Origin of the sequence: Lacticaseibacillus baoqingensis (assembly GCF_003946165.1) — a bacterium.
Taxonomy (GTDB): domain Bacteria; phylum Bacillota; class Bacilli; order Lactobacillales; family Lactobacillaceae; genus Lacticaseibacillus; species Lacticaseibacillus baoqingensis.
This window is the reverse complement of record NZ_RHOI01000006.1, coordinates 57,672-115,342: the sequence shown is the minus strand read 5'-3', so window position 1 is coordinate 115,342 and position 57,671 is coordinate 57,672. Positions and strand designations below refer to the sequence as shown.

Genomic DNA, 57,671 nt, shown 5'->3' with positions numbered 1-57,671 from the left:
TGCCAAAGTGGCCGGAGTCACGTCAAAGGCTAAGTATCGCGCATTGATCTTGAGCTGCTCAAAAGCAAAGTTGTGCATCGCTGGTGACAGCGAATGCTGACTCGGGTGAGCGATCAGCCCATATAATTTTGTCTTCGCATCGATCATCTACTTACCCCTCCTGGATCCCTACGATTGCTTGGACACTGAGTTGTCCTGGCGCAGACGCGGCCCCTAATGTGGCAAACGTCAAAGCCGACGCAAATGCTCCCGTCGCCACTCGGGTCAGCTGTCCCAAAGCGCCCATGCCGATCACGATCGCCGGACACGGCAAAGCCTTTTTGGCCCATGCGCTTAGCGCTAACAAGGTCAAGGTATCTGCTGGCGTTTGCGGCATGGTCGCTAACTTCACCACATCCGCCCAAGCAGCTTGTGCGGTTAACTGCTGCTGCCCCGCCGCCAGTGTCGGGGTGGCCGTAAAATCATGGGCACTGGCAACTACTGCAGCCCCTGCTTCATGGACTAAAGCCACCAGCGCCTTGCGCGCGGCCACGGGCCAGTGGGCTTCGATATCCACCGCATCCGGGCTGATCGCTAACAAGCGGCGATAAAGCGCGCCATAGTCACTGACTGCACCCACAAATGCCCCGCCTTGGGCCTGGGTGCGACAAGTCAGCAATAATTGCTTGTTGGCAGCATGCAAAGCGGCGGCCACGGTTTGCCCCACTGCAAGCGGTACGTCAGGCCATGCGTCGACGCGCCATTCTGCGATCGCCGCTGGACTGGCACACACGGCTTTTGCTTGCGCGATCAACTCAGGCGCCGTTTTGGCCGTCAATGGGACGGCGATGGCTGGCATCGTGCCACTGATCTGTTGCACAAATCCCATCTTATCCCTCCAAAAATGCTGGCAGCTCCGCTAGCGGTACCGGATGCAAGCGCGGTTCGCCCAGCTTTGCTAAGGTCACCAAAACCACCGTTTGGCCTTTGACTTTCTTGTCCATGCGGATCTGCTCGACTAATTGCGCCGTAGTCAACTGCGGAAAATGAGTCGGCAACCCGACAGCCGTCAACCGGGCGGCAATTTGATCTGCCGTTTGCGGTGCCGTCAGCCCTTGGCGCTCACATAAGCGCGTGATCGCCATCATCCCCATGCTGACCGCTTCGCCATGCAAGGTGTCAGGAACTAACAACTCGGCCGCATGCCCCAGCGTATGGCCAAAGTTCAATAGCCGCCGCGTGCCGGTATCGCGTTCATCTGCGACCACTAAAGCCGCCTTAGCTGCGATCGCATAGGCACTGCATTCACCGGCGTGTGCTAATAGCGCCGCTGGTGAATCGATCGTCTCCAGCAATTGCCAAAAGCTGGCGTCGCTGGACAGCGCCCCCATTTTGACCACTTCCCCATAACCTTCAACGAGATTGCGCTGGCTCAAGGTCTGCAGCTGGTCAGGATCGATCACGACCAGATCCGGCTGGAAAAAACTGCCGATGACATTTTTGCCCGTACCGAAATCTACCGCCGTCTTGCCGCCGACGCTTGAATCCACTTGCGCCAACAAGCTGGTAGGCACTTGGATATAACTCAACCCGCGCATGAAAGTGGACGCCACAAAGCCGGCGAGATCACCTACCACGCCGCCGCCTAAGGCCAACACCCCATCACTGCGAGAAAACCCGTTGGCGATCAAATCGCCATAGATTTGTTGCGCTCCGGCTAGCGTCTTAGACGCTTCGCCGGCAGGGATCACGCTGATTGCGGTCGTAAACCCGGCGGCGGTCAGCCGCTGTTGGGTGGCTTCCAGATACAACGGTGCCACATGCGTGTCTGACACGATCATCACCCGCCGCGGCGACCAAACGTTGGCCACTAGTGTGCCTAAACGAGCCGCCGCTCCTGATTCGATGATGATCTGATACGGATGTTGCGGTAGTGCAACGGTCAATGTACTCATGCTAACGCCGCCCGCACTAAATTGACACGCCGGGTCATGTCCTTGTATAAGTCTGGGGTCAAGGCTTGCGGCCCATCAGAAAAGGCATGGGCTGGATCATCATGGATCTCAACGATCTCACCATCGGCACCGGCCGCAGCCGCGGCCACTGCCATTGGCGTCACCAAGTCGCGCACGCCGACAGCATGGCTGGGGTCGGCGATGATCGGGTAGTGGGTCAGTTTTTTCAACACCGGAATCGCAGCTAAATCAAAGGTGTTGCGGGTGTATTTATTATCGAAAGTCCGGATCCCGCGTTCGATCAAAAAGACGTTAGGATTACCGTTAGCCCGGATGTATTCCGCCGCATTCAAGAGATCATCGATGGTTGCTGACATCCCGCGCTTTAAGCCGACTGCGATTTGAGTTTTGCCGACGGCTTTGAGCAAGGAGAAGTTTTGCATGTTGCGCGCCCCGATCTGGAAAACATCTGTGTACTTGCCGACCATCTCCACATGCGGCACATCCATAACTTCAGTGATCACATCCATGTCAAATTCATCTGCGGCTTGGCGCAAGAACCGCAAGCCATCTTCTTCTAAGCCTTGGAAGGAGTATGGTACAGTCCGCGGTTTGAAGGCGCCGCCGCGCAAGACAGTCGCACCGCCTGCTTTGGCTAACTTGGCCATTTTACGCACATGCGCTTGTGATTCAACTGAACAAGGTCCTGCCATCATGACAAAATTGTCTCCGCCAATGGTAGTATGCGGCAAGGTGATCACGGTATCTTCCGGCTGAAATTGGCGGCTGCCTAAGACAAATGACGGATCGTCAAAGCTGATGCTGGCGATCACCGCGGCTTCTTCTGCCGTAGGGGTGAAATCTTTGACGCCGATGGCGGCTAAGTGTGTGCCGACCACTTCGACTTGAGCCGGACGTTGTTCTAATTTGGCCTTGATGCTTTGGATCAGTGGGGTCGTTTGCTTGAATTGAATGATCATGAGTTTTTTTCTCCTTTTGATTAACGACGTGACATCGTGCGCAAGACTGCTGCAGAATCCAGGGCTAAGTACCGATCGGCAACATTTTGCGGGGTGAAGCCAAAGTGGGCCAACACCCGCTCAGGTGTGCCGCTGGCACCGAAACTTTCCATGCCTAAAACGGCACCGTCTAACCCGACAAAACGTTCCCAACCTAGCGGACTGCCCATTTCGATCGCTAAGCGGCGCGTGACATTAGCAGGCAATACCATTTGTTGGTACGCAGCGGATTGCTGGGCGAACAGCTCGAAGCTGGCCATGGACACAACGCTGACAAAGCGTCCGCTTTTGGCGAGTTCTTGTTGCGCTTGCATCGCCAAGTGGACTTCAGAACCGCTGGCTAACAAGATCCCATCTTGGCGCTTGCCAGCAGGGACGCCGCGCACGATGTACGCACCGCGTTCAACATCAGGCACTTGTACAGAAAGCTGCGGCAAAGCTTGGCGCGATAAGACCAAGACCGTTGGGCCGTTGCTGCGCGTCAACGCGACGCGCCAAGCAGCAGCGACTTCCGGCCCATCTGCCGGCCGCAACACGACGGTATTGGGGATCGTCCGCAGCATCATCAGCTGTTCGATCGGTTCATGTGTCGGGCCATCTTCGCCAACAGCAATGGAATCATGCGTGAACACGAAGGTCACCGGTAAATGCTGCATGGCTGCCAAACGGATCGCCGGCTTGAGGTAATCGGAAAAAACTAAGAAGGTACTGCCAAAAACCCGCGACCCGCCATGTAAAGCCATCCCATTCAACGCAGCGCCCATGGCAAATTCCCTGACGCCAAAGGCGACATTGCGGCCTTCTGGATGCGTTTGACTAAACAATGGCGAGTCATTGATCACCGTTTTAGTCGAACTGGCCAAATCAGCAGCTCCACCCCAAAGGTCAGGAAGCTCTTGGGCAAAGGCATTCATTACCAGCTGCCCGGCATCGCGCCCGGAAACTTTTTCCGGCAGCAAGTCGGCTGGCAAAGGCGCCAAGTGCGGCTGCAAGCCGCCGATCGCTCGCGCAAATGCCGCTGACGCTGCTGGTGTCAATTGTGCCACCCGTTTTTGCCAGGCGTGATGATGCGCTTCCCCCCGGGCGATCAAGGTCTCGGCAAAGCGCTCGTGCACCGCCTTAGGGACCGAAAAATCAGGCAGCTCCCAGTGGAAAGTCTGCTTGAGCTGAGCAAAAGCCGCCTCACTTAAAGGCTTGCCATGCACCGCATTGGTCCCTTGACCTTGGGCGCCAAAGCCTAAAACCGTGCGCACTTCGATCAGCGAAGGCCGATCAGTGACGGCTTTGGCGGCAGTCAGCGCAGCATCGATGGCTGCCAATTCATTACCGTCTGCGACGCGGGTGTAATCCCAACCGCACCCGGCGCACCGTGCCGCCACGTCACCACCGAAGGCACGGTCTTTGTTTCCATCTAAGGACACATCATTAGAATCATATAAAACGATCAGCTTGCCTAATTGCTGATGCCCGGCCAACCCCATGGCTTCATGCGAAATGCCTTCCATGAGATCCCCGTCGCCTGCAAGCACAAAGGTGTAATGATCGACTAACCCTGGAAAGCGGGCCGCCAAATGCCGCTGCGCCATCGCCATGCCGACGGCCATCCCTAAACCTTGGCCTAATGGGCCGGTGGTGGCTTCCACGCCATCGACTAACCCATATTCGGGATGACCAGGGGTGCGGCTGCCAAATTGGCGAAAATGCCGCAGATCATCTTGGCTCACGGCAAAGCCGGCCAAGTGCTGCAACGCGTATAACATCGCCGAGCCATGCCCCGCTGACAAAATAAAGCGGTCGCGATTGAACCAGTGGCTGGCTTTAGGCGTTACGTTCAAGTGGTTGCGGTATAAGACATAAGCCATGGGTGCGGCCCCTAGCGGCAACCCTGGATGGCCGGAATTGGCGGCTTGGATCTGGGCGACGCTTAACATTCTAATTGCTGTAACCGCTTGTTCGTCGATCGTATCAAACATAATTTTCCTCCTAATCAATGTCCGCCAGCCACGAAAAAACGCTATCGACTTCAGCCGATAGCGTTTTTTTGTCATCAATCGATTTGATGAGGTAAAAAAAGCACCCGGCTGAATTTCATTCATCCGTGTGCTGACCGTGTGGTTCGATGATCCGGTATGCAGACGAATGTGATCCCTATCTCGCAGGATCACATTCATGTGAACCTACGTGCTAGCGATAAAACGCATACCAGGCATAATAAACTTTAGTCGTTGTCGTCATCATCAAAACCCCTTTGAAATGTTGCAATGAGCATACCGCCTCCCTGCCGTCTTGTCAATGAAAAAATTTATTTTTGGTGAGTAAAAATTAAATTGGCGTGGCATTTAGCTAACAAAACGTCGACCGGGCAAGGATAACAAAGGCGTTCACCGCAAATTACCATCAAAAATTAATTTTACACCGGGAGCGTTTCTCATCAACGCGCGAGCGCAATCAACCAGATCAATAAGTGTGTGCATCGAAGCGATTATAATACCAAAGATAATAGCGGCCGGCAGTCAGCGTCAGTTTCGTGACGCTGGTGTTGTCTGGTTCTGGCAAGGTCATGGCCGAACGTGGTGCCAACGCGGCTAAAGCAGCCGCTTTGACGGTGAAGCCATGCGTCACACACGCCACTGCCGCATCAGGCAATTGCGCCGCGACAGCTTGCATAAACTCGGCGACGCGAGTTTGCACTTGGGTAAAACTTTCGCCGCCTTGTGCCACTTCGACATAACTTGGCAACACATCATGCAAAAGCGGATCAAAGACTCTCGGATGGGCCGCTTCTAACTCGGCGTTCACCTGACCATCCCAGCTGCCATAGGAGATCTCTAATAAACGCGGATCTAATTGCGGCGGCAATTTGGCCTGCTGGTTTAAGATCGCCGCAGTTTCTTGGGTGCGAGCTAACGGGCTGACATATAAGGCGTCTAACGTGCGCAAATCGAATTGGCCCGCGAGTCGTGCGGCTTGTTGGCGGCCTTTTGCGGTGAGATGCGTGCGTTCATCATTGATCGTGCCTTGCTTTAAGCCCATGGCATTAGCAGTCGTTTGGCCGTGGCGGATGAAATAGAATGTGGTCATAGGTGCCTCCATTTTTATCATACAATACTCATTCTTTTATAATCGTATTGACGGGTTATTGCCAGTGTGCTATCTTAATAAACAACGAAGCGGAGGTTTTTGCAATGACAAATTTTTATATTAACAACCTCAAGTCATCATCATGGTCTACTATCGTATCTGTGTAGACCAATGTTTGCGCTTCTGCCAAATGGTCTCGCAGGTATTGCTCCTGTGAGACCGCGATGGATCATCTTCAACGCGTTTTCACAGGACTGCTGTGAAGACGCGTTTTTTGTTATTTATGAGGAGGAAATTTATGGTCGTCTATAATTTTGCTGCCGGGCCTGCAATGATGCCCCAGCCCGTTGTCACTCAGATCCAAGCTGAGTTGCCGTCGCTTGGCGGCAGCGGCATGAGCATCATGGAAGTCTCCCATCGCGCCGCGGCGTTTGGGGTCATCATCAACCAAGCTGAGACCCGCTTGCGGACACTCATGGCGATCCCAGATGATTATGCCGTCTTATTCATGCAAGGCGGCGGGACCGGCCAATTTGCCGCTGCCCCATTGAATCTGGCAACCAACCATCGGCGTATCGCCGTCTTGGACAGTGGGCAATGGGCCAGCCGGGCAGCCGGGGAAGCGGCCCGGCTGGGCGTGGCCGCCGATGTCTTAGCCACGACCAAAAACGCGCATTACCGCCACTTGCCACCATTGCCGCCGATAGCTGCCGCAACTTATGACTACCTCCACCTTTGTATCAATAATACCGTTGAAGGCACCACTTATCACCATTTACCCGATGCTGGGAGCACGCCGATCGTTGGGGACATGTCGTCCAACATCTTAGCGGAACAATATCACGTACGCGATTTTGGCTTGATCTTTGCCGGCGCCCAAAAAAACCTCGGCCCGGCTGGCGTGACGGTGGTGATCGTACGCCGCGAGTGGTTACACGCCGTGACCGCTGTGCCCAGCATGCTCGACTATCGCTTATTCGACCAAAAAAAATCGCTGTATAACACCCCGCCAGTGTTTGCCATCTACGCGCTCAATTTGGTCTTACAGTGGGTCCAAGAACAAGGCGGCGTGGCGGAAATGCAGCGCCGCAACGAAATCAAAGCCAAAAAGCTTTATGCCTTTTTGGATGAATCGCCCGTGTTTGCCAACTTGGTCGCCAAAGCCGACCGCAGCTTGACTAACGTGGTCTTCAACACTGGCTCTGAAGCGCTCGATCAAGCCGTGGTGGCCCAAGCTGCTGCGCATGGCTTAATGAATCTCAAAGGCCACCGCAGCGTCGGCGGCTTGCGAGCCAGCTTATACAACGCCATGCCGCTGGCTGGGGTTGACGCCTTGATCGATTTTCTGCACGACTTTGAAAAACATCTTTGATCCCATCCTATTATTGCGACTATCTCAGGAGGCTTATTATGTATCAGATCAAAACATTCAATGCCATCGCCCAAGCAGGCCTGGACCATTTCAAACCCAACTACGCCCTCAATCAAACCGACAACGCCGATGCGCTGTTGATCCGCAGCGTCGACTTGCACCCGTATCATTTTCCCCAAGCACTCAAGGCGATCGTGCGTTGCGGCGCAGGGTTCAATAACATTCCGCTAGACGTCGCCACTGCCAACGGGACTGCCGTATTCAACACCCCAGGCTCGAACGCCAACGCCGTCAAAGAACTGGTGATCGCGATGTTGATCACCGCCAGCCGCAACCTGTTTTCCGCGGCCAAATATGCGGCAGCCAACAATGGCGCGGACATCTCGACGCGCACCGAACGGGAGAAGACGCAATTCAACGGGACCGAACTGGCCGGCAAGACCCTGGCGGTGATCGGCGTGGGTCACGTTGGCGCCCGCGTCGCCCATGCCGCTGGTGACTTGGGGATGCATGTGGTCGGCTATGATCCTTATCTCAGCGCTAATGATGCTTGGCATATCCCGACGACGACTGTGCGCGCCGCCACCTTAGAAGACGCGATCGCGCATGCTGATTATGTCAGTGTCCATGTGCCCAAGAACACCGAGACCACCCATATGATCAACGCCGAGCTGATCGCCAAAATGCCTCAAGGCGTCGTGATCTTAAACTTCGCCCGCGGCGGTATCGTTGATAACCATGCGGTTTGTGAGGCGTTAGACGCCGGCCGCGTCAAACGCTACATGACTGATTTTGGTGATCCTGAGATCCTCGATCGCCGTGATGTCTTAGTCACCCCGCACATCGGCGGCTCCACCGAACAAGCTGAAGCCAATGGGGCGGTGCAAGGCGCTGAGACGATCATGAACTTCTTAGAAACCGGCAACGTCGTTCACAGTGTCAACTTGCCGACCTTAGAAGTGCCTTTCATGAGCCAATATCGCCTCACCATCATGCACCAAAACATCCCGAATATGGTCGGCCAAATCGCCACCTTGCTCGCTAAAAATGACATCAATATTGAATCGATGAGTAATGCTGCCCGCGATAATGTCGCCTATTCGATCATCGACACCAACAACTTACAAGCCCAAGCCGACTTGCTCCATCAATTACGCCAAATCAACGCCGTCTACCGCGTCCGCTTATTGACCCGTCAAGCCAGCTGACTCAAAAACGACGAGCCTGAGACACAAAGCGGTTTTAGCCCAAGACAAAAGCGCCTTGGACCACCGATTCAGTTTTAGAATCGCGATTCCAAAGCGCTTTTGTCGCTGGGCGTGGCTTGGAAGAACGCCACTAGCCGACGATGTCTTAGTCACGTCGAGGGAAAATAGCCGGCTATTCCATGATCTTGCTTTTTTTGGTGATGGCATGCATTTTATCGATCCATGGCCGGATCGGGCCTTTCAAGAACAAACCGCCACAGAAGAACACCAGTCCAAAGGCGAGCAAATGCCAAACATCTTGCCACAGATTCGGCCAGTAAATGCCGCCGACCGTTTCCCGCAAGAGGTTGACCGCATAGGTGAATGGCAGCCAAGGGTTGATTATTTGGAAGAATTTCCCGGATAAAACCACCGGGAAGTTACCGCCGGCACCAGAAATCGACAGCACTAAGATGATGATGCCAATGCCTTTGCCAATGTTGCCAAACAAGGCGATCAAGCTGTATAAGATCGACACGAAAATAACCGATAGTCCCATAGCAAAGAGCACGTACAACGGCTTATTCACAACATAAGTGCCGATCAAGAAAATATTGCCTAATGCCGCGATCAAGCCTTGGCCCATCCCCAGCCCGACAAACGTTAACCAGCGGGCCACATAACGTTGCTTGATGGTCGCATGCGCTAAGTCTTGTGGCAGCGCTTCGAATTCGGTGATCAAGATCGCGCCTAGCAGCAATGCCCCGACCCAGATACATAATGCTAAGTAAAAGGGGGCGCTTTGCGAGCCGTAAGTGGGGATCGGATAAAGATCGTTTTCTTTTAATTGCACTGGGTTGGCTAAGAAGTCGGCTTCTTGTCCGGCATCTCGGCGCAAGAGTTTCAACAAGGCGGATAAGTCAATGGACTGTTCGCCTTTTTGGATCGCACTGGCGCCTTTTTGGATCGCTTCTTTAAGCGTCGGCCAGTCAGTTTGGATCAAGCCATGCGCTTGATCTAGCCCACTTTCCAGCACCGGCAGCTTCTGATTGGCCAATGCCAACGACGTGGTCAATTCCGTTTCGATCCCTGGCAGATCATTATTGACAAAAGCCGTCGCCTGCGCCAGTTTCATCTTCAATGTTGGAAAATCATTGCGATACAATTCAGCCACGGTGTTGATGCCGCTCGTGATTTGATCCATGTGGCCATTGAGCAAGGTATTGGCATCAGCAATTTCTTGCTTCACCGCCGGCAATTGGGTCTGGACTTTAACCAACACCCCTTGGGCTTGTTGCAACAGCACTTTGGTGTTTTGCAGCAGGCTTGGCAGTTGCGGCACAACGTTTTGGTTGATGTCAGCCAAGGTCGTATCAGCATCTGCTAAAGCCGCCTTGAACTGCGCGATCAAGGTTTGCACGCTAGTCGACAGCCCTAGGTTTTGCAGGCTCTGCGCCGCATTGGCAAATTGATCAGCGGTTTGCTGCAGCGCCGCGATGCGCGTCTGCAACTCAGCTGTACTCAAGCTGGGCGCGGCTTGCGCCAAAGCTGCCGCTTGCGTGCTCACATTAGTCGCGACCGTGTTGACTGCTTTGAGCTGAGCGATCGCCGAGTCAAGATCACTGCGCGTCGTGTGGTGTAGCTGATTATAGCTGGCTTGCACTTGCGTCAACGTCGCGGCGAGTTTGGTTGCGACACTGGCGGTATTGGCCTGCCGCGTAGCCATACCGTTGAGCAAAGTGGCCATCGCTTGTTTATCTGCGGCAGCATTGCTGCTTTGATCAAGACTGGCTAATTGCGCATTGAGATTCGTCAGATCCTGGCTTAGTTTGGTATTGCCGGTTTGGATCAAGGCCAACCCGGCATCGGTGGCATTTTGCACCACGGTCAAACCCGTTTCAACTTGCGGCAGCACTTGGTCTTTAGTGGTCGCAATGGCACCTTGTGCTTGTTGGCCAAAGGCAGTCAAACTCGGCAGCGTGCCATCGACGCCGGCAATCACATTCAAGCCTTGCTTCGTGACGGTGATCGCTTGGCTGACGCCAGTTTCCAGTTGCGAAAAATTGGCATTGACCGTACTAAGCTGCTGGCCCGCTTGTTGGACTTCTGGCAGCTTGCCTTGCACTTGTTCAGCCAGCTGGCCTGCTGAAGCGACCATTGGCAAGTAATCATTGGCCTTGACCAGCTTTTGTGCCATCGTGTTCACTGTCGGCAGATACGCCGCCATTTGGTTGGCGGCTGCCAGTTTTTGCTTGATGCTTGGCAGTTGGCTGCGCACGGTTTCAACTTCAGTCAAATAGGATTCGATGGTCGGCAGCTGATCATTGGTTTTCGTCACTAAGCTGGCAAACCGCCGGATCATCGGCAGATTGTCATCGAGTTTAACTCCCGCTTTATTGAACTCGGTCATCAGCGTCTTGGCTACCGTATCGACAAATTGATCAGAAATGGTGCTTTGCAAGGTAGATGCCCCAGAACTGGTGATCTTTGGGGCAATCGCATTGATCTTTTCATTAACATAATAGTCGAGCTTGGGCTTTTTCACTTTTCCATCGACAATGGTCATCAAGTCCTGAGAAAAATCCTTCGGCACCACGATCCCGGCGTAATATTTACCAGACTGCACCCCTTGGGTGACGGCTTTTTTGGAATTGACAAAGCGCCACCCAAGCTTTTTATTATCGTGCAGCTGGGTGATCAGCTCCGAGCCGATCGCGATTTTTTGATGATTGAACGTCGTGGGCTCATCTGCAGAATATACCGCCACGGTTAGATCTTGGGTATTGCTGTAGGGATCCCATAACGCCCAGACGTTAAACCAGCAATAAAGCGATGGGATCACGACTAAGGCTAAGACCAGCAAAAAAGCAGGCGGGCTCTTAATGAGTCGCCGCCAGTCAAGGACGAACAGTTTGCCGATATTTTTCATTATTATTCTCCAAAATAATCCTGATAATTATCCATAGTGTAGCATATGGCATCCACCCAAAAAAGGGCTGCCATCACCCTTTGCCCCATTACAACAAGTGAAAATGTGCTAAGGCCTGCATAATCCCGCCATGCTGATAATCAGCGGTTTGATAATCCGCCACTGCAGCCACTTGCGGCAAGGCGTTCCCCATCGCGATGCCGACTGTCGCTTGCTGAATGATCTCCATATCGTTATTACCATCCCCAAATGCATAAGTTGGCAATCCATGCAATTGCGGCTGCGCCATTAACGCCTCAAGTCCAGTGGCCTTATTGACCTGTGCCGAAACCACATCCAATCCTGCCGGAGCATTGCGGTAGATCGCCAGTTGCGGAAACTGTTGGCGATAACGGGCTACTACCGCCGCATTGGCCGGGGTATCCGGAATATACAACACGATCATCAACACTGGCTGATGCACATAAAAATCCGGCACCACCGCCGGTTGCGGTTTGTGAATAAAATCGCGGTAATGGGCTTGCGTGGCTGGGGTTTGGCGCGTCAGGGCCGCTTGCGTTTCATTGTGAAACGCGATCGCAAAGCCGTCTTGTTCCGTTTGCGCGACTAAAGCGGCCACTTGCGCTGGCGGCAAGGGATGTTGCAGCACCTGCTGACCGGCGAAAAATACGGCCGCGCCATTGGCTTCGATGGCCGAATCCAGCCCGCCGGCAGCCATGATCGCCCCGAGTTCATAATGGTTGCGCCCCGTTGCTAATGCTGGCAACACCCCATTGGCCCGCAACGCATGCAATGCCGCGACGTTTTCTGGCGGGATCACCTTGTCGTCATTTAAAAGCGTCTTATCAAGATCAAATAATGCCACTGCCTTCACCATGTTGATAAATTCCTTGCTTTCTTGGTTTGATGTACTTATCTTACCGATAAGATGGGCTGAACGCAAAGACAAGAAAAACAGTGGTCAACCAAGCATAAAAAAAACCAGCACCCGCCTTCGCGATCCCAACTCGGATCGCGAAGCAGACGTGCTGGTGTTTGGGCAATGCCCATCATTTGAAGCCAAACTTCTTATTGTATAAAAGTCTTGATCCGCTGACCGTCGTATTGGTTCACAGGAATGCCAATATTGATCGAGTCGGCAGCTGCGATGCCTGCCGCCTCGCCAAGGCGCATGCATGTGGCCATTACTCTTGCACAAGCATGTGCTTCGTATTCAGTTGAAAGACAACGTCCAGCTAATACCAGATTAGCTATCTTTGTTTGCAAACAGCGAAATGGAATATGAAACTGCCCTCCCGCAGGTTTTTTAAGCACACTTGAAAGCCCATTGGCATCGTGCACATCGATCGGATAGTCACTCGAGGCCACTGTATCCGGGAAGGTCTGGCTAGTGAGCACATCTTGGTTTGTTAAAGTATATAACCCCACAATCCGTCGTGAATCTCTTAAACCTAATTGGTCTGCAGTATCAGTGACTATCGCATTTTCAAATCCAGGAACACTTTGTTTGAAATACTGGCTGATCAGCGAGATTTGTTTTCGTCCTGTGATTTCTGCCTGCGAATACGCCTCTTGATCTAACGGATCGACTTTGACCCGACTCATATTGGTGTAAAAAGTCCCGTCAGGCAAACTGCGCGAAAGCAAGTTGCCAACGTTCAACGCACCAGCAGCGACTCCTTGATTGGCGAGCTGCTTTTTTTCAGATCTTGGGACATCATGATACTCAGCGGCATCGACATGATCGCTGCGATACATCATGGTCCCAGGCTGCAAGACGCCATCATCATCACCTAATTTGTAATCGCATCCTGCTGCCACCGCTAGTGACCCATGGAAAGAAGCATCAATAAAGACATCGGCTTCTACCCGCTGGATACCGCTTAGATTGTGGATGATCACTGATTTGATTTTTTCATCTTCAGTAATTGCCGTGATCATTCTAGTGTGGAATAACACTTCAACCCCAGCAGCTGTGACCATTTCATCCAAAATTAATTTCAGCGCGTCTGGATTATACGTCGCTGCACCGACGCCCATTTCTTTAATGCCAGATAAATAAATCGTCTGTACGCCACTAGTCGCATGATAAGCAGTGAGTCGTTTAAGTAAATCGTCAAGAATACCCACTTGTGACTCGGTAGTTTCACCCTTATTGAAACCCAAGAATTGACAAACCATACCAGCAGTAGCCGTGCCGCCAAGATAAGCATGATCTTCGATGATCAACACCTGCTTGTTTAATTTTGCGGCAGCGATCGCCGCGGCAAAACCGGCAGTCCCGCCACCGATCACAACGACATCAACATGCTTGTAAAGTGGTACACTTTCATCAAACATAATATTAATTCTCCCTTCTCTAACTTGGAGGTTCAAATGACTTTACTCGATGCGGTTACGATCCAACAAATACGATGCTTTTTAGCGGTTGCGAAAACGTTACGTTTCTCAGATGCTGCGGAATCACTGAATCTATCACAGTCAGCGATAACCAAGAAAATCGTAAACTTGGAACGCCAACTCAATGTGCAACTGTTTGATCGCACAACGCGCCGCGTGTCTTTGACCCCAGCAGGCGAGCAATTACGCGCGACAGCCAATCAACTGAACAACGTTGCAATCAGCATTGAAAATCAAATGACTGTCTTTCAACAGACGCAAACAGACTACCTGCGCGTTGGAATGATTGCCTTTAGCTCACATCAGCCAGTGTTTGATCGCATTGCCACCTTTGCAACTGAACATCCACACATTACTTTGGAAACGATCCAGCGAACCACACAACCATTAGTAGAACAAGTGCTGACTGGCGAATTAGACGCCGCTTTTGTCTCTAGCATGTACACAGATGACGAATCAGCCACCACTTTTGCCGATGATCAACGGTTCTTAGCAAAGTCGGTGGCAAAAGATTCTTACTACTTAGTCTGTGCGCAGCACAATGCTTTTTCTGGATTACATCAAGTGTCGTATTCAGACTTAGGTGAAGCAAAATTCATCTTTCCCGAAAGCGGGATGGATGTCTATCATAAAGCGCTACTAAAAACGTTTGCTGATCACAACATCACACCACATGTATTGATGCGCTGTGGCACGATTGCTGAAGTTCTCAGTCTGGTTAAGCAAAACTTGGGCGTTGCGATCCTATCTGCTCAAGTTATCGATGATTCAAATGATCTGTCGCTCATCCCATTTGCTAAACCATTGGTTCGGAATACACAGTTGATCGTACGCGCTAGCAGACATACCCGTCGCGTGGTATCCGCTTTTTATCAATATTTCTGATTACTATAACAAAGCTGCTGCAATGGGATAGCCGATCCAAGAAATCAATAACGCTGCAACAAAACAAATCAAGGTCCCGTATCGCAGCAAAAGGTCGGTATGCAGCCACTCGGTCCCGACAGCAATCGCTGCCGTTGCAGTAGAAGGCGGCGTTGCCATCCCAATGCACCCGCCCGCCGCAATACAGCAGGTCAGTGCCGCGGCATTAACGCCAGAAATGGCGCCACTAGCAACGATTGGCATGACAACGCTATACATCAAAGTGATCGTGACCGTATTTGACGCAAAAATATGCACGACTGTCAGCACTAACATCACAATGGTGACAAAAATCAATGGTGTAAAGCCTGATAATAATGGCGACAATGCTTTGACTAATAGTGTCGTGATTCCTGCCTTAGGGTTGGTCAAGGCGCTGCCTAAAACCATTGTGCTGGCGACCATAAAAATCGCCCCCCACGGCACCCCGTGCGCAACTGCATCTTTAAAGTCCATCAATGGCTTCCCGTCCACTTTCACCAAAGCCAGCACCACGATCCCCAACATTGGCGGTATCGGCGTGCCCATTGCCGTGATGGCAGCGGCAACTTTGGGTAGAAATGGTTCGATCAGTCCTGGTGCCAGCCATAAAATGACCACGCCAGCAAATACGGCGACAATAATGCGTTCCCGCGTTGATACGGCAGGTAGCTCTTTTACCATAGCGTCGGTTTTAACATTTGCTAATTTGGATAAGTCTGGTTTGAAAACAAATCGGAAAATCAACATGGTGATTATGAAGATGAATATTGCCGTCACGATCCCAAAGATACTGTAGGGGACAAACCCTATGGCGCGATTAAAATCTTTCTGGTAAAGTGACAAGCCTAAAATAGTCACAGAGTGCGCAATTGGAGTAGTCAGTGTTGATACCGACGAAAACCCAAGTAATCCAAGTACGATCATCTGTGGTAAGCGATCACCTTTAACATAACCAAGTTCCTTAAAAATCGATTCAGCGATCGGCACTGTCACCATAAACGCGGTAATTGGTGACATAAATGCGCCAATCACCAGCGGCACCAAGAAGAAATAACCCAAAAACAGCCACGGATTCTTCTTAGTAGCCGGCCTAGTGATAAACCACACGGAAATCCGTTTGAGAAATCCCGATTGACCCAATACATACGAAAGCATGGCAGAAAATAATACAAATGATGTGATCCAAGCACCCATCGACCCCGCTAACACCGTTTGATAATCGAAAAATGGTGTAAAGGTCAAGGCGACAATGCTTAAAATACTTGGCCAGTTGGTTGAGACAAACAGCCACAAACCAATAGTGGCAACGAATATCCCCAGCACTTGCATCCCAGTATCAGATAACCCAAACATGCTTGGCAGCCATTTACCGCCAAACATCAATATAATCAAAACAATTGCCAATATGTTCTTAGCAGATATCAGCGACACGCCTTGCTTCTGACCGGAAGAGCTTGTTGCTTGCATGTGAAAACCTCCCTCATAAAATCGCTTTCAAGTTCATCTCAAGTATATTTATTCTCAATTGTGAAGCAATTCTCAATCATGCTTATTTATTCCAATATGGAAATAATCGAGTTAGAATTTCCAAATATGGATAAGTCACGCTGCACTAGCCTAAAAAAACCAGCACGTCTGCTTCGCGATCCCAACTCGGATCGCGAAGCAGACGTGCTGGTATTTGGGTAATGCCCATCATTTTATTATCAATTTACCCTTGATGATCTGCGATTGCCTGGGCAGCAAGCTCTGCCGATAAGCCAGCTTGATAATCACGGATATATGCGTCATACCCAGCCACTCCGGCTGGCGTTGGCGCGATCGTGGTACTTTCGCCGCTGGCAAAGACTTGCTGGTCGAGATAATCGGCAAGCTCGTTGGTACCGCGAGCGTCTTGGACATATGCAGCTAGTACCGCCATCCCCCAAGGACCGCCTTCGCCTGCATTGGCAGTGACGGTGATCGGGGTGTTCAACGCGTCTGCTAAGACTTGTTGCGCGATTTTAGGCGTGCGGAAGATGCCGCCTTGGGCGATCATCTTGTCAGTTGGAATGTGCTCTTTTTTAGCCAAAATGTCATTACCGATCTTTAATGGCGCAAACGCAGAATATAGCTGACTCTTGATGAAATTCGCCAAGGTAAAGTGACTATTCGGAGTACGGACGAACAGCGGCCGGCCGGCTTCGACTTGGGTCAGGTTTTCCCCGGACAAATACGCATAGTTCAATAAGCCGCCAGCATCGGCATCACTGTTAGCACTGGCATTGAATAGCTGCGCATATAATTCATCCGGTTTCAAGTCAGCCCCGATCAACTCGGCGAATTGCTTGAATAAGCCGACCCAAGCATTGATGTCTGACGTACAATTATTCGCATGCACCATCGCCACCGCTGCCCCTTCAGGCGTGGTGACTAAGTCAATATCGCGATACACCGCCTTTAACGGCTGCTCCAAAACCACCATCGAAAACGCTGAGGTACCAGCCGAAATATTGCCGGTACGCGGCCGAACTGCATTAGTGCCCGTCATGCCAGTGCCGGCATCTCCTTCAGGCGGTGCCATTACCGCACCGGCTGCCAGGGTCCCGCTGACATCTAACAACTTAGCCCCAGCAGCGGTCAAATGCCCGGCAGCCGACCCGGCCACTAGCGGTTGCGGCATCAATACCGCCACATGTGCTTGCGGCAAACCGTGTTGTTGCATGAGATTATCGAAAGTTGCCAACATTTGGGTGTCGAATTGTTTGGTTTGCGAATCGATCGGGAACATTCCTGACGCGTCGCCAATGCCGATGACCTTTTCCCCAGATAATTGCCAATGCACATATCCCGCCAGCGTCGTGAAGTAATCAACAGCAGGCACGTGTGGTTCTTGATTCAAGATTGCTTGATAAAAATGGGCGATACTCCAGCGTTGCGGAATATTGAATCCAAACGCTGCTGTCAAAGCGTCTGCTGCTGGTGCGGTCGTATTGTTGCGCCACGTGCGAAAAGAGACGAGTTGCTTGCCCGCTTGATCAAACGCTAAATACCCATGCATCATCGCGCTGATCCCAATGGCACCGACTTGGGTCAGCGCCACGCCATAACGGCTTTGCACCTGCTGTTTCAACGCCGTATAGCTGCTTTGGATCCCAGTCCAGACTTGCTCTAGTGCGTATGTCCAATTGCCGTCGATGAACTGATTTTCCCAGCCGAAACTGCCGCTGGCCAATGTTGAAAAATCGCTGCCGATCAAAACCGCCTTGATGTTAGTCGAGCCCAGCTCGATGCCTAACGTCGCTTTTCCGGCTTGGATCTCTTGGGTTGGATCGATCGTCATAATCTTCGCTCCTTTATCTCAATCATATTCTGACACCAAAAACGACCCGGCCAGACCCTACGGAGTCTTTACCAGGTCGCCTTTTATCATTCGATGTCGATGTACTTCAGCTCAAACATGGTTGCCAGATCGCGCAACTGTTGCGGCGTTACTTTGGCGGAAAAGACCGTATGATGTCCGCCGCCATTTTGGATCCATTGGGTCGCGCCAGCCTTCAAGCCGGCTTTAGGGGTCCACAATTGCCGAGCAACTGGCAGCTTGGGCGCAGGTGCTTCGGCCGCTTTGGCGTCAACAGGATAGCCGATCATACGATATTCATCCCCAAAATCAGAAATCGTCACGTCGACCGCATCGCCAACTTGGCCATCAAAGACCAAACGGGCAGGGTCTTCACGATCCCCGATCCCCAAAGGATGCACTTCAACCCGAGGCTTAGTCGTCGCTAAGGTCGGATCAACTTCCAGCATATGCGACCCTAAGATCACTTCATGCCCAGGACGCAGATCCAAGGTGTAATCTTCCATAAACCCAGTTTTTTCATTATGGGCGACGATCTTCAACAAGCGGTCAAGCGCGGCGGTCTTCCAATCGCCTTCCCCAGCAAAGCCATAGCCTTCCCGGTTGAGCAGTTGAACCGCCAAGCCTTGCAGCTGCTTGATGCCCCAAAGGTCTTCAAAGTTCGTGGTGAAAGCCGAGTAGCCGCCGCGCTCAAAGAAGCGCTCCATGGCGATTTTTTCCTTCAGCTGGTAGCGCACGTGTTCTTCAAAGAAGTCTGGGTCATTGTCACCTACAACTAAGTCATAACGCTTTTGCAAGTCCGCATATTCTTCGTCGATATCCGCTTCAGAGACATGCGTCATTTCTTCAACGAGATCGCCAATGCCGAAGTAATCGACTGTCCAGCCAAACTGGATCTGAGCTTCCACTTTGTCGCCTTCAGTCACAGCCACATTGCGCATGTTGTCGCCAAAACGGGCCACTTTGATATTGAAGCTTTCGTTGTAGCCAACGGCCACATCCATCCAATCGGCGATTTCTTGTTGCACCGCTTGATCGCCCCAAAAGCCGTAAACGACCTTGTTGTGCTTACGCAACCGCGCGTTGATAAAGCCATATTCCCGGTCGCCATGCGCACTTTGGTTCAAGTTCATATAGTCCATGTCGATGGTGTCCCAAGGAATGTCTTGGCGGAATTGCGTGGCCAAATGCAATAATGGCTTTTGCAAAAGCTTAGTCCCACGGATCCAGTTCTTGGCTGGTGAGAAGGTATGCATCCAAGTGATGACCCCAGCGACTTCATCATTGAAGTTAGCGTCTTTCATCCCTTGAGTGATGGTTTGCGCATCGATGGCCACTTCTTTGAATTCGACCGGATATGGCAACGTCTTGGCTTCATTTAAGGCGGTGACCATTTGCTTGGCGTCTTTTTCAACGGCCTTGAGATCATCTTCCCCATATAATGCTTGGCTCCCGACGATAAACCAGAATTTATACTTTGGCACTGCTAACATCATTCACTCACTCCTTAACTAAATTACATTCAATAATTAAACGTGACGACGTTCCAAGAATATCCAGGCAAGCTGACTTGCTGAGCAACGGCCCCTGTTGCAACAATTAACGGCTTCGTTTGTGGGGTCAAAGTATGCGGATGCTCACGGGTATTTTGCGCGTCCAAAGCACCGCATAAAACTTGATGCTGCCCGCTGACTGCTGGCTGTGGCAGGGTAATCGCCAGTGTTTGCGTTTCCTCACCACGATTGACCGCAAACAAGACATAACTAGTGCCTGTGTCGATCAAAACTTGATCAATCATTGGCACCGCTAGAAATTCCGCGGTATCATAAGTCACTGCTCCGATCAAATCAGTTTTCAAGACCCGCGACTCATCTGATAGTTGGGCTAACAACGCCTGCAAAACGTAGTATGTTGGGTTAGCCCAAGCGGCACCAGCTTCATCTGTCAAAATCAATGGGATCGTATTGACTAATAACGCTTGGCAAGACAGTTTCACGCGATCACCATGGCGCAGAATCGCCAGTGCCATCGACCCAAACAATAAGGTGTCTGCAAGATCGAAGTAACACCAATCGACTGGATTATGCTCTCCCCAAGGGGTGGGTTGTTTTTGCGAGAAATGATGGACATTCCACTCGTCAAACGAGATTTTCATCGTCTTGTCGCTGTGCTTCAGTGCTTTGACAGCATCCGCAATCGTCGCCACTTCATCGATTTGGCGATCAAACGATAATGACTTGGCCAGATACGTCGGCAAGTCATCTGCAGCACGTACAGCCTCTTGATCGAGATTTTCGGATTGTGCCCGGTCGATATAGTTATGCATGGCGATGAAATCGACGTTATCGTATGCTGCCATCAGCACCTTGAAATCCCACTCTGGATAACTATCCAAGTTCGGCGTAGAACTGCCTACCAAGATTGTTTCAATCTGCGGGTCCATCAGCTTCATCGCTTTGGCAGTTTCATTGGCCAATAAACCATACGCTTCCGGCGTCTGCCGCGCCACCTGCCATGGCCCGTCTAATTCATTGCCCAAGCACCAATACTTGACCCCGAATGGTTCAGGATGCCCATTTTGGCGGCGCTTATTCGCCCAGTAGGTGTCAAAACGCCCATTGACATATTCCAATTCATTCAACGCATCATCAATACCGCGCGTGCCTAAATTGACGGTTAATATCGGGTTATCGATCCCTGCTTGTGCCGCCCAAGAAAAGAACTCATGCAAACCGAATTGATTGGTTTCAAGCGATTGCCAAGCGATGTTCATTCTCTTAGGACGCTGGTCTTTAGGCCCGACAGTGTCTTCCCAGTGGTAGCTGGATGTAAAATTTCCACCAGGATAGCGCAAGGTCTTGATCCCCAGCGCTTGTACCAGTTGCAGCACATCTCCGCGAAAGCCTTCCGCAGTCGCAGTAGGATGCGTCGGTTCATAGACGCCGGTATAGATCACAGTGCCCATATGCTCGAGAAATGAGCCAAAAAGTTGTGGCCCGACGGTAAAATTCTGTTCAGGATAAACGTTCAATTGCACCATACATCAAAACCTCGACAATTTAGACTTTAACCGCTTGTGATACACTGCGGCCATGATCAGATTCATAAACGTCAAACTGAAAAATACTGTTAATGGGAAAAGCGACGCTGCAACTAAAACGACTAACATCATAGCCGCAAAGAAAAGCGTGAACGGAAAATCCAAGACCAGATCTAACACCGCATTGCGAAAAAAACGGGAAAAATGGTAGTGGCTGCCTAACGCGACTTCTTCTAAGATCAAGTAAAATACTAAGGCTAAAAACAAGACTAATGACACTAACAAACTGACGCGCAATGGCAACACCAAATGGACAAATAGATCAGTGAACACGAAGTAAAACAATAGCGCAAAGGTGCTCACAATCAAGCCGATGAACAGCTTGGTCCAAAAATGGCGCTTAAGTTCCAACCACAACTTTTTAGTCAATGTTTCATTGCCTTTGCCATAGATCTGGATCGCCACGCCGATGCATGCGGCGATCACCGGATAAGCGAAAAACACTGTCGCCACACCAGCCGTCGCGATCACGCCTAAGATCAGATAATTGGTCACCGGGATCAATCCTTGATACAACCGGCTATTGATGATCCGCATCATGATGTTACACGTCCTTTTCTCATGAGTTAAAAAACTATTCCTTCATCCCAGACATTGCGGTTCCTTGAACGAAGTACTTTTGCGCGAAGATATAGATCACAAACAGCGGCAACATGGAAATGACCGCCCCAGCCATAACTGGTCCATAGAAAGAAATGTGCTGGCCAGTAAAGAGTGCTAAGCCCGCTGGCAACGTCCGCATGTCCGAAGTACTGGTCAAGATCAATGGATACAACAGATCATTCCAGTTATTGGTCAAAGTAAACACCGCCAAAGCCATTAATGATGGCTTGGCCAATGGCATCATGATCTTGGTGAAGATCCCAAACTCATTGAGGCCATCGATACGCGCCGCTTCTTCAAGATCACGAGGCAACCCCACGAAATAAGAGCGCATCATGAAGATCCCAAACGCAGTCGTTGCCCGCGGGATGATCAACCCGGCATAAGTATCAAGCATGTTCAACTTATTGATTTCGATGAACAGCGGGATCATGTAAACCATGAATGGAATCATCATGGTGGTCATGACGAAGTAATAGAAGAATGTCTTGCCTCTAAATTGCATCCGGGCTAAGGCATAACCAGTCATGGAGTCCAGGACAACGGAGATGATCATGGTTGCGCCTGCGAAAATGACGGTGTTTTTGATATATTGCATCAACGGGATCGTATCCCACACCTTGATGTAATTTTCGAAGGTGTACTTCGAAGAGAAGATGTGCGGTGGATAGGTAATGATGTCTTTTTCAAACTTGAAAGATGAGATGAGCAACCAGATAAATGGGAACAACACGATCACGATCACGATCAGCATCAGCACTTTGAAGAGGATCGACCGCACGAGCTGCGCCTTATGGTAGCCGTTTTTCTTAGTCGTTGTTGCTTGAGCTTCCATAGTGAATCGCCTCCTACTTCATTTGCTTTTCTTTGTGACTCATGTACATGTTGGATGACACTGCCAACACCGCGATGATGATAAATAAAATCGTCGCTACCGATGAGGCATAACCTAGTTCATATGGAGCTGAGAACCCGCGAGAATAGATATATTGCACGGCAGATTCTGTCTTGAACTCTGGGCCCCCAGCAGTGGTGACATAGATCTGGTCGAAGACTTGCATCGAGCCGATCAAGTTGGTCATCACACAAAAGCCTAAGGAAGGGATGATCTGAGGAATGGTGATATGGAAGAATTGTTGCCGCTTCGTGGCACCATCCATCTCAGCAGATTCATACAAGCTTGGGGAAATTGCTTGAATCGCTGTCAGCATGATCGTCATGGTTACACCGAAGTTCTTCCACACCGTCATGAAGGCAATCGATGGCATCGCTAAATGCGCATCCCGGAAGAATTGCGGCGTACTCATCCCAAATTGATGCAGGAAGTACGGAATCCAGCCGATATTAGGATCCAGCAGCATCGAGAAGATGATCCCAATGGAAGTCAAAGAACAAATCACTGGTACATAAAAGACAGAACGGGTAAAACGATTGAATAGCGACCCTTGTGATAATGCAGCCGCAGCTACCGTCCCTAAAATGACCTGAGTCGGCGTTTCCAGCAATGTGAAGTATAAGGTATGCCACATTGAGTTGATCGCTCGTTGGTCAGAGAAGAACCGGACAAAATTGTCCCAACCAACGAATTTAGTATTAGTGAAAAAAATATTGATGTTAAAGAAACTAAGTCCTAATGTTCCCAGTAATGGAATAACCATGAACAACAACAACACAATGATCGATGGCGCCATGAACAGATATGCGGCATGCTTCGGTTGATTCCAAAATTGGAAAAAGGAACGCTTTTTACTGGTTGAGGTATCTAGAGTTTCCATTTCCGTTCAACTCCTTAAAACAGATGTGGCCTCCACACGTACTGAAGGCCACATCCACATTTATCAAATTACATCCAGTAATTAATTACCTTTCAGCACACCATCGATGTCTTTAGATGCAGACTTCATCGCTGTGTTGGTGTTCGTCCCATTCAAGACCTTTTCGATCGTTGGATTGATGACGTTGGTCGTAATGTTACTGATGTTCTTGTTGCCTGGGTAGTAAGTTTTCGCATATTGGATCTGCTTGTACATGGTCGAAACCAGAGGATCAGCTTTGATGTCTTTGTCCGCAGCCACAGACTTCAAGTAAGGGGCACACTTGTTTTCCAAGCTCCACTTCTTACCATTCTTTGTGGTGTTCCAATACTTGATGAAGGAATAGATTGCTTTGGTCTTGCTGTCATCGGTAGATGTTGGAATACCAAAGCCGACACCATCCAAGATCGCTTTTTGATCACCCTTGTTGGCTTGCGCCAAAGTGGTGATCCCGTAGTTGATGTTGTTCTTCTTCAAACCAGAGTTGAGCCATGGACCATTGATGTAAATCCCAACAGAACCTGCCAACATCAAGTTATCCGCTTCAGCACCAGAAATGTTCTTCGGGCCAACGCCGTCGGTATAAATCATCTTTTGCAGATAGTCGAAGGTCTTCTTGGTTGCAGCGGAGTCTAAAGCAGACTTCTTTTCGTTGCTGCTGAGCAACTTAGCCCCGTTGTCTTGGAGCATGTTGTACAAGATCGCACTGCCATCTTTTGGCATTACGAAGCCTTGCACGTTGTCGCCAAGTTTGGAGATCTTTTCAGCGTCTGCAGCTAATTCATCCCAAGTTGCAGGTGGCGTGTTTGGATCCAAGCCAGCCTTCTTGAACAGGTCTTTGTTCCAATAGACATACATACCTTGCACCTGCATTGGCACGAAATATGTCTTCCCATCGATTTTCCCTAAACCGCGGGCCGTGGTCGTGAAGTCATTTTTGTTAACGCCTTTTTGATTGTAGAAGTCACCGATGGTCTTCATGGTCCCATTAGACACATAAGAAGACATATCCGCATAGTTCATCGCGACAAAATCAGGCGCCTTCTTAGCGGTGATCGCAGTTGGTAACTTCTGGTTGAAGTTATCCCAAGTCATGATGTCCATCTTGACTTTAACGTGATCTTTGTTGGTGGCATTGTAATCTTTGACGATCCCTTTGAGAATGTCCCCGTCAGTTGACGTGAACCCATTCCAAAACGTGATCGTAGTGGTCTTGGAGGAGCTACTACTACTGCTATTAGACTTGTTTCCGCAGGCGGAAAGACCTACAGCAGCCAGTGTGGCAGCAGCGGCTAAACCGAATTTCTTCCAAAAACTAGATTTCATTATTCACACCCCTGTTTAATAGTTAACCCGAATGACATTCCACGAAAGCGGCTGAAGCTCAGCTTTCAGTGTCGTGTCGACGCTTACATTTTGATTTTCCACAATTGCCATTTGCCCATTTTCGTTAGTTTCTTTGACATCATAGCCACAAAATTGTGTGGCCTTCACCACCCCTAATGGCTTGATATCACTAAATTCAGTTTCTAGCGTCAAGGCGTCAGTTTGCGAGCGATTGACGGCAAAAATCGTGATGATGCGCGCCTTTTCATCGACTGTGGCCGTACTTTCCAAATACGGGACAGCGTCAAAACTCTTGCTGGCATATGTCTTGGACTCGCTTTGAAGGGCCAAGGCTACGCCACGTCCATATTCTGAAACCTGCATAAACGGATAAAAAATCGACTGGAGCCAAACCCCTTCCGGCGTCGTCATGATCGGTGCAATCACATTAACGAGCTGGGCGAGGCAGGCGATTTTGACCCGATCCGCATGTTTGAGCAAAGTGATCAATAGTTCTCCAACCAACAACGCATCTTCAAAATTATAAATATCTTCCAATAATGGCGGTGCTAATTGCCATGGTGCGATTTGCTTGTCTTGATTGGCCGAATGATACCAAACGTTCCATTCGTCCATCGACAAATTGATCGTCTTGTTACTGCGTTTGCGTGCCTTGACGGCATCACAGATCGCGATGACGCTGCGGATAAATTGATCAAGATCCAGTGACTGCGCCAAATAATTGGCCAAGTCATTGTCTTGGTTTCCGTAATACCGGTGGAGCGAAAGGTAATCGATGTTGTCGTATGTTTCTTCGAGGACCGTTTCTTCCCAGTTGCCAAAAGTCGGATTGTCCATACTGGAACTGCCGCAAGCCACGAGCTCGATCGAATCATCGACCCACTTCATCACTTTAGCCGTTTCGTTTGCTAACCGTCCATATTCATAAGCGGTTTTCGCCCCGATCTGCCAAGGACCGTCCATCTCGTTGCCTAAGCACCAAGTCTTGATATGAAATGGTTCGGCTGCGCCGTTTTGCTTACGCAAGTCACTGTAGTAAGTTCCCCCTGGAAAGTTACAATACTCGACAAGATTACGTGCCGCATCTGCCCCACGAGTCCCAAGGTTGACCGCCAAGTTAACACTAGTGTTAGCTTGCTTGGCCCAATCAACAAATTCGTGTAACCCAAACGCGTTGGTTTCTTTGCTCCGCCATGCCAGATCCAACCGCGTCGGTCGTTGATCTTTAGGCCCGATACCGTCTTCCCAGTTATATCCGGAAACGAAATTTCCCCCGGGATACCGCACGATCGGTACGTTCAATTGCTTGACCGCATCGATGACGTCTTGGCGAAATCCTTGCGCATCTGCGTGCGGATTCTCGGGATCATAAATTCCTTGATAAACCGCACGACCGAGATGCTCAATAAAAGAACCGTACAACCTAGGATCGATTTCTCCGATTCTTGAAGCTAAGGCGAGTTTGATGTGTCCCCTCAAAAGCACCACTCCCTTCAAAAGATTGCTCATCTTTGTACGTTATTAGTATTACATCTGATTGTAACCGCTGTCAAGAATTTATACGTAACAATTTTAAGATTCTATTTTCGTCCACTTATTGATTGGGCATTTTTTGTTTTTTAAGTTGGTACGAAAGCGAATATAACACCCGCACTCGGTACAAGTTTCGTTATTATTCGCCGGACAACTCTGACAATATTTTAACCGGCGCTCACGTTGCGCTGGCGTCACCAAGTTACGCGGCTCTAAACTTAGCTGCCAAGCGATCGCAGCATCGCGATCCGCATCAGCTGCTTGGGCATCGCAATGCCAACACCTCCGCTTACTCATCGCATAGCACCTTGACCGTGGTCAAGCTCATTGGCGGCAAGCACAGCGACAAGCTCCCTTCTTGAATCTGCATGCTTGTCAAAGGCTGAGGCTGCACGGTATCCGGGTGATCAAAATCATTGTGCGCATCCATTTGTTGACCCATTAACCGTTCACCGCTGACGGTAGTGATCGGCCGAGAAAAGTCTAACTTGACCTCGTCTGCCGCATCCGCGCTAAAGTTGCACAGTGAGGCAAAATATCCGGCTTCAGAATGCGAAACAGAGGCACTTGTGGTGTCGCTTAACGTATCCAAAGTGGCTAATGCAGTCGCTTTTTTGTGCGGGATCAACATCTTAAAAACGTAATAAGTCGGCGTCTTGACCATTTGATTGCCTTCCGTCAAAACCATTGCCTGCAACACGTTGGCGACTTGGGCAATGTTGGCCATCTTCACACGCTTGGCGTGATGTTGGAAAATGTGCAATGTCACTGCCGCGACCATCGCATCGCGGATCGTATTTTGCTGGAATAAAAATCCTGGGTTAGTCCCTGGCTCAACTGCTAGCCAAGAGCCCCACTCATCAACGATTAAGCCGATTCGCTGATCAGGATCATAGCGATCCATGATCGTGCTATGCTTGGTGATCAGCTCATCCATCCGCTGAGCACTGTGCAACAAGCTATACCACTCTGACTCAGGAAACCCTAAAGCTGGGCGCTTGTTTTCCCAAGCAGCTGCTAACGCATAGTGATGCAAACTCAATCCATCCATCAACGGTGCCGCGCGCTGCATCAAAGTCTCCGTCCAGTGATAATCATCGACGTTGGGCCCCGAAGCGATCTTATACACTGGCTGATCAGCCGCGCTATTGGCGACAAAAGTCTGGTAACGCCGGTATAGATCTGCGTAATATTCAGGACGCATATTGCCGCCACAACCCCAGCTTTCGTTGCCTACTCCAAAAAACTTCAATGGCCATGGGTCAGGGTGGCCGTTAGCCCGCCGTCGATCGGCTTGAGGCGACTCACCCGCAAATGTCATATACTCGACCCATGCTGCCATTTCCTGCACGCTGCCGCTGCCGACATTCCCGTTGACATATGCTTCAGCGTTGAGCTGACGCAACAACTCAAAGTACTCATGGGTACCAAAATGATTGTTTTCAACGACGCCACCCCAATTCGTATTGACGATACGTTGTCGTTGATCACGTGGTCCAATACCCGCTTCCCAATGATACGTATCGGCAAAGCAGCCACCAGGCCAGCGCAATACGGGAACATGCAACTCACGCAAAGCTGCAACTACGTCATTACGCAACCCATTAGTGTTAGGAATCTCGGATTTTGTCCCGACCCACAAGCCGCCATAGACACACCGACCCAGATGCTCTGCAAATTGGCCATACAAGTAAGGACTGATCTGTCCTTGTGTACGGGCTCCATCGATCACGATATGCGACATCCTATTGCCTCCTTTTAGTGGTCACCAGGGGCGCCAAATTGTGGAAAGCCCGCAGCATCCCAAGTAAAGGTCTGTGCATACGCATGCCGATCAGGATTATCAAGGGGATCGCCATCGATCCCAGCGTTGTCATACGGCCGGGCGTGATAAACAATCACGTCTTGGCTCCCATCTGGTGTCGTGGTAAAGCTGTTGTGCCCCGGGCCAAACAGGTGATGCTGCGCACTGCTGGCAAATACCGGAGACGCTGCTTTATGCCAAGAAAACCCGTTCAATAAATCCGCACTTGCATCCGCCCATAACAACCCAACGGCGTAATGCTCATCTGTAGCGCTGGCAGAGTAGGTCACAAAAACCTTCCCATTGCGCACCAACACCGCTGGGCCTTCATTGACAGCAAAGCCAATGGTCTCCCAGTCATATTCTGGAATCGACAAAAGGGTTTGCTTCCCTGTCAATGTCCATGGATTAGCCATCTTGCTGAGGTATAAATTGGAATTATTCGGGATCGCAGGTTCCAATTGTGCCCAAAGATAATACAGTTGCTGATTTAGTTCAAATACAGTCGCATCAAGGCTGAAACTTTCTTGGGCGGTTTTAATCTGTCCTTTTTCCAGCCAATCATTCGTCATCGGATCCGCTTGTGCGCATTCAATTACAAACATCCGGTGATGGTGTTGCGCGTCACGCTCAGTCGCACTATCTGACGCGGCAAAGTAGATATACCACTTGCCATTGAGATAATGGATCTCAGGTGCCCAAATCAGTTGACTCATTGGGCCGTCGGTATGCGCATGCCAAACGGTTTTGACTTCACCATCGGCCAAACCGGCCAGCGTCTTGGCTCGCCGCAGTTCGATCGTTTGATATCCAGGAACGGAACCGGTGAAATAATAGTAACCATCCGTATGCAAGTACGCACAAGGATCAGCTCGCTGTGAGACGATCGGTTGCTTTTGATTCATATCGCCACTCCTTTTGTTCGAACAAATATTCGACACTAAAATATGTCTATATGAATATTAAGACAATCATGACTATTCCGCAATCCTAAACTCGAGTCTCACTTTGTGCCCTACTGATCAAAAAGACAGTTTAAACGTCTGATAGGCACAGAAAAAGACGTTCACTAACAGCGTGAACGTCTTATTCTGGTTGATAGTCTTGAACTGAATCGCCGACAACTAACTCTGGGGTATAGATCTTAGACGACTTCGTAAAATCCTTAGCCGGCTCCTTGATCATTTTAAGAATCAGTTTTGCCGCGTCCGTTCCCATCGTCTCTTTAGGGTGATTGACCGACGTGATATGCAAGCCATAGCTGTTAGCCAGTGCTGAATTATCAAATCCGACGATCGACAACTCCTCTGGCACTTGGATCCCCATGGTCTGAGCAATATTATAAGCTAGCACCGCGATCTTGTCGTTATAGCAAACCAGCGCACTTGGACGTTGGGGTTGACTGAAAAACTCACGCAGCCGTTCGCCCATCTTGTCTTCAGCACTGCCAGACTGATATAAGAACGTCGTCGCCGAATTCGGCTGATTAGCTTTTTGCAGCGCATACACAAAACCGTTCATGCGATCGATTCCTTGCTGATCATCTGTCTTGAAGATTCCTAAGATCCGTTGATGGTGGTGCTGCAAAATATAGTCTGTTGCCATGCGGCCTCCAGCAAAATCATCCATGACAAATGACGGTGCCTCTAAACTGCGAAACTTCGAATTCATGGTCACAATCGGGATGCGTAAATTCTGCAATTGCTGATACAGCGGTTCGTTTTTAATAGCGAAAGCGCTGCGGCTGGGCTCAACGATCAATCCATCAATTGCCGTATGCATCAGCTTGTTTAAATTATCCGCTTCAGCCGCTTCACTGTTGCCAGTACTGCTCAGCATCAAGGAGACTGACTGTGCACTTAACTCCCGCTCGATCCCCGAGATGATCGCCGGAAAAATATAGTCATTGATGTGTGTTGCCATCACCGCAACTGATTTCATCCCACTGGTGTTGACAGGATGACGTTTTTCAGCTACATAGGTACCCCCACCTTGGATCCGATAAACAAATCCATCAGTCTCCAGATCCGCCAGCGCTTTACGCACGGTGTGCCGGCTAACATTAAATTGTGTCATTAAGTCAGCTTCTGTTGGCAACTTGTCATTCCCGGCATACTGACCAGACGTGATCCAGCGGCGGATGGCGTCCGTCACCGTTTGATATTTCTTTTCCATCCGCATTCTCCCAAGTTTTTTTATACGGATAAATTTTACCGCTCTCAGCGGTAAAATTCAACCAAAGTACTGTGACAATCCTTCGGTAGCAGGCTTCTAAAAATTGTTACATGGCGCGTGTGGCCTATGCCAATAGCCCCTTTTTTGTCTGTCTCAGCAGCCCAACAAATCATTATTGGGGAACAAATCATCCGACTTGACGGTGAAATTTTTTGAAGCCAAACAGTTCATCAATGGCTTGCACTTCTTTTGCCGATAAACTCACTGACAGTGCCTGCAAATTGCTTAACAACTGTGCCGGCTTGCTGGCGCCTGTGATCAAGCTGGATACCCGCTGATCCCGTAAAGCCCATGCTAAACTGTAAGTGGCTAGGCTCACCCCGGCCGCCTTGGCCATTTGGGTCAATTCCGCGACTTTGTCCAGATTCTCAAGCGTTAACAAGGCTTGGATCTGATTTTGATAAGTGGCTCGCGACCCGGCTGGAATCGGTTGACCTTTTTGATACTTACCGCTCAATAACCCTTGCGCCAATGGGGAAAAACATACGACACCCCAGCCATGGGCGGCACAGACATCAAGCAATTCGTGTTCGATGTAGCGATCAAACATATTGTATTGAGGCTGAACAACACTCAATGGATGCAGTCCGCGGGCTTGAATGATCAACTTCGCTTCCAATAATTGTACCGGAGTCCATTCACTCACGCCATAATACAAGATCTTACCTTGATCGACGAGGTCGCTTAAGGCCGTCAAAGTCTCTGCCAGCGGGGTTTGCGGATCAAAACGATGGCAGAAATAGAGATCCAAATAATCAGTTTGCAAATTTTTCAATGATCGCTCGATTGAGCTCATAATATGTTTCCGTGACAGCCCTCGATCATTGGTCCCTTCGCCCATCGGGAAAAAGACCTTACTCGACATGACCAGTTCATCCCGTGGAAAATCTGCCAAAGAACGCCCTAAAAAGCGCTCTGCCGCCCCGCCGCTATATGCATCTGCACAATCAAAAAAATTGACCCCTTGCTCATACGCAACGACTACACTTTGGCGCGCTAGATCTTGTTTTTCTGCACTACTGACGTCTGTCATCCAGCTGCCTAACGCGATTTCACTCACGCGCAGCCCTTGTTTGCCTAATTGTCGATAACGCATTGCCATCATCCCTTCAAAAATTGTCCGTATCAACTGTTCTTGACAAAGATACTACTTCAAGTTAGCTTGAAGTAAAGCGCTATCAAGGAGGTTTTTGGCAAAATGCAAACCTATTCGTTAAAAACCGTCGCTGCACGCTACCATCTAGCGCCTTCGACCCTACGTTATTATGAAGATATTGGCCTATTACGGCATGTCCCGCGCCGGAGCAATCATCGCTACTACACGGATCAGCACTTAGGACGCCTAGACGCGATCACATGTTTTAAACAAACTGGCATGACGCTAGAAGAGATTCAGACTTTTTTCCATTACGAAGACTCAGGCGAAGATCTGGATGCAATCTTGGCGCTGCTCCAACACCACGCCAGCTCGCTAGCGGCGCAGATCCACGCCTTGCAGCTTAACCAGGCACACATCCAGCGAAAACTTTGCTTCTACCAAGATATTGCAGCTGCCCATGCCAAAGGGTTGCCTGATCCAGATTGGGATGATTACCCGCTGAGTCGTTTTTTTGCGCCAACCACAACTGAAACGACCCAGATCAGTTGACTTGTACGCACAATTAACTTAAAATTCGAAATTGTAAGGGCATCCATTTTTTACAATCTATCGGAGGGTGATCATTGTGCTAGAAGCGTTAAAAAAAGAAGTCTATGATGCGAACATGCAATTGCCAAAACTCGACCTCGTGACCTTTACTTGGGGGAATGTCAGCGGCATTGACCGGGAAAAAGGCCTATTTGTCATCAAGCCGTCTGGCGTTGATTACGATCAACTGACGCCAGCTGATATGGTCGTTGTGAATCTGAAAGGCGAAGTTGTTGAAGGCAAGCTCAATCCCTCCAGCGATACGCCGACACATACGGTGTTGTATAATGCCTTCCCTGACATTGGCGGGATCGTACATACCCATTCTCCTTGGGCAGTTTCGTTTGCCTCCGCAGAAATGGATATTCCTAACTTGAATACAACGGCCGCGGATACTTTTTACGGCGATATCCCTGTTTCTGAAGCGTTGACCAAAGCACAAATCGAAACCGCCTATGAAGATGAAACTGGCAACGCGATCGTTAAAACTTTTGCCGACCGCGGGATCGACCACAATGCTGTGCCAGCTGTGCTGGTTGCGCAACACGGCCCGTTTGCTTGGGGCGCAACGCCGGCTAAAGCCGTTTACAATGCCAAAGTCATGGAAGTCGTCGCTGAGATCGATTACCACGCCTTGACGCTTAGTCATCGCGACAGTCATGTACCGCAATACTTACTGGACAAGCACTATTACCGCAAGCATGGCAAAAATGCGTACTACGGGCAAAACAATCCTAAGAGCAACGCCCATAAATAATCAAAAACACCTGTACGTCTGGATTGACGTGCAGGTGTTTTTGATAAGTCCTTCCTTCAATAATCAAAGTGGTACTTGATCTGTTCATGACGCGGTTGTTCAGGCACCAAGGAAATGTCTCCATACCGGGGATCGGAAACTGCGCTTGACGCCGTCTGCGCTTCCATGGCGATCCCGATGTATGGCCGCGATGTTTTGGCGCCAAAGTTCAATTCATCACCAAAGGCATTGGCGGTGAACACCACTAATGCGTTGCGGCTGGAATACATGGTCACGCTGCGCGGCCCTTGAGTGAGCTTAGCAATTGGCATATCTGGCGTATGCGGTGTGAGCAAAAAGATGTCATCATAGCCTTTTTCAACGGTGGTTTGCATGATCGCCAAGGCATCTGCGAGGTTCGTCGGCCGAGCAAAATCAAAGCCGCTATGCGCATTGGCCAGCAATTCACCAGTAGGAACTTTGTTGGCTTGCACTTCAAAATGCTGACTGCTGTTGATGGTTAGTTGATGGTTTTGGATCGTGTCGTCGCCGGGATTCAAGTTCCAATACGCATGATTGGTCGGGTTGAATAAAGTCGGCTGATCTGTGGCAGCCTCAAAATCGATCAAAACATCATCGCTGGGCGTTAACGTGTAGGTCACTTTGACGTCAATGTTGCCGGGAAAGCCGTCTTCTGCGCTGGTAATGTGGCGCGTAAACACCAAACGGTCTGCTTGCGCTTGCGCCTGCCACATCAAGGTACTAAACCCGTGCGGGCCGCCATGAAGCGTCGTGGTCCCTTCATTAGCCGGTAAGGCTTGGGCATATTTGCCAGCGCCGATGCGGCCAGCCACTCGCCCGATGGTCTTGCCATGGTAGCTGCCTAGATCCGCGTAACCGCTGATGTCTGGCGAGGTCAGTAACAAATTTTGCCAGCCGCTGGCGATGGGCACTTCTAACTTGAGCCAAGTCGCCCCATAATCCAGGCACGTTAACCGCACCCCATGCGCATTGGTCAGCGTATATGCCGTGACCGCTTGGCCGCGAACCGTTCCGAACGCTTGTGTTTCAACCAAAATCATTCCTCCTTTGCCATCTGTGATGGTCGTCTTAGCCCAAATTTTAGTAGACTGACGACTTATTTGCAATCGGTTTCATAAATTTGTTCCGTACAAAAACAGCAGGCGAAACTCGCCTGCTGTTTAGTCATTAGCGGTGGTCGACCACAACATAGACCACCCGCTGTTTAGCGGTATCCAAGGTGGTCGGCGTCGGGGCCGGCGTGCCTGCCGCTAAGGTCGCGGTGATCGCTTGCCCACAAGCTCGAGCAGTGCCGACGATTGTTGGGCCGCTGATCTGTAAATTCGTAAAATCTGGACTGGTAAAGGTGAACCGGTGTGCTGGATCTTGCACATCTTCTGCAACAAGCATCGGGTACGTCAAAAACTGGAACATTGATTGCCTCCCATAGTCTGTGCCATCATCATCTTCTTTACCATAAGCCTTACGCCGCCTGAATGAAAGGGATTTCTTGGTCCTTTAGCATTTAAACGCAAAAAAGCCGCCATGGGGTTGGCGGCCAAAAAGGGTTGGTTTTACTTTGGAGGAGTAAAAATGAAAAAGTGGGGTAGAAAGCTGGGGTAGTTGCTTTCTATGTTGTTTATATTACCGGTGGCTTGTGAAGAAAGTTTGATGATCTCAAGACTGTTTAGGTAACATCATATGCGCAAAAAAACACCGCTGAAGGGTTTTCAGCGGTGTGGTCTCGGTCATGCCGGTTATTTCTTGAAGCGGTTTTCGAATAATGGGGAAACCGGCTTGTTTTCTTGGATCCGGGTAATCGCGCGCCCGATCAGCGGACCAACCGATACTTGGACCAGCTTGTCGAGCTTTTTGTCTTCAGCGAGTTGGATGGAGTCCGTCACAACGACTTGTTCGATCACAGAATTTTCCAGGCGTTCAACCGCCGGGCCTGAGAAGATCGCATGCGTTGCGGCCACTAAGACTTCAGTGGCGCCGGCATTTTTCAATGCGGCAGCCGCTAAGGTGATGGTGCCTGCAGTGTCGATCATATCGTCGATGATGATGCAATGCTTGCCATCGACTTGGCCGACGATGTTCATGACTTCAGCAACATTCGGCCGCGGGCGGCGCTTGTCGATGATCGCGATCGGCGCCTTCAAGAATTCTGCCAGCTTACGCGCGCGCGTCACGCCGCCATGATCAGGCGAAACCACGACAGTATCTTCACCGGTATATTCATTGCGCAAGAAGTAATCGGCTAATAACGGGGCCCCCATCAGGTGATCGACTGGAATATCGAAGAACCCTTGGATCTGCGCGGCATGCAAGTCCAATGCCAAAACCCGCGTTGCACCGGCACGTTCTAGCATGTTGGCCACTAACTTAGCAGTGATCGGTTCGCGACTGCGCGCTTTGCGATCTTGCCGGGCGTAGCCATAATAAGGCATCACGACACTGATCGTATGGGCGCTGGCCCGCTTCAGGGCATCGATCATGATCAAGAGTTCCATCAAGTTGTCATTCACTGGTGCGGAGGTCGATTGCACGAGATAGATATCATCCCCACGAATACTCTCTTCGATGTTGATTTGAATTTCTCCATCGCTGAAACGCTTGACAGATGACTTACCTAATTCGACACCGACTTCGGCCGCGATCTTTTCAGCAAGCGGCTTGTTCGAATTCAAGGCAAAAATCTTCAACTTTGGATCGGCATAATGCTCTGGCATGGTTTCCTCCACCTGATTTAATTTGTGCACATCACAACTGTGAGCGGTAAAGCCGAACGTTACCCGGTTTCCGCGAACTCACACAGCACCAAGTATATCAAAAAGTTTCGGCTGTGGGGAATTATTTCCGTATGTAAGCGCGTGAAAATGAGATTTCTATTTATGAAAACCATCATTGGTCCCGAAATTGCTAGGTTTTTGCTGGGTCGCCCAAAATTTGTGCCGCTTTGACCCCATATGGACAAACCAAAGCGGTGCCAATATCTCCTCAAAATACGAGCAGGCACTGGCACCGCTGATTAAACAAAGCTGCTGAATCAGTTCCAGTCAGGATCATTAGCGATCGGCAGCCGCTTCCAGAAGTCTTCCTTGTTCGTCTGGCGTGAACGTGCGATCCCCATGGCGTGGAACGGGACATCTTTAGTGATCGTCGAACCAGCAGCCACAAACGAGTGATCGGCCAAATTAACTGGGGCGACGATATTGGCATTAGAACCGATGAAACTCTTATCCCCGACGTTGGAGTGGAACTTTTTGACGCCATCATAGTTCACAAACACGACGCCGCAACCGACATTGATATCTGCTCCTAACGTCGCATCCCCGACATAGCTGAGATGGCCGAGTTTGGTGCGGGCGCCTAGAGTCGCTTTTTTCACTTCGCAGAAATTACCAATGTGGACCTCTTCGCCAATATCAGATTGCGGGCGCAAGTGCGAGTTCGGGCCAATATTAGAACCTTTGCGCATGATCGAATCTTCAATAGTGGAGCTGGTGATCCGCACGCCGTCTTCAATCGTCGCATTGATCAGCTCAGAATGTGTGCCGACCACGCAATTCGAACCGATCGTCGTCTTGCCCTTCAAATACACGCCAGGCTCGATCACGGTGTCATTGCCGATCACCACATCCGCATCGATATAAGTCGTTGCCGGATCGATCATGGTCACCCCATTGCGCATGTGAGCTTCATTGATCCGCCGTTGCATGACCTTTGTCGCTGCAGCCAAAGCCACGCGGTCATTGACCCCCATTGATTCGGTGAAATCTGCCATTTGATATGCGCCGACGACTGCCCCTTGGGCCTTTAAGATCTCGATGACATCTGGCAAATAATATTCTCCTTGTGCGTTATCGTTGCCAACTTGATGCAAGGCCGCAAATAAGCTCTGATTATCAAAGCAATACACCCCAGTATTGATCTCGGCCACTTGGGCTTCTGCTGGGGTGGCATCTTTTTGTTCGACGATTTTTTGCACGGAGCCATCTGCATTGCGGATCACGCGGCCGTAGCCAAACGGATCCGGCGCAACAGCCGTCAGCACCGTTGCTTTGGCGCCTTGGGCTTCATGATAAGCAAAAAGCTTCTCAAACGTCTCAGCGGTAAACAGCGGCGTGTCGCCAGATGCGATCAGCGTCATCCCCGCTTGGTCGCCTAACAGCGGTTCTGCTTGTAACACGGCGTGGCCAGTGCCTAGCTGCTCAGCTTGGACCACAAACTGTGTCCGGTTGCCTAATGCTTTTTCGACTGCTTGTGCGCCGTGACCGACAACCGTCACCACCGCGTCTTGATCTGTTTTTTCCACTTGGGTCAAAACGTGATCGACCATCGGCTTGCCGCAAACTGGATGCAACACCTTATATAAACTAGACTTCATCCGCGTGCCCTTACCAGCCGCAAGAATAATCGTAAACTTCTTCATGACAAATCTCCTTGAATGGTTTCTTCCATGATACCACAGCCTACCCCTGACGACTTAGGCGCTCGAACTGCCAGACGCTGGCAAGCTTGGAGTTGATCACAAGCGGTATGCAAATAAGAAAAAAGGCGCATGTATATTGCCGTTATATCATTGGTGTCATGATAATGGTTATGCAGCCAACGTTTATTATTGGTATCATAGCAAATTTGCTTTAATCATTGCCAAATAGCTATCATTTTTCGTTATTGGTATATCTTAGAAAAATATCCAAAAAATCTCAAAATTTATTCTTTACATTATCGGCAAAGCGTGGTATCTTAATCGAACGATCATGTGGCTGGGTATGGTGGTGCGCACTCCATAAGTTTTCCCAGACATCAACAGTGGGGCAGCCAGCCGGGGCAACCTGGGCCTCACACACGCTAAGAGATAAATCCCGAAGATGGCCTGGAAAGACTCGGGCACGGGCGAGACACTGGCGTACCACCCTTAAAGCGGGCTCAAACCTGCCAAGAAGTCAAAACGGCCAAGCCCTGAGCGCAAACTCAGGCATCGTATCCCAACAAACCGCGGTCCGGCAACCGCGCCTTGCCCTGCAAGGAATCGCCCGAGACACGTCAGCACACACTGGACGTGTCTTTGTCGTGAGAGCGTGAACCAAGGCGCTTTTAGGGGTGTGTGGGTAAGGCAGCCTGGTCGGGTGCGGCGCAGCCGTGCCAAGGCCAGGCTGCCTTACCCGCGGCCCGTTGCCTTGGTGAGCGCGTTTATGGGAGAGCGTGACGAATCGCGGTTTTAGGTGAGTGTCTCAAGCAGCGTGGCGGGTTTCGGCGCAGCCGGAGCACGGCGCGATGTTTGAGACGCCTCACCGTTGCGATTAGAAGCGCGTTTAGTGTGAGCGGGTCGTCCAAACATAACTCAGCGGCATCACCACAATAATTGCGGCGATGACCAGCGCCAACGCAACGACTGAAGCCACTGTCGGCAAGAACAAACTCCCCAACAGCAAGATCCCGCCGGCTACCATGACGTATCCTAAGACCCGCATTGTCTTTAACGTACCTGCTTGATTGGTCACTTGCCACGGCACATTAAAGCCGATGCCGGTCCAGCCTTGGCGAGCTGCAGTTGTCGGCACCGTGGGCAAGTAATTGCCCATGAGGATGAATACTGCACCGACGACAGCAATTGCCCACAAGCGAATGTTGACTGCCTGACCTTGCGCATAGCGGATCGTCACCACATACATAACAATGGTCACGATTGGAATGATCCACGCAGTAATCCGTTCAAAGCGCGGTGCGCTTTGGCCGTGACTGCTGGCCCAGTAGGTGCTGCCAACGGTGATCAAATGGATCACCAGCATGATCAGCGGTATTCCGTAAATGACGCCGGCTTTGGGCATCCATCCATTCGGTTGATTATCCATGCCCCAATGTATCACCATGGTCGCTGGTAGTGAATCGTATTGGCTCACCCCGTAGCCCATGGTGGCTAAAATCACGGCACTGGTAATTGCTAATACGAGCCATTTATTTTTTGTCATGAGGAGTTCCTCCAATTCCGAGACTGTAGATCCAGCTAAGCACCTCTTCAAACACACTGGCATTCAAGTCGTAGTAGATAAAATTCTTCTCTCGCCGTTCCGTGATCAAATGCGCCTGTTTGAGCAGTTTCAGATGGTAGGATACCGTCGCCGGGGTCAGCTCAAATTGGGCGGCGATTTCCCCTGCCGGCTTTGATTGGTCTTTCAGCAAGTTTAAGATCTGACGCCGCACTGGATCAGAAATGGCTTTTAACGTGTCGCTCATTGCCATTTGCTGGCCTCCATTCTATTTTGAATATTTTCTAATTAGATGGTAGCGCCAGTATCGGGTCACGTCAACAACTATTTAGAATATTATCGAAATTGCGCATGCAAAAAAAGCGATTCAAATCTGGCATTCGCCGAAATTTGATCGCCTTTTTCTGCGCTGCTGCCACACTCAATCGTTGGCGGCTTGCGCCTGTTTCACGGTACTGATCTGTTTGGTCTGCGCCCAAACGTCATAAAAATAATGATTGTCACGGGTCGCCGCTTCCCAAATGAAGTTGACCAATAAGAACGCACACACCAGTCCAAACAACGCTAACAGCGCGAAATTCAACTCAGTACGATGAAATTTTGAAAAAATCTCTTCGAACGTCAAGAAAAACCCGCGAATCGCTTGCAAGCTCACCCCATATAACAAAAAGGCCCGCAGGAACAACCGCCAAAAGCCAACCGCCTGCCCGTTTTCTTTCACCAAACGGATCCGCACTAAGCTTTTGCCAAAAGTTGCGCCTTGATGAAATATCGGTACCAAGACATGCGCAAAAAACAGCGGTATCACCGCTTCACTCAACAAGACGACCAAGTGCTGATCGATCCCTAACAAATGCAACAGCAACCCCAACAAGGCGCTCACAATGCCGACAACGACGACGTTATCGACCACAAAAGCGACAAACCGCCGCAGCCAGCCTACGTGCTGCCCTTTGGCCAGGCTGCGCGCATCCATTTCATCGCGCGTCGGAAACGCCCGCATCAACGTTGGCGCCACCAGCCCGCCGATCAAGCCGCCGCTGGAATTACAGATCAGATCATCGACATCAAACAAGCGATAAGGCCGCGGGTAATACCCATACAGCCCAGACAACTGCGTCAGCTCAAAAAATAGGCTCAAGCCAAAGCTCAACAACAGGATCTGTTTTAACGGCCGCTTGAAGTAATACCGCAGATAAACCCCAAACGGAATGGTCAACACAATATTGAAGACTGGCTGGATGAACCCAGGCTGCTTCATCGCCGCTAGCCAAGTCCCGGGATGCAGCGGCGAAAATACCGTCGTGTTTAAAAACTCGCGCAAGGCCGTCAACGGGATCACGTTTGCTTTTGGCGTCGTCAACGCCGCCACCGCCGCGCGACTGGGCAGCGGCAAGACGATCAAGAAATACGCTGTCAACATGTAAAACACGAAACTATAGACGACGAAGGCCCGCCAAAAGATAAAGCTGCCATAGCGCCGATACTGAATGATCAAAAAAGGCAGTGCCAACACCAACGCCAAAATCGGGAAGGTGATCACTGCCATTTTTACCGGATAGAGATAAGCACTCATTTCGCCAGTTCCTCTAACCGAGCGGCGTTTTTATCCATATAGTTGCCCGCCACCGCATGCAAGGTGTTGGCTTTGGTATCCACTTCATCCACGCGGATCAAGCTGGTATAGTCGGATACCATGCGATCGCCAGAGAAGTTGCCTTCTGCAAACACCGAGATCCCGACGAGCTTGGCGTCAAATTCGGCGATCAAACTCCGCATCCCGTTGACTGTGCCGCCGCCTTTCATGAAGTCATCGACGATCAAGACGCCAGAACCGGCAGCCAAAGAACGCTTGGACAGTTCCATTTTTTCGATCCGTGCAGAACTTGCGGAAACATAGTTCACACTCACCGTCGAGCCTTCGGTGATCTTCGAATCCCGCCGGACGATCACAAACGGCACATTCAAATATTGGCTGACAGATTGCGCGATCGGGATCCCTTTAGTCGCCACAGTCATCACCGCGTCGACTTTTTGATCCAAGTATTGCGTCGCGATCAAGCGGCCGATTTGCCGCAAGACCTCTGGGGTGCCGAGCAGATCCGAAAGATAAACATACCCGCCTGGCAGTAAGCGATCTGTTTCGCTGAGCCGGCCGGCCATTTCAGCAATAAAGTCATTGGCTTCGACTTGCCCCATGATCGGGATATAGCGCACCCCGCCAGCGGCACCAGGCACGGTTTCTAAGATGCCGGTTTGCCGTTGGGCGAAGGTGCGGCGCACGATCGCCAAGTCTTCTGAGATCGAAGACTTCGCACTTTCATAGCGCTTTGAAAAAAAGGTCAACGGCACCAAGGTATGGGGCCGTTCCAACAAGTAGCGAGTCATATCGATCAAGCGGTCGCTGCGACGTACTTTCATAAGTAAAATTCTCCTTAACTCCGAATATTTGGATTATCACGAGATATAACGTTTCAATCTGCTTAATTATAGGTGATTGACCGGAAAATTCCCAGACTTTTCTCTATATTTTATGCGAACGTTCGCATCTTTTGGGATATTTGCAGACACAAACAGTTTCACATTTTCCGACTTATAAGCAGACTTGTCAAGTTTAATTGCACAATTGGTCAACGGTGGCACCATTAAAAAGGGGGTGACAAAAGTCACGCCCCTTTTGCGTTCAATATGGGTTGTCGCGGATCCGCAACGGTTGATAGTCCCCGTACTCCACTTGGATCGTCACATGGGCAATATCAAAATGGTCCCGCAGCTTCTGCGCCAGTTTTTCCAAAAACCAATCATTATTCTCCCCAGTGGTGCGCATCACATGCACGGTCAAGGCAACGTCGGTGGTGCTTAAGGCCCAAATATGCAAGTCATGGCAGCTGATCACGGTATCGCAGCTTTCAATGCAGCGCGTCACGGCTGCGGTATCGATGGCTTTAGGCACCGCCGCCATCGCTAAGTTAACGGCATCTTTTAACAAGCCCCAAGTTGAGATCAAAACCACCACTGCCACACCGATAGAAACCAGCGGATCGAGCCATTCCCAGCCGGTCAATAGATACAGCCCGCCGGCTAAGACCACGCCTAAACTGACCCCGGCATCAGCCGCCATATGCAAAAACGCCCCCCGGATATTCAAGTCATGATCTTTGCCCTGGTGAAACAACAGGGCCGTCACCCCATTCACGACGATCCCGACTCCGGCCACCAGCATCACCGTGGCCCCTTGGATCGGCTCTGGATGCGCAAAGCGGCTGGCGGCTTCCACAATGATCGCCCCCATCGCCACCAGCAAAAACACCGCATTGATCAACGCAGCCAAGATCGACGACCCTTTATACCCATAAGTCCGCTGAGCCGTCGGGCGTCTGAGCGATAACCACGAGGCGAACCAGGCGATCGCCAATCCTAACACGTCGCTTAAATTATGCAGCGCATCGGCGACCAAAGCGATCGACCCGATCAGCGTCCCAAAACCCACTTCGGCAATAATATATGCCGCATTCAACAAGATCCCCCAACGAAACGCGGCATTCGGTTTCGGTGTCTGTGTGTGCATCCTAATCCCTGCTTTCTCGATCCTTCAATGGCAACAGCCAAGCAAATTCAGCTGCCTGACTGCCCGCTATTTTTATCATGCCGTGCGGCGTTAGGCGTGTCAATAGCGTGTCAGTTCGTAGTGATTCCGGTCAAGGCTGGGCCCGTTGGCGGCGTAGCGGCACAAGCTTTGCCCACAAGCGGGAAAAATTATCGGGCACGCAAAAAGCCGCCTGCAACAGGCGGCTTATAACGGCCGCAGCAAGTACACTTCCTTGCAAAAGCCTTTCATACTGTTATACACGCGCACCGCCCGGCTGTGTTTTTCGCATAACCCAAACACGGTCGGCCCAGAACCAGACATTTGTGCCACTTGGGCGCCATATTTGATAAACCGCGTCGTCAGCGCGGTGATCTCATGATGTCGGCCGGCCGTCACATGCTCAAGGCTATTGGTCATCCCGGAGATCATCAGCTGAAAATCGTTGGCTTTGATCCCAGCCAGCACTTTATCCGTATCCGGTCGCGGCATGGGTTGGTTGTAATCAAGCGCATTGAGGATGCTGGGAGTCGATACTGACACGCCAGGCTTGGCTAAGACGACCCAAAAATTCGGCAGCTGGCCCAGGGGTTGGACGACTTCCCCGCGCCCGGTGACCAAAGCCGTTTGGGAATACACACAATACGGCACGTCTGAGTCGACTTGCAAGCCGATCGTTGCCAGCTGCGCCAAGGAATAATCAAGGCCCCATAAGGTATTCAACCCGCGCAGCACGGCGGCAGCATCTGAAGAGCCGCCACCTAACCCTGCCGCGACAGGAATATGTTTTTCGATGTGGATGCGTGCACCTTGCCGCACCCCGGCGGCTTTTTGCAGCGCAATGGCCGCCTTATAGGCCAGATTGCGTGGATCCTCAGGAAGGAAGCCACTGTCCGTTGTGACGTGCACTGATGCATGCGGCTTGATGTGAACGTAATCCGCCAGATCCACGGAAGTCATCACCATACGCCACTCGTGTTCGCCATCATGATGGCGATAAAGCGCGTCTAGACTCAAATTAATCTTGGCCGGGGCTTTCTGGATAATTTCCATAGGTACCACCAGTCTCGTTTTTCTTGATAAGCGGCACTAACTGTCGCTTTGAGTGGGAATATTTACTTTCCAGTATAACCGTTTTTGCCTCAGTTGACACCCTCGCACGCATAAGAAAAACGCCGGGCAAACGAGCACGGCGTTGTTCACCTGCTTTAGACTTGTTGCCGTTGACCATCCACGATGACTGTCAGCAAAGCGCCAGTCAATCTGGTCACCTGTGTTTTTTTGGCCGGTAGGTGATCTGCAACAACCGGCCTTGGATCTGAACTCGAAGCGTTAAGCTTTGCCACTGGCGCGGCAAATGATTGGTCACCGATAATACCCCGGATTTGATCGCCAAGCCGCCAAACCCTGTCGCCAAGCTCAGCCAACTGCCGCCAAGATTAGCAATGTGCAAGCCATCCGCGGCGTTTTGCTGCAAGTCCACCAGATCCATCGCCGCAGTATCCATAAAGTAGCGATAGGCTTTTTCTTGCTGGCCTAAGCGCGCCGCCAATGCCGAAAAAATCGACCGCGACAGCGATGAGTCATGCGTGGTGATGCTTTCGTAATAGGCATATTCCCGCTGCAATTGTGCCGCATCAAGATCATCAAACAAATAATCGGCCAGCAAGGTATCGGCTTGCTTATTCACTTGGTAGCGATAAATCGTCAACGGATGATAATGCAAAAGCAGCGGATAATGGTCTTTGGGCGTTTGGGCAAATGGCCACACCGGCTTATGAAACGCACTATCATCTTGTTCGTTGATCTGCAAATCGTCACTATAAGGTAAAAACACCGCCGCGGCCTTGTGCCGCCAATCCGCGATTTCTGTTGCGGTGACTTGCCACTGCGCTGCAGCCGTTGGAAATTCTGCTGCCAGCTGGGCGGCAGTCGCCAGGTTAAACTTGGCGATACGATTGGTATAATAGTTGTTATTCACCAACGCCGTATACTCATCTGGCCCGGTGACGGCAAAAAATTCGAACGTCTGCTGGTGTGCCCGTTCACTCCAGCTGCCAAACGCCGCCCAAAAACGGGCCGTGGCGATCAACAGCTGCAAGCCGGTGCTGCGCATAAACGCTTGATCGCCAGTGACTTGCCAATAGCGGTCAACGGCAAACGCCACATCCCCGTCAATATGATATTGCGCCGTGCCGGCAGGAAAATAGGCACTGGCTTCTTCGCCATTGATCGTGCGCCAGGCGAATAATGCCCCTGAATCGACGCCGAGCAGCCGCGCACGCGATTGTGCTTGCGGCAAGATGCGCGCACGATATTCCAACAAGCGCTTGGCGATCTGCGGATTGGTGTATGTCAAAAACGGTAACATATACATCTCGGTATCCCAAAAATAATGGCCTTCATAGCCTGTTCCGGAAAGCCCTTTGGCGGCAATATTGGTTTTACCATCTTGACCGGCGGCACTGGCAAGTTGAAAGAGATTATAATGGATCGCCAGATCTAAGCGAAAATCGCCTTGGATCGACGCGTCGCTATGCGCCCAAAAGCCTTGCCAATAACGTTTAGCTGCCGTGGCGACCGACTTGGTCAAACTGGCGACAGGCACATTGAGTCCCAAGCGAGACTCGTCATTCAAGGCATTCACAACGGCCACTACCGGATAGGTGATGCCAGCACCAGGCACTAAGTCAGCCGCAAACGTCAATCCCTGCGCCGCTGCCAACTGCAGCTGCTGGACTTGACGACTTTGGCGGGTGCGGATCGTTGCGACCAAAGTCTGCGCGTCTGGCTGCGCCAGGTGTACTGCTGGCGGCGCTAAGTGCCGCGCTTGTCGCGGATCTCCGCTAACCGCAGCTTGCGGCGGCATTTTCAATGTTTTAGCCAAGGTCAGCTTGCCCGTATAAGTCACCGCTGTCACCGTATACGTCAACGCCGCCAAGTTGCCGGCTGGCTGTTGCAGCACCGACGTCAGTTGTACTTGGATGGTCGCGCCATTGGGGTCAGTTGCCAGCCAGCTTTCCTGCAACTGCCCAGAGCGCAGATCCAACGTTTTTTCACCGAGTGCGTTGGTCACAAATGCTTCACCGGCGGCATTTTGTATCGTGATCACGCGCAAGTCTGGTAACGCGACGGTGGTTTGATGATTGGCCGCATACCCATAAGCCGCCTCGCCATATTGGATCGGTGCGGTTTCATATAAGCCGTTAATGATCGTACCGGCAGTGGCGCTAGGGGTCAGCACATCCCCAGCGCGGATCCCAAAATGCCCATTGCCTAACGAAAAAATAGTTTCTAAGTATGCTGGGTCCCGATTGCCGATCGCATCCAGGGTTAACCGATAATTTTTCTCAGTCATCATCGCGCCTCTTTCTGTCACTATGATAACGCCAATGCCGCTGATCGGGGTTGTTTCTCGTGAAACAACCGTTTGAGCGCACAAAAAAAGCCATGTGCACCGGGCAGCATGGCTGATTTTAGGAAACTTGTGCTTCGTCATCAAATGTGATCTGGATCGATTTGGTGAGCAAGTCTGCGTAGCTATAAGAAACGCGCTCGAAAGCATTCGTTTCTTGGTCAAGATCGACCACGAAGATCGCGGGATAGGTTTCTTTCAACGTCCCTTTGCGGCGTGTGACCTTCTTGCGACCAGCTTGAGCGACGACCGTCAAATTCTCGCCGATTTTACCGTCGAGTTGTTGCTTGATGCTTGCTAATGTCATTGGCATGCACTTCACCTCTTGTAGACAGTATAGCACAAAATCAACGAGCTGGCAATTATACCATTACAATCCACATTCTGCAACAACAAAATGCGCGCTACATCAACGTTTTCACCAAACTTTTAGGTTTGCATGCACGCTTAAAAAACGCTTGCATACAAGCTGATGGCAAAATTTATACTCCAGCAGCGACTAAGGCATCGCTCAAGCGGCCAAAATCTGCGATACTCAATTGCTCCGCGCGCTGGCTAGGTGCGATCGCTGCGGCATCCAGCGCTTGTTGCAGTTGCGGTTTGGCGGTTTTGCCATACAAGTTTTGCAGATTATTCCATAACGTTTTGCGCCGCGCGGCAAACGCCCCGCGCACTAATTGGTCAAACGCGGCTTGATCTTGAACTGTGACCAATGGCGTCGGCCGGCGCGTCAAGGTGACGATCGCCGAATCAACGTTAGGCGCCGGCACGAAATTCGTGCGTTTGACCTCAAATGCCACGGCCACCGCCATCGTTTGTTGCACAGCGATGCTCAAGCTGCCATAGTCTTTGGAGTTGGGCTGAGCAGTCAAGCGATCTGCCACTTCTTTTTGCATCATCACCGTCAAGCTGGCAAAGTCCAGCCGCGACTGCATCAAATGCATCAAGATCGGAGTGGTGATGTAATAAGGTAGGTTGGCAACGACTTTCAATTGATGCCGGCCATCAAGATGTTCAGCGACTAAAGCTGGCAGATCCGCTTTCAAGACGTCTTCTAAGACGACCTGCACATTGCGATAATCGGCTAGTGTCTCTGCTAATACGGGCAACAAGCGCCCATCGACTTCTAAGGCCAAGACTTGATGTGCCGCTTCTGCTAGAAACTGCGTCAACGACCCGATCCCCGGGCCGACTTCGATCACATCATCAGCTTGGCTCAGCTCAGCGGCGGCGACGATGTTTTGTAAGATCTTTGGGTTGGTCAAAAAGTTCTGGCCGAGGCTTTTTTTGAATATAAAGCCGTGTTTTTTTAACAGCGCATGCGTCCGCGCTGGATCTGCGATATGTTCAGGCATCCAAGTCCTCCTTATCAAGCTGGGTTACCGCTTGGCCGAGTTGCGCCGGGGTAATGCCAAACTGGCGCAGCCGTTTTTGCAGCTGCTTGCCATTGGCATATCCGATATGCAACAAGTCCCCTAGGCGTGCTCGGCGCTTGGCCGCGTCGGGGCTGCCGATCAAGTGCATACGATATAAGTCTGTTGTGGGGATCTGAGCCTTGGCGTCAGGCACTGCCACCAACAAGTGCGAAAGCGCCGCTTTTAATGCGGCTGGCGTGGCGTGTTCGACGCCAAGTGAGCCGTGCAAGCGCTCTGGTTTAGCCGCTTCACGCGGCAGCCATGCATGCATGACCCCAGGCACCGCGGCGCTGATCGTTTGGCGGATCTTTTCGCCGGGAAAATCCGGGTCGGTCAACACGATCACGCCGCGGGTTTGTTGCGCGCGTTGGATCAGTGCCAAGGTGGCCGGTGAAATCGCACTGCCATGTGTTTCAATGGTGTCGATCGCCCCAAACGCTTCCGTCAAACGTTTGGTGTCGTCGCGGCCTTCCACGACGATGATCTGTTTAAATTTGCTCATACTGACTCCAATCCAAAGATCCGATGGGCATTGGCGCGTGTGATCGCCGCAATGTGTTCTGGGGAATCTTCGCGGAATTTGGCGACTGCATCGACGACATAGCGGGTGTAGCCGGGTTGGTTGGGCTTGCCGCGATAGGGCGTCGGCGTCAAATAAGGGGCATCGGTTTCGACAAGTAAACGCGATTGCGGGATCACCTGCACGGATTCGTGTTCTTCTGGCGCGTTTTTAAACGAAACGATCCCTGAATAAGACACGTACATCCCCAGATCCAAGAACTTCTTGGCCCACTCGGCATCGCCGGTAAAGCTGTGCATGATCCCGCCGAAGTCTTCCAAATGCGCCTGCTTTAATAAGGTATAGGTATCTTCAAACGCATCGCGCGAATGGATCGACACCGGGATGTGTTGTTCCCTGGCGATCGCCAGCTGCCGAGCAAACACGCGCCGCTGCGTGTCTTGCGGGCTCGTATCCCAATGATAATCCAAGCCGATCTCGCCTAAAGCGACTGTTTTTTCCGCCGCTAACTGTGTCATTAACACTGCTTCGGCGGCAGGGGTGTAGTCTTTGCTCGACTCAGGATGCCAGCCGACGATCGCATAAAGATTGGGATAAGCCGCGGCTAAGGCCATCGCCTTAGCGTTCAAAGCGGTGTCGCTGCCGACGATCGCCATTTCGGTGACGCCTAATGCTTGCGCACTCGCGACGTATTCTGCCTCGCGGCCGGCATAAGGGGTATCGTTGAGATGGGTATGTGAGTCAAAAATTTCCATAGTTCGCTCCTTTAATTGTCCCACCCATTATACGCAGAGGAACCAATCACGGCAAACACCAGAAAAATGACCCACTCACGGTCAAGTCGCGTGACAACGGGGCCCTTTTGCGGTTTTTGGCATAGACCAATCTTTGCGAGGCATAATTTCTTTCACGCTGAGCTGATTTTCGCGCTATGCTAGAGGCGGTTATTAATCAGAGGAGGCAATTTCATGATCACACTCACCAACGATGCTTTCACCGCTGAGATCAACGAGCTGGGGGCTGAAGTCACTCAGATCACCCGCAAACAAGACGGCCGCGCCTTTATTTGGAATGATACCACCGGCAAATACTGGGGCCGCCATGCCCCGCTGCTGTTTCCTGCGATCGGCAAGTCTAACGATGACGCATATTTGATCGACGGCCAGCGTTATCCAATGGGGCAGCACGGCTTTGCCCGCGACTTCACCTTCGATCACATCGATCAAACCGCACCAGATGCCGTTACCATGACGCTGCATGCCAACGATCAAACCTTAGCGAAATATCCGTTTCTCTTTGTGCTGACCGTGACGTACCAGTTGACCGCCACAGGCTTAAACGTCACCTACACTGTCGCTGACGACGGTGCCAGCGCGATGCCTTTTGCCTTAGGCTTCCATCCCGGCTTCAACATCGATGCGCCTTTGGAAGAATACCGGCTCCAATTAGTCGGCGCAACCACGCCGCTGCAACATCTCGGCGTCGGCCCTGCCCCATTTCGCGATGGGACGACTCGCACCTTGACTGCCGCAACAGGCGACACGATCCCGCTGAGTCATGCTTTGCTGGATGATGGGCTCGTGATCCTTGACGCCCACACCGCCACGCAAGCGCGCTTATTGCATGGTGACGATCAGATCGTCAGCTTGGATGTGACCGATTTTCCTTATGTGACCTTGTGGAGCCCAGAACATAAACAAGCACCATTCATTTGTGTTGAACCTTTCTTCGGCTTGCCAGACCAAGCTGGCAAACCTGGCGACTGGTTTGAAAAAGCCGGCAAAACGACTTTAAAAGCCGGCACCAAACAAACACTTAACTTAACTTTGACGCTAGGCTAAGCAACCCGCCAATCAGCCCCCAACGGTGAAAACGCCGTTGGGGGCTGATTGGCTTTTTTTTAAATGACCAGTGTTTGGCGCAGCATCGGTTGGAGCCGCGACCACACGGCATGCAACCCAAATGCCTAGGCAAATGACAAGCACAAGTCAGCACATACACGCTTAAGATGCCGACCCAAGTGTTGCTAGCGGTCAGCATTTGGCCAAACAACCGCCCCAAACACTGCGACCAAAAGACATTGGATAAGTAAGCTTTATCAGCAAAACCGCGAACTTATGGACAAACTGCGCAAACGGGCGCTGCGCTTGGACTTGATATAAGCACAATGCGGCAATGACCATAGCGCTGCCGGCAGCGCTCAAAACTGCGGCATCAAAAGAATAAATTGCAACATCATGGTGTTGTACCACAAGTGCGGTGCGGCGGTGCCATTGACGCAATGCCACATGCGCTTTAGATATTGGCCATAGGTCAAACTGGTATCGGCAATGGTCGTGCGCGACGTGGTATTCAAAATGCCAAAAATAAAGGCGGGTATCCTGTATTTGATGAGATCGTAAAGCGGCGCGATCCCAGTTTGTGCGCCGATGTTCAAGCTGGTGGTCCCACCTTAGCTTTGATTTGTGAGTTGCGCTCGGCGGGCAGCCTCGTTGCTAGTTTAACCCGTCCTTGCGCCGCTTTATGCTGCAATACAAATAACTGTCGTAATGGCGAAATAAAGGCCCTGGGATGTTTTTCATCATCCCAGGGCCTTTTGTCTGCTTGCAACTGGTGTTAATGCCGCATTTAATGCGCGCTGCGTTCCGCTACCCGCCAGTTATTTTGGTAGCCGGTCAACAGATCGGTGAACCGCTTTGTGATGTAGTGCGGACGGGTGATCGCACTGCCAACAACGACCGCGTGTGCCCCTAAGAAGATCACCTTCATAGCGTCTTCAGGGGTATAGATGTGGCCTTCCATAATGACATAAGCTTCATCTTTAAAGTCGCGGCAGATCCGCGCAAATTCCCGGAAATTCGGGTCTTCGATGTTCTTGGTTGCTTCAGTGTAGCCATAGAGAGTTGGCCCCACGATGTCGGCACCATGATCGACTGCCCAGCGGGCTTCGTCATAGTTGGAAACATCGGCAAAGATGATCGCTTCAGGAATCGCTTTTTTGACGATAGGAAGCAGGTCGCGGGCGGGCTTACCTTCATGGTTAATTTGTGCCGTGCAATCCAACGCAATGATCTCAGCACCGGCGTCCCAGACTGCTTGGCAGGCTTCTAAGGTCGGGGTGATAAAGACATCCGTGTCATCATTCCAGATCTTCCATAATCCAATAACCGGCAAATCGACGTTTGCTTTGATTTTCTTGATCTGTTCCGGAATATTGGCACGGATCGCAACGGCACCGCCCCACTTTGCACATTCGGCCATCTTAACTGACATGTCCGGTGTATAGATAGGCTCGTCTTTTTGAGTCTGACAAGAGACGATCAGTCCTCCTTTAAGCGAATCCAACAGCTGACGTTTCTTCGGATCAGTAGTTTTCAATAATGAGCTCCTGCTATATAAAATGTGGAAGAATGTCTAATGACACTAGTAAAGGATTATATATTTCCTTTCTTAGTTGTACATTCATTATTCTATTTGGTCCCGTTAACACCAGTATGCTTACGTCGGTAGTCACCTTGCAACATTGACTGGCTCTTGAACCTTTAGGACATAGCCTGCCCTTGAGCATATTGAATCAAGTTCTGTACGGCATTCTCGTCACGCTCAAGTTGAGCACCACAGCCGTAACAATGAAACTCGTGATGTTTCGTGCCGTGAAGGACATTACCGGCTAAGGTCAGTTTATTGTCACCAGTTTTCACTAACCCACAACGACTGCATCGCTGTGTGCTAGGGTAGAACCGATCAACTATCATCAGCTGGCGGCCATACCATTGCGCCTTGTCCTTCATCAATGTCTTGAAGTGGCCAAACAACGAACGGTGCAAGTTCTTCGCCAATCGCTTGTTCATCTGCATGCGCTTGACGTCCAAGTCCTCAATGGCAAGCGTGCCGTTGGCTTTCACCAACATCGTCGTAAACTTTTGCAAGAGGTCGTCTTGAATCCGTGTCACTTTCTGATAGGTCCGCTGCAACTTGGTTTTCGTTGCGCGGTAATTGTTAGAGCGAAAGTGCTTGGGATTCGCCTGACGTTTGCGAGCGAGACGCCGCTGGTACAAGGACACGCGGTGATATAAACTGACCAGTTGCTCGGTCAATCCGCGAATTGCAGACATTGCCTCACCATCGTTATAGACGAATTGACCAATGTTGGCATCAACGCCACATATGCGTGGGCTTTCCGGTAATGGCTCGGGTTTGGCCACATCGATGCTTAGGCAAGCATAATAACCATCAGCTTCTTTGATAATAGAGGCGAGTTTAACAGTCCCTCGCCAACGCGGTGTTTCGGCTAATCGGATATCATACCAACGGTCAAGATAGCCCTGGGGTTTATCCAAGCGCAACTTACCATTAACGATGGTTGCTCTGTCGGTCTTGAAGCTGCAGCGACTGCGCTTCTTCGAATTAAACCACGGCTTGCGATGGTCTGGCATCTCAGGGTTGAAGAAATTTGCCCAAGCTTGAGCTAAATCATGCACTGCCAATTGCAAGATCCGTGCTGAACGACTGTATTGCCAGTCTACTTTGTTGTTAACTAACTCATTGCGGACTTGACGTTCGTTAGGCCGCGCCGTCTTATCTGCCAAAACGACTGACGCGTCATACAGCTCATTCCACGTGGCAAGCGCCTGATTGTAACAATAGCGGCGATAATCGCATGCTTGCTCCAATACGCGGCGCATCGTTGCGTTGGGATAACAACGGATCTTGTGCGTTCTCAACATGTTTTCACCTCCAAATAGCTTATGGGTATCATAGCAAATGAAGATGAAGCTATTCTATCAAGACATGATGAAAACCGTCATCATCTGTCCATGCATCAGTCAGCAATTTTTCACGAGTTTACCATTTCGCAGCACTTGGTCATTCTGCCTTCCACTTGATTACCGCAGAACGGCTAATTGCCACAAATTAACACAGTATTCTACGTTATTGATTACTGTTAATAACCTCCTTATATTTTCTTCCATCACATACAGTGGTGACCGCATGCAGAGTCAGAAACTTGCAGTGATTGAAAATATCGCTTGCGATTAAATTAACTTGATTCATTTTTGATTCTAGCACCAATCTCGCAAATATCAACCCTTTTTGAACCTTTTCGAGTCAGAATAGGTCAAACTCGTTGAAACAAATATGCCCAGCCAATGAATAGCTGGGCAATGATCTGTGCTCTTAGCCGCCAATGCGGCAGTCCAGTCCGTGTTCCTGCAAGACGGTCTGGAAAGGGACCAAGTCCTTTTGCTGTAGGGCTGCCACGTTCTCAAAGGCGTAATCACGCTTCAAGAAGTGGTACTTGTTCTTCCCAAACTGATGGAATGGCAACAATTCAACATGTGGGACGTTCAGGTCTGCCAGCAGTGTCCCAAAATGTTCAGCATCGTCGAGCGAATCGTTAAAGCCTGGGATGACAGGGATCCGGACCAGCATATCTTTACCGGAAGCGACGCCCAGCTTGACGTTATTGAGGATTGGATCTAAGCTCCCGTTGGTCCACTGGCGGTGAGTTAACGAGTTCCAGTGCTTCACATCCATGATCAGGTGATCGAGGTGATCGAGCATGTCCTGAAACTCTTTGCCAGACGCATACGCGCAAGTCTCACAGGCCGTATCGAACCCTTCAGACTGACATTGTTTAAGCAGTGCCACCGTAAAGTCAGCTTGTGCCAGCGCTTCGCCACCGGTGACCGTGACACCGCCACCAGACTCATGATAGTAATCGACATCGCGCCGAATCACCTGCATCACGTCTTCGACGTTGTAATAGTCACCGGTGATGATTTCACATTTTTGCGCGTTGTCCCACATCGGTTCGGGCTTTCGGCTTTGAGATTCTGGGTTTGCGCACCACTTGCACCGCAGCGGACAGCCTTTGAGAAACACAGACGTGCGGATACCGGGGCCGTCGTGAATACTAAAGCGTTGGATGTTGAAGATGCAGCCTTGTAGTTCCATATGAATCTCTCCTTTGTTGGGTGAACGCCACTATCGGTCAATAACAGTATAACGCACAATGATCCTTAGTGACCTAAAATAATTCATTTTGACTCGTTTTTCATTGATTTGTGTGATAGGCGATGCTACCATAAGGTGGGTTGACCAAGATCAGCTGAAAACTGAGGGCACATCGTAGCATCGGCCGCCTTCTGAGCGTTACAATAAGCATCAGAACCATGTAACAGCTTATAGGAGGTCATGATCAATGATTGAAAAAGAGCGCCAATTCTACATTCTCTCCAGGCTTCAGTCGCAACCCACGGTCAGTATCAAAGAACTGTGTCTTGAAATGAAGGTTTCAAAATCAACCGTTCAGCGCGATCTGGAACATCTTGAAGCACAAGGCAAGATCAAGCGTGCACGCGGCGGTGCGACTCGAATTGGGTTTGAAAAGACCATTAGCGACCTGACTGAAGGGCCGGTATCGACCAAAATAGGCGTTAATACTGAGGCAAAAAAGGTCATTGCTAAAGCAGCCGCGGCGCAAATCAAAGATGGTGATCTGGTCTTTATCGATTCCGGAACGACGGTCTTGGAACTCATGCCTTTTCTCAGCCATAAAAGTATCAAGATCGTCACGTACAGTGTCATCTTGCTTTCGTATCTAGGGTCAGCCGCGTCAGATGTCTATCTTTTGGGTGGTAAATACAGCCCTAAACACCAGATCTGTACAGGTCCGGCCGCAATCAATGAACTGATGGCGTTCCGTTTTGATAAGGCGATCATCAGCGCCAACGGTGTTGATGCCGAACTGGGTGAAGCTTATACCAGTGAAATCGACGTCGGCGATTTGAAACACCGTGCCATCGAACGGGCTAAGCAATCCTTCTTGCTGGTTGATGCGACCAAATTTGGCGAGACTGGTTTGAGTACTTTCGCCCACTTTGAAGATTTTCAACAGGTGATCACTGACCAACCGATCAAAGGTTCCCGTCGGTACAAAAATATAGTTATCGCGAAATAAGCGACGCTGACGCTCAGACAGTCAACCAGGCGCACGTTTCGCGAAGGAAAGGACTGACTGAGTTGAAAAAAGCGACGATTGCAGGCGCTCAAAATGTTGAAGTCAGTGTGAAGCTCCCCAGTGAAAAAACGCCTCAGGAGCAGCTGGCAATTATGGAGGAATACACCCGTGTGCATCAGGCCTCGCTGTCTCTTTCCAAAGAAGAGCGCGAGATCAACTGTTTGCAGGTGATCTATCCGACACTTTTTCGCAAAACCGAGCCCGGTGATCTGATTGCGGGACGGCTGGATTTCTTACCTATCGGTTTCGGCTGCGTGACGTCTTTGGGCGGCGTTGGCCATTACTGTGTCTTTGACAAGCTTTCTAAGTTTCGCGACAGCCTGTCCGATCCTGCTGACCAAAAGCGGGTGGACGACTTGTACACGTATTGGGAAGATCACGATACCAAGGCGCTTTATTGTAATGATGTGCTGACTGATACCACGATCGGGCGATTCATCGATGGTCACTATCCGTTGATGGCGACGGCGCGGCTCAGCGGTATGATGTTGGACTATCCAATGTTGCTTGATAACGGCATCGAAGGCCTTAAAGACAAGATTCGGGCAAAGCATGATCCGGACAACGAATTCCTTAATGCCTCACTGAAAGCACTGGATCTTTTCCAGACGACTTGCGATCATCTGATCGATTCGATTGCCGAAAGCGAGCAGACTGTGCAGTCTCTTCAGCGGATCAAAGAGCTGGAGTTGATGCGCAACGATCTGAAGGTCATCAAGACAGATACCCCAAGGACGTTCCATCAAGCCCTACAATTGGTTTGGCTGTATGCACTGCTGGCTGGCTGTATTAATTATGGGCGACTTGACGATTTTCTTGGCCCTTACCTGCAGCACGATGTTGACAGCGGTTTGATCACTGACGACGATGCGTTCGCCTATCTCAAGTCTTTATGGACGTTGATTGAAAACCGGCGGACCACCGTCAACGGCCGGATCATCGTCGGCGGTTACGGGCGCAAGCACCCAGAGGCTGCGGATCACTTTGCCCGGATTGCAATCAAGGTCACGCAGGCATGTAAGTATGTTGAACCGCAGTTCACGTTCCGTTTCAATAAGGAAACGCCGCAAGACATCATTGATATGGCGTATGACTGCATCGGCTCCGGTTCGACGTATCCAACTTTGTATAATGATGATGTGAACGTACCGGCTGTCGAATACGGCATGCGCGTCGATCACAGAACTGCAGAGCAGTACGTGATGTTTGGTTGCGGTGAATTCGTCATTCAGGGACAAAGCCTAGGCACGCCGAATACGCTGCTCAACTTATTGAAGCTGCTCACCATTACCCTGAATGAAGGAGTCGACCCGATGGATCATGAGGTCAAGTCCGGTCCGGTGTACATCAAGCCGCTCAGTGAATTTAGGACCTTTGATGATTTGTATGATAATTACAAGAAGTTGCTGGATTACTATTTTGACTTGTCTGTCGACGCTCAATACTACAGCTATCAGCTGATGAATCGCGAAGTCTCCTTCTTGTTTGCCAGCATCTTGATGGATGACTGCATCGATCGTGGTAAGGCAATCTTAGACGGCGGTATCCGCTACCTCGGCGGAACCAACGAAACTTACGGGAACATCAACACTTCAGACGCCTTATATGCAATCAAGCAGCTCGTGTATGTTCAGCATAAATACACCCTGCAACAGCTCAATGAAGCCGCGTTGAACGACTTCCAAGGCGCTGAGGATATTCGCGAAGACCTATGGAATCAGCCGAAATACGGTAACGACGTCGCTGACGCAGATGCGTTCGCCAATGATTTGTTTGAATATGTGGCTAAGAATATTCGCCAACGCGGGATCGATCGCGGCATGCAGTATTATCTGATCGTGATCTCTAACAACCAGACCAACACCGAATGGGGCCGAGAAACTGCAGCATCACTAGATGGGCGCCACGCCGGCCAATTCATGAACCCAGCAAACAATCCTCAAGGCGGCGCAGCCAAGAGTGGGCCTACCGCTGTGCTTAACTCACTTGCGACCTTCAATGCGAAGTACCATGGCGGTTCTGTTCAGAATATCAAGTTCACACCGCGGATGTTCAACCACAACCGCCAAGAGATCAAGTGGCTGTTCAACACCTACTTTAAAAACGGCGGCTGCCACCTGATGGTCACCATCGTTGATCATGGGGTGCTTGAAGATGCGCAGAAACATCCGGAAAAGTATCCAAATCTCATCGTGCGTGTGAGCGGCTTCAGCGCCATCTTCGTCAATCTGGATAAAGACGTTCAAGATGAACTGTTGGCACGGACACTTTACGACGAATAAGCAACCATAAAAAACTTGGCCCCAACAGCGATCACGCCGTTGGGGCCAAGTTTTAGTTATGGTTATTCGACTGGTTGCACGTCACTCATCAAATGCACTTCATGTTCGTCGTGTTTCAATTCTGGCCAGTATTCCTGATTGGCTGCGATCAGGTCATCTAAGACGGCTTTTGCTACTTCCGCGCTCGGCACCGTTTTAGATAAGGTCAAGGCTTGCCACAATGATTGATAACTGTGATTGACCCACGCTTGAACGACCAGCTTTTCGACCATTGCTTGTTCCATGATCATCCCCCGCTGGAAAAGCGGGATCTTGCCTTGGGTCAGTGGTTCTGGCCCGTTGTTGCCAACGATACATGGCACTTCCACCATGATATCCGGGTCGA

51 protein-coding genes and 1 pseudogene (2 of these 52 cut by a window edge) are annotated in these 57,671 nt (G+C 50.6%); 8 read left to right on the top strand and 44 right to left on the bottom strand.

Annotated features, from left to right (window positions below; genetic code table 11):
• From EKM91_RS03945 to EKM91_RS03920, 6 genes are all read right to left on the bottom strand, one after another.
• Positions 1 to 147 carry the start of a shikimate dehydrogenase gene (locus tag EKM91_RS03945; protein WP_125750063.1) on the bottom strand. 717 nt of this gene lie to the left of the window's left edge, so 147 of the gene's 864 nt are visible here — the first part of the coding sequence; it begins with the start codon at positions 145 to 147; its stop codon lies off the left edge, out of view.
• A 4-nt stretch (positions 148 to 151) separates the two neighbouring features.
• Positions 152 to 868, bottom strand: coding sequence for a type I 3-dehydroquinate dehydratase (gene aroD, locus EKM91_RS03940; RefSeq protein WP_125750060.1), 717 nt, complete (start codon positions 866 to 868; stop codon positions 152 to 154).
• Between the two features lies 1 nt (position 869).
• Positions 870 to 1,934 (bottom strand): 3-dehydroquinate synthase, encoded by a 1,065-nt coding sequence (aroB, locus tag EKM91_RS03935; RefSeq protein ID WP_125750057.1) that lies wholly within the window; start codon positions 1,932 to 1,934, stop codon positions 870 to 872.
• On the bottom strand, positions 1,931 to 2,914 hold the full coding sequence (gene aroF, locus EKM91_RS03930) for a 3-deoxy-7-phosphoheptulonate synthase (protein WP_125750054.1): 984 nt from the start codon (positions 2,912 to 2,914) through the stop codon (positions 1,931 to 1,933). The genes aroB and aroF overlap by 4 nt, the downstream gene beginning before the upstream one ends.
• Positions 2,915 to 2,934: 20 nt before the next feature.
• On the bottom strand, positions 2,935 to 4,926 hold the full coding sequence (gene tkt / locus EKM91_RS03925; protein WP_125750051.1) for a transketolase: 1,992 nt from the start codon (positions 4,924 to 4,926) through the stop codon (positions 2,935 to 2,937).
• A 484-nt stretch (positions 4,927 to 5,410) separates the two neighbouring features.
• Positions 5,411 to 6,034 carry a histidine phosphatase family protein gene (locus EKM91_RS03920; RefSeq protein ID WP_125750047.1) on the bottom strand — a complete coding sequence of 208 codons (624 nt, stop codon included), beginning with the start codon at positions 6,032 to 6,034 and terminating at the stop codon, positions 5,411 to 5,413.
• Between the two features lie 298 nt (positions 6,035 to 6,332).
• Between EKM91_RS03920 and serC the strand changes: the two genes are divergently transcribed.
• Positions 6,333 to 7,406: a 3-phosphoserine/phosphohydroxythreonine transaminase gene (gene serC, locus EKM91_RS03915; protein WP_125750044.1), complete on the top strand. Its 1,074-nt coding sequence runs from the start codon at positions 6,333 to 6,335 to the stop codon at positions 7,404 to 7,406.
• A gap of 38 nt (positions 7,407 to 7,444) precedes the next feature.
• Positions 7,445 to 8,614 carry a phosphoglycerate dehydrogenase gene (locus tag EKM91_RS03910; RefSeq protein WP_125750041.1) on the top strand — a complete coding sequence of 390 codons (1,170 nt, stop codon included), beginning with the start codon at positions 7,445 to 7,447 and terminating at the stop codon, positions 8,612 to 8,614.
• 172 nt (positions 8,615 to 8,786) lie between these two features.
• Here the strand turns inward: EKM91_RS03910 and EKM91_RS03905 are convergent, their stop codons facing one another.
• The 3 genes from EKM91_RS03905 to EKM91_RS03895 form a co-directional block, all read right to left on the bottom strand.
• A complete protein-coding gene (locus EKM91_RS03905) occupies positions 8,787 to 11,522 on the bottom strand; it encodes a YhgE/Pip domain-containing protein (RefSeq protein ID WP_125750038.1) in 2,736 nt (911 codons plus the stop codon).
• An 88-nt stretch (positions 11,523 to 11,610) separates the two neighbouring features.
• Positions 11,611 to 12,399: a Cof-type HAD-IIB family hydrolase gene (locus EKM91_RS03900; protein WP_125750035.1), complete on the bottom strand. Its 789-nt coding sequence runs from the start codon at positions 12,397 to 12,399 to the stop codon at positions 11,611 to 11,613.
• 191 nt (positions 12,400 to 12,590) lie between these two features.
• Positions 12,591 to 13,862, bottom strand: coding sequence for an FAD-dependent oxidoreductase (locus tag EKM91_RS03895; protein ID WP_125750032.1), 1,272 nt, complete (start codon positions 13,860 to 13,862; stop codon positions 12,591 to 12,593).
• Positions 13,863 to 13,898: 36 nt separating this feature from the next.
• Here EKM91_RS03895 and EKM91_RS03890 point away from each other — a divergent pair, with 36 nt between their 5' ends.
• Positions 13,899 to 14,807, top strand: a complete 909-nt coding sequence (locus EKM91_RS03890) for a LysR family transcriptional regulator (RefSeq protein ID WP_164508441.1) — start codon at positions 13,899 to 13,901, stop codon at positions 14,805 to 14,807.
• A gap of 3 nt (positions 14,808 to 14,810) precedes the next feature.
• On the opposite strand, the gene EKM91_RS03885 is transcribed toward EKM91_RS03890, so the two are convergent.
• From EKM91_RS03885 to EKM91_RS03820, 14 genes are all read right to left on the bottom strand, one after another.
• Entirely contained in the window at positions 14,811 to 16,295 is a 1,485-nt protein-coding gene (locus EKM91_RS03885) for an SLC13 family permease (RefSeq protein ID WP_125750026.1), read from the bottom strand.
• A gap of 244 nt (positions 16,296 to 16,539) precedes the next feature.
• The gene (locus EKM91_RS03880; protein ID WP_225419443.1) at positions 16,540 to 18,150 is read right to left on the bottom strand and encodes a xylulokinase; all 1,611 of its coding nucleotides are present in this window, start codon (positions 18,148 to 18,150) and stop codon (positions 16,540 to 16,542) included.
• 86 nt (positions 18,151 to 18,236) lie between these two features.
• Entirely contained in the window at positions 18,237 to 19,661 is a 1,425-nt protein-coding gene (gene araA, locus EKM91_RS03875; RefSeq protein WP_125750094.1) for an L-arabinose isomerase, read from the bottom strand.
• Between the two features lie 29 nt (positions 19,662 to 19,690).
• Entirely contained in the window at positions 19,691 to 21,208 is a 1,518-nt protein-coding gene (locus tag EKM91_RS03870; protein WP_125750020.1) for an alpha-N-arabinofuranosidase, read from the bottom strand.
• 3 nt (positions 21,209 to 21,211) lie between these two features.
• On the bottom strand, positions 21,212 to 21,808 hold the full coding sequence (locus tag EKM91_RS03865) for a hypothetical protein (protein ID WP_125750017.1): 597 nt from the start codon (positions 21,806 to 21,808) through the stop codon (positions 21,212 to 21,214).
• 34 nt (positions 21,809 to 21,842) lie between these two features.
• A complete protein-coding gene (locus tag EKM91_RS03860; RefSeq protein WP_125750014.1) occupies positions 21,843 to 22,706 on the bottom strand; it encodes a carbohydrate ABC transporter permease in 864 nt (287 codons plus the stop codon).
• 13 nt (positions 22,707 to 22,719) lie between these two features.
• The gene (locus tag EKM91_RS03855; protein WP_125750011.1) at positions 22,720 to 23,646 is read right to left on the bottom strand and encodes a carbohydrate ABC transporter permease; all 927 of its coding nucleotides are present in this window, start codon (positions 23,644 to 23,646) and stop codon (positions 22,720 to 22,722) included.
• Between the two features lie 81 nt (positions 23,647 to 23,727).
• Positions 23,728 to 25,011: an ABC transporter substrate-binding protein gene (locus EKM91_RS03850; RefSeq protein ID WP_125750008.1), complete on the bottom strand. Its 1,284-nt coding sequence runs from the start codon at positions 25,009 to 25,011 to the stop codon at positions 23,728 to 23,730.
• 15 nt (positions 25,012 to 25,026) lie between these two features.
• Positions 25,027 to 26,511, bottom strand: a complete 1,485-nt coding sequence (arfA, locus tag EKM91_RS03845; protein ID WP_379896842.1) for an arabinosylfuranosidase ArfA — start codon at positions 26,509 to 26,511, stop codon at positions 25,027 to 25,029.
• A gap of 93 nt (positions 26,512 to 26,604) precedes the next feature.
• Positions 26,605 to 26,862 (bottom strand): DUF6171 family protein, encoded by a 258-nt coding sequence (locus EKM91_RS14055; protein WP_125750002.1) that lies wholly within the window; start codon positions 26,860 to 26,862, stop codon positions 26,605 to 26,607.
• Positions 26,855 to 28,309: an alpha-N-arabinofuranosidase gene (locus EKM91_RS03835; protein WP_125749999.1), complete on the bottom strand. Its 1,455-nt coding sequence runs from the start codon at positions 28,307 to 28,309 to the stop codon at positions 26,855 to 26,857. Before EKM91_RS03835 ends, EKM91_RS14055 begins: the two co-directional genes overlap by 8 nt.
• A 14-nt stretch (positions 28,310 to 28,323) precedes the next feature.
• Positions 28,324 to 29,274 carry a glycoside hydrolase family 43 protein gene (locus EKM91_RS03830; protein WP_125749996.1) on the bottom strand — a complete coding sequence of 317 codons (951 nt, stop codon included), beginning with the start codon at positions 29,272 to 29,274 and terminating at the stop codon, positions 28,324 to 28,326.
• 181 nt (positions 29,275 to 29,455) lie between these two features.
• Positions 29,456 to 30,544: a GntR family transcriptional regulator gene (locus EKM91_RS03825; RefSeq protein ID WP_164508439.1), complete on the bottom strand. Its 1,089-nt coding sequence runs from the start codon at positions 30,542 to 30,544 to the stop codon at positions 29,456 to 29,458.
• Between the two features lie 187 nt (positions 30,545 to 30,731).
• Entirely contained in the window at positions 30,732 to 31,700 is a 969-nt protein-coding gene (locus EKM91_RS03820) for an aldo/keto reductase family protein (RefSeq protein WP_125749990.1), read from the bottom strand.
• Positions 31,701 to 31,802: 102 nt separating this feature from the next.
• On the opposite strand from EKM91_RS03820, the gene EKM91_RS03815 reads away from it, so the two are divergent.
• Complete coding sequence (locus tag EKM91_RS03815; protein ID WP_125749987.1) at positions 31,803 to 32,252, top strand: MerR family transcriptional regulator; 450 nt, start codon at positions 31,803 to 31,805, stop codon at positions 32,250 to 32,252.
• 76 nt (positions 32,253 to 32,328) lie between these two features.
• On the top strand, positions 32,329 to 33,048 hold the full coding sequence (locus EKM91_RS03810) for an L-ribulose-5-phosphate 4-epimerase (protein WP_125749984.1): 720 nt from the start codon (positions 32,329 to 32,331) through the stop codon (positions 33,046 to 33,048).
• A 56-nt stretch (positions 33,049 to 33,104) separates the two neighbouring features.
• Here EKM91_RS03810 and EKM91_RS03805 read toward each other — a convergent pair whose 3' ends face one another.
• From EKM91_RS03805 to EKM91_RS03735, 16 genes are all read right to left on the bottom strand, one after another.
• A complete protein-coding gene (locus EKM91_RS03805) occupies positions 33,105 to 34,103 on the bottom strand; it encodes an aldose epimerase family protein (RefSeq protein ID WP_164508438.1) in 999 nt (332 codons plus the stop codon).
• Positions 34,104 to 34,236: 133 nt separating this feature from the next.
• The gene (locus tag EKM91_RS03800) at positions 34,237 to 34,482 is read right to left on the bottom strand and encodes a hypothetical protein (RefSeq protein ID WP_125749979.1); all 246 of its coding nucleotides are present in this window, start codon (positions 34,480 to 34,482) and stop codon (positions 34,237 to 34,239) included.
• 323 nt (positions 34,483 to 34,805) lie between these two features.
• Positions 34,806 to 35,780, bottom strand: a complete 975-nt coding sequence (locus tag EKM91_RS03795) for a ribose-phosphate diphosphokinase (RefSeq protein WP_125749976.1) — start codon at positions 35,778 to 35,780, stop codon at positions 34,806 to 34,808.
• Positions 35,781 to 36,097: 317 nt separating this feature from the next.
• Positions 36,098 to 37,483 (bottom strand): bifunctional UDP-N-acetylglucosamine diphosphorylase/glucosamine-1-phosphate N-acetyltransferase GlmU, encoded by a 1,386-nt coding sequence (gene glmU / locus EKM91_RS03790; protein ID WP_125749973.1) that lies wholly within the window; start codon positions 37,481 to 37,483, stop codon positions 36,098 to 36,100.
• Positions 37,484 to 38,369: 886 nt separating this feature from the next.
• On the bottom strand, positions 38,370 to 39,026 hold the full coding sequence (locus EKM91_RS03785) for a DUF1648 domain-containing protein (protein ID WP_164508437.1): 657 nt from the start codon (positions 39,024 to 39,026) through the stop codon (positions 38,370 to 38,372).
• Entirely contained in the window at positions 39,013 to 39,297 is a 285-nt protein-coding gene (locus tag EKM91_RS03780; RefSeq protein ID WP_125749967.1) for an autorepressor SdpR family transcription factor, read from the bottom strand. The genes EKM91_RS03785 and EKM91_RS03780 overlap by 14 nt, the downstream gene beginning before the upstream one ends.
• A 168-nt stretch (positions 39,298 to 39,465) precedes the next feature.
• Complete coding sequence (locus EKM91_RS03775; RefSeq protein WP_125749963.1) at positions 39,466 to 40,620, bottom strand: VanZ family protein; 1,155 nt, start codon at positions 40,618 to 40,620, stop codon at positions 39,466 to 39,468.
• Positions 40,617 to 41,465: a pur operon repressor gene (purR, locus tag EKM91_RS03770; RefSeq protein WP_125749960.1), complete on the bottom strand. Its 849-nt coding sequence runs from the start codon at positions 41,463 to 41,465 to the stop codon at positions 40,617 to 40,619. Before purR ends, EKM91_RS03775 begins: the two co-directional genes overlap by 4 nt.
• Positions 41,466 to 41,727: 262 nt before the next feature.
• Entirely contained in the window at positions 41,728 to 42,612 is an 885-nt protein-coding gene (locus EKM91_RS03765) for a cation diffusion facilitator family transporter (protein WP_125749957.1), read from the bottom strand.
• Between the two features lie 225 nt (positions 42,613 to 42,837).
• Positions 42,838 to 43,683: a 4-(cytidine 5'-diphospho)-2-C-methyl-D-erythritol kinase gene (ispE, locus tag EKM91_RS03760; protein WP_125749955.1), complete on the bottom strand. Its 846-nt coding sequence runs from the start codon at positions 43,681 to 43,683 to the stop codon at positions 42,838 to 42,840.
• Positions 43,649 to 43,861 carry a hypothetical protein gene (locus EKM91_RS13795; RefSeq protein WP_164508432.1) on the bottom strand — a complete coding sequence of 71 codons (213 nt, stop codon included), beginning with the start codon at positions 43,859 to 43,861 and terminating at the stop codon, positions 43,649 to 43,651. The genes ispE and EKM91_RS13795 overlap by 35 nt, the downstream gene beginning before the upstream one ends.
• 36 nt (positions 43,862 to 43,897) lie before the next feature.
• The gene (locus tag EKM91_RS03755) at positions 43,898 to 45,988 is read right to left on the bottom strand and encodes a glycoside hydrolase family 65 protein (protein ID WP_225419442.1); all 2,091 of its coding nucleotides are present in this window, start codon (positions 45,986 to 45,988) and stop codon (positions 43,898 to 43,900) included.
• Positions 45,989 to 46,106: 118 nt separating this feature from the next.
• A complete protein-coding gene (locus EKM91_RS03750; protein WP_125749952.1) occupies positions 46,107 to 46,358 on the bottom strand; it encodes a Veg family protein in 252 nt (83 codons plus the stop codon).
• A 169-nt stretch (positions 46,359 to 46,527) separates the two neighbouring features.
• Positions 46,528 to 47,400 (bottom strand): 16S rRNA (adenine(1518)-N(6)/adenine(1519)-N(6))-dimethyltransferase RsmA, encoded by an 873-nt coding sequence (gene rsmA, locus EKM91_RS03745; protein WP_125749949.1) that lies wholly within the window; start codon positions 47,398 to 47,400, stop codon positions 46,528 to 46,530.
• Positions 47,393 to 47,962, bottom strand: a complete 570-nt coding sequence (gene rnmV, locus EKM91_RS03740) for a ribonuclease M5 (RefSeq protein ID WP_125749946.1) — start codon at positions 47,960 to 47,962, stop codon at positions 47,393 to 47,395. The genes rsmA and rnmV overlap by 8 nt, the downstream gene beginning before the upstream one ends.
• The gene (locus EKM91_RS03735; protein WP_125749943.1) at positions 47,959 to 48,735 is read right to left on the bottom strand and encodes a TatD family hydrolase; all 777 of its coding nucleotides are present in this window, start codon (positions 48,733 to 48,735) and stop codon (positions 47,959 to 47,961) included. The genes rnmV and EKM91_RS03735 overlap by 4 nt, the downstream gene beginning before the upstream one ends.
• Before the next feature lie 213 nt (positions 48,736 to 48,948).
• On the opposite strand from EKM91_RS03735, the gene EKM91_RS03730 reads away from it, so the two are divergent.
• Complete coding sequence (locus EKM91_RS03730; RefSeq protein WP_125749940.1) at positions 48,949 to 49,821, top strand: aldose 1-epimerase family protein; 873 nt, start codon at positions 48,949 to 48,951, stop codon at positions 49,819 to 49,821.
• A 362-nt stretch (positions 49,822 to 50,183) separates the two neighbouring features.
• On the opposite strand, the pseudogene EKM91_RS03725 reads toward EKM91_RS03730, so the two are convergent.
• The 4 genes and pseudogenes from EKM91_RS03725 to EKM91_RS03710 form a co-directional block, all read right to left on the bottom strand.
• Positions 50,184 to 50,417, bottom strand: a pseudogene (locus EKM91_RS03725) (acyltransferase); the annotation flags it as partial.
• Positions 50,418 to 50,608: 191 nt separating this feature from the next.
• Entirely contained in the window at positions 50,609 to 51,358 is a 750-nt protein-coding gene (locus EKM91_RS03720; RefSeq protein WP_125749937.1) for an N-acetylmannosamine-6-phosphate 2-epimerase, read from the bottom strand.
• Positions 51,359 to 51,522: 164 nt separating this feature from the next.
• Positions 51,523 to 52,707, bottom strand: coding sequence for an RNA-guided endonuclease InsQ/TnpB family protein (locus tag EKM91_RS03715; RefSeq protein WP_125749934.1), 1,185 nt, complete (start codon positions 52,705 to 52,707; stop codon positions 51,523 to 51,525).
• A 451-nt stretch (positions 52,708 to 53,158) separates the two neighbouring features.
• Entirely contained in the window at positions 53,159 to 53,938 is a 780-nt protein-coding gene (locus tag EKM91_RS03710; RefSeq protein WP_125749931.1) for a glycyl-radical enzyme activating protein, read from the bottom strand.
• A 247-nt stretch (positions 53,939 to 54,185) separates the two neighbouring features.
• On the opposite strand from EKM91_RS03710, the gene EKM91_RS03705 reads away from it, so the two are divergent.
• Entirely contained in the window at positions 54,186 to 54,944 is a 759-nt protein-coding gene (locus EKM91_RS03705) for a DeoR/GlpR family DNA-binding transcription regulator (protein WP_125749928.1), read from the top strand.
• Between the two features lie 62 nt (positions 54,945 to 55,006).
• Positions 55,007 to 57,286 carry a pyruvate formate lyase family protein gene (locus EKM91_RS03700; protein WP_125749925.1) on the top strand — a complete coding sequence of 760 codons (2,280 nt, stop codon included), beginning with the start codon at positions 55,007 to 55,009 and terminating at the stop codon, positions 57,284 to 57,286.
• Between the two features lie 62 nt (positions 57,287 to 57,348).
• Here EKM91_RS03700 and EKM91_RS03695 read toward each other — a convergent pair whose 3' ends face one another.
• On the bottom strand, positions 57,349 to 57,671 hold the end of the coding sequence (locus EKM91_RS03695) for a 6-phospho-alpha-glucosidase (protein ID WP_125749922.1). 1,057 nt of this gene lie beyond the right edge of the window; only the last 323 of its 1,380 coding nucleotides appear in the window; its start codon lies off the right edge, out of view — the gene reads right to left on this strand; it ends in the stop codon at positions 57,349 to 57,351.

Excerpts from the sequence above, each read along its gene's own strand:
- aroD (WP_125750060.1), bottom strand. The coding sequence starts at position 868 with ATGGGATTTGTGCAACAGATCAGTGGCACGATGCCAGCCATCGCCGTC.
- aroB (WP_125750057.1), bottom strand. The coding sequence starts at position 1,934 with ATGAGTACATTGACCGTTGCACTACCGCAACATCCGTATCAGATCATC.
- aroF (WP_125750054.1), bottom strand. The coding sequence starts at position 2,914 with ATGATCATTCAATTCAAGCAAACGACCCCACTGATCCAAAGCATCAAG.
- tkt (WP_125750051.1), bottom strand. The coding sequence starts at position 4,926 with ATGTTTGATACGATCGACGAACAAGCGGTTACAGCAATTAGAATGTTA.
- EKM91_RS03920 (WP_125750047.1), bottom strand. The coding sequence starts at position 6,034 with ATGACCACATTCTATTTCATCCGCCACGGCCAAACGACTGCTAATGCC.
- serC (WP_125750044.1), top strand. The coding sequence starts at position 6,333 with ATGGTCGTCTATAATTTTGCTGCCGGGCCTGCAATGATGCCCCAGCCC.
- EKM91_RS03910 (WP_125750041.1), top strand. The coding sequence starts at position 7,445 with ATGTATCAGATCAAAACATTCAATGCCATCGCCCAAGCAGGCCTGGAC.
- EKM91_RS03905 (WP_125750038.1), bottom strand. The coding sequence starts at position 11,522 with ATGAAAAATATCGGCAAACTGTTCGTCCTTGACTGGCGGCGACTCATT.
- EKM91_RS03900 (WP_125750035.1), bottom strand. The coding sequence starts at position 12,399 with ATGGTGAAGGCAGTGGCATTATTTGATCTTGATAAGACGCTTTTAAAT.
- EKM91_RS03895 (WP_125750032.1), bottom strand. The coding sequence starts at position 13,862 with ATGTTTGATGAAAGTGTACCACTTTACAAGCATGTTGATGTCGTTGTG.
- EKM91_RS03890 (WP_164508441.1), top strand. The coding sequence starts at position 13,899 with ATGACTTTACTCGATGCGGTTACGATCCAACAAATACGATGCTTTTTA.
- EKM91_RS03885 (WP_125750026.1), bottom strand. The coding sequence starts at position 16,295 with ATGCAAGCAACAAGCTCTTCCGGTCAGAAGCAAGGCGTGTCGCTGATA.
- EKM91_RS03880 (WP_225419443.1), bottom strand. The coding sequence starts at position 18,150 with ATGACGATCGATCCAACCCAAGAGATCCAAGCCGGAAAAGCGACGTTA.
- araA (WP_125750094.1), bottom strand. The coding sequence starts at position 19,661 with ATGTTAGCAGTGCCAAAGTATAAATTCTGGTTTATCGTCGGGAGCCAA.
- EKM91_RS03870 (WP_125750020.1), bottom strand. The coding sequence starts at position 21,208 with ATGGTGCAATTGAACGTTTATCCTGAACAGAATTTTACCGTCGGGCCA.
- EKM91_RS03865 (WP_125750017.1), bottom strand. The coding sequence starts at position 21,808 with ATGATGCGGATCATCAATAGCCGGTTGTATCAAGGATTGATCCCGGTG.
- EKM91_RS03860 (WP_125750014.1), bottom strand. The coding sequence starts at position 22,706 with ATGGAAGCTCAAGCAACAACGACTAAGAAAAACGGCTACCATAAGGCG.
- EKM91_RS03855 (WP_125750011.1), bottom strand. The coding sequence starts at position 23,646 with ATGGAAACTCTAGATACCTCAACCAGTAAAAAGCGTTCCTTTTTCCAA.
- EKM91_RS03850 (WP_125750008.1), bottom strand. The coding sequence starts at position 25,011 with ATGAAATCTAGTTTTTGGAAGAAATTCGGTTTAGCCGCTGCTGCCACA.
- EKM91_RS14055 (WP_125750002.1), bottom strand. The coding sequence starts at position 26,862 with ATGAGTAAGCGGAGGTGTTGGCATTGCGATGCCCAAGCAGCTGATGCG.
- EKM91_RS03835 (WP_125749999.1), bottom strand. The coding sequence starts at position 28,309 with ATGTCGCATATCGTGATCGATGGAGCCCGTACACAAGGACAGATCAGT.
- EKM91_RS03830 (WP_125749996.1), bottom strand. The coding sequence starts at position 29,274 with ATGAATCAAAAGCAACCGATCGTCTCACAGCGAGCTGATCCTTGTGCG.
- EKM91_RS03825 (WP_164508439.1), bottom strand. The coding sequence starts at position 30,544 with ATGGAAAAGAAATATCAAACGGTGACGGACGCCATCCGCCGCTGGATC.
- EKM91_RS03820 (WP_125749990.1), bottom strand. The coding sequence starts at position 31,700 with ATGCGTTATCGACAATTAGGCAAACAAGGGCTGCGCGTGAGTGAAATC.
- EKM91_RS03815 (WP_125749987.1), top strand. The coding sequence starts at position 31,803 with ATGCAAACCTATTCGTTAAAAACCGTCGCTGCACGCTACCATCTAGCG.
- EKM91_RS03800 (WP_125749979.1), bottom strand. The coding sequence starts at position 34,482 with ATGTTCCAGTTTTTGACGTACCCGATGCTTGTTGCAGAAGATGTGCAA.
- EKM91_RS03795 (WP_125749976.1), bottom strand. The coding sequence starts at position 35,780 with ATGCCAGAGCATTATGCCGATCCAAAGTTGAAGATTTTTGCCTTGAAT.
- glmU (WP_125749973.1), bottom strand. The coding sequence starts at position 37,483 with ATGAAGAAGTTTACGATTATTCTTGCGGCTGGTAAGGGCACGCGGATG.
- EKM91_RS03785 (WP_164508437.1), bottom strand. The coding sequence starts at position 39,026 with ATGACAAAAAATAAATGGCTCGTATTAGCAATTACCAGTGCCGTGATT.
- EKM91_RS03780 (WP_125749967.1), bottom strand. The coding sequence starts at position 39,297 with ATGGCAATGAGCGACACGTTAAAAGCCATTTCTGATCCAGTGCGGCGT.
- EKM91_RS03775 (WP_125749963.1), bottom strand. The coding sequence starts at position 40,620 with ATGAGTGCTTATCTCTATCCGGTAAAAATGGCAGTGATCACCTTCCCG.
- purR (WP_125749960.1), bottom strand. The coding sequence starts at position 41,465 with ATGAAAGTACGTCGCAGCGACCGCTTGATCGATATGACTCGCTACTTG.
- EKM91_RS03765 (WP_125749957.1), bottom strand. The coding sequence starts at position 42,612 with ATGCACACACAGACACCGAAACCGAATGCCGCGTTTCGTTGGGGGATC.
- ispE (WP_125749955.1), bottom strand. The coding sequence starts at position 43,683 with ATGGAAATTATCCAGAAAGCCCCGGCCAAGATTAATTTGAGTCTAGAC.
- EKM91_RS13795 (WP_164508432.1), bottom strand. The coding sequence starts at position 43,861 with ATGGTCAACGGCAACAAGTCTAAAGCAGGTGAACAACGCCGTGCTCGT.
- EKM91_RS03755 (WP_225419442.1), bottom strand. The coding sequence starts at position 45,988 with ATGACTGAGAAAAATTATCGGTTAACCCTGGATGCGATCGGCAATCGG.
- EKM91_RS03750 (WP_125749952.1), bottom strand. The coding sequence starts at position 46,358 with ATGCCAATGACATTAGCAAGCATCAAGCAACAACTCGACGGTAAAATC.
- rsmA (WP_125749949.1), bottom strand. The coding sequence starts at position 47,400 with ATGCCTGAACATATCGCAGATCCAGCGCGGACGCATGCGCTGTTAAAA.
- rnmV (WP_125749946.1), bottom strand. The coding sequence starts at position 47,962 with ATGAGCAAATTTAAACAGATCATCGTCGTGGAAGGCCGCGACGACACC.
- EKM91_RS03735 (WP_125749943.1), bottom strand. The coding sequence starts at position 48,735 with ATGGAAATTTTTGACTCACATACCCATCTCAACGATACCCCTTATGCC.
- EKM91_RS03730 (WP_125749940.1), top strand. The coding sequence starts at position 48,949 with ATGATCACACTCACCAACGATGCTTTCACCGCTGAGATCAACGAGCTG.
- EKM91_RS03715 (WP_125749934.1), bottom strand. The coding sequence starts at position 52,707 with ATGTTGAGAACGCACAAGATCCGTTGTTATCCCAACGCAACGATGCGC.
- EKM91_RS03710 (WP_125749931.1), bottom strand. The coding sequence starts at position 53,938 with ATGGAACTACAAGGCTGCATCTTCAACATCCAACGCTTTAGTATTCAC.
- EKM91_RS03705 (WP_125749928.1), top strand. The coding sequence starts at position 54,186 with ATGATTGAAAAAGAGCGCCAATTCTACATTCTCTCCAGGCTTCAGTCG.